Origin of the sequence: Paraburkholderia youngii (assembly GCF_013366925.1) — a bacterium.
In the GTDB taxonomy this organism is placed as follows: Bacteria; Pseudomonadota; Gammaproteobacteria; order Burkholderiales; family Burkholderiaceae; genus Paraburkholderia; species Paraburkholderia youngii.
This window is the reverse complement of sequence record NZ_JAALDK010000001.1, coordinates 6,530,395-6,587,331: the sequence shown is the minus strand read 5'-3', so window position 1 is coordinate 6,587,331 and position 56,937 is coordinate 6,530,395. Positions and strand designations below refer to the sequence as shown.

53 protein-coding genes, 3 pseudogenes and 1 riboswitch (2 of these 57 cut by a window edge) are annotated in these 56,937 nt (G+C 63.3%); of the genes and pseudogenes, 37 read left to right on the top strand and 19 right to left on the bottom strand.

Annotated features, from left to right (window positions below; all coding sequences use genetic code 11):
• The 4 genes from G5S42_RS30010 to G5S42_RS29995 form a co-directional block, all read right to left on the bottom strand.
• Window positions 1-247 carry the 5' portion of a phage holin family protein gene (locus G5S42_RS30010; RefSeq protein ID WP_018432546.1) on the bottom strand. It extends 107 nt beyond the left edge of the window, so the window shows 247 of its 354 coding nt (coding positions 1-247); the start codon lies at window positions 245-247; its stop codon lies beyond the left edge, outside the window.
• 175 nt (window positions 248-422) lie between these two features.
• Window positions 423-1,841 (bottom strand): adenosylhomocysteinase, encoded by a 1,419-nt coding sequence (gene ahcY / locus G5S42_RS30005; RefSeq protein WP_176110035.1) that lies wholly within the window; start codon window positions 1,839-1,841, stop codon window positions 423-425.
• A gap of 33 nt (window positions 1,842-1,874) precedes the next feature.
• Window positions 1,875-2,009, bottom strand: a riboswitch (S-adenosyl-L-homocysteine riboswitch).
• A 62-nt stretch (window positions 2,010-2,071) separates the two neighbouring features.
• On the bottom strand, window positions 2,072-2,797 hold the full coding sequence (locus G5S42_RS30000; RefSeq protein WP_176110034.1) for an LrgB family protein: 726 nt from the start codon (window positions 2,795-2,797) through the stop codon (window positions 2,072-2,074).
• Window positions 2,794-3,285 carry a CidA/LrgA family protein gene (locus G5S42_RS29995; protein ID WP_176110033.1) on the bottom strand — a complete coding sequence of 164 codons (492 nt, stop codon included), beginning with the start codon at window positions 3,283-3,285 and terminating at the stop codon, window positions 2,794-2,796. Before G5S42_RS29995 ends, G5S42_RS30000 begins: the two co-directional genes overlap by 4 nt.
• Window positions 3,286-3,397: 112 nt before the next feature.
• On the opposite strand from G5S42_RS29995, the gene G5S42_RS29990 reads away from it, so the two are divergent.
• A complete protein-coding gene (locus G5S42_RS29990) occupies window positions 3,398-4,348 on the top strand; it encodes a LysR family transcriptional regulator (protein ID WP_176110032.1) in 951 nt (316 codons plus the stop codon).
• 76 nt (window positions 4,349-4,424) lie between these two features.
• On the opposite strand, the gene G5S42_RS29985 is transcribed toward G5S42_RS29990, so the two are convergent.
• Window positions 4,425-6,050 (bottom strand): GMC family oxidoreductase, encoded by a 1,626-nt coding sequence (locus tag G5S42_RS29985; RefSeq protein WP_176110031.1) that lies wholly within the window; start codon window positions 6,048-6,050, stop codon window positions 4,425-4,427.
• Between the two features lie 315 nt (window positions 6,051-6,365).
• On the opposite strand from G5S42_RS29985, the gene G5S42_RS29980 reads away from it, so the two are divergent.
• Both G5S42_RS29980 and G5S42_RS29975 read left to right on the top strand, forming a co-directional pair.
• On the top strand, window positions 6,366-8,054 hold the full coding sequence (locus G5S42_RS29980) for an isovaleryl-CoA dehydrogenase (RefSeq protein ID WP_176110030.1): 1,689 nt from the start codon (window positions 6,366-6,368) through the stop codon (window positions 8,052-8,054).
• 107 nt (window positions 8,055-8,161) lie between these two features.
• Entirely contained in the window at window positions 8,162-9,580 is a 1,419-nt protein-coding gene (locus G5S42_RS29975; protein ID WP_176110029.1) for a coniferyl aldehyde dehydrogenase, read from the top strand.
• Window positions 9,581-9,671: 91 nt separating this feature from the next.
• Here the strand turns inward: G5S42_RS29975 and G5S42_RS29970 are convergent, their stop codons facing one another.
• On the bottom strand, window positions 9,672-9,929 hold the full coding sequence (locus G5S42_RS29970) for a hypothetical protein (RefSeq protein ID WP_176110028.1): 258 nt from the start codon (window positions 9,927-9,929) through the stop codon (window positions 9,672-9,674).
• Between the two features lie 239 nt (window positions 9,930-10,168).
• Between G5S42_RS29970 and G5S42_RS46050 the strand changes: the two are divergent.
• From G5S42_RS46050 to G5S42_RS29910, 13 genes and pseudogenes are all read left to right on the top strand, one after another.
• Window positions 10,169-10,231: pseudogene (locus G5S42_RS46050) on the top strand (ESPR-type extended signal peptide-containing protein); the annotation flags it as partial.
• Window positions 10,232-10,300: 69 nt separating this feature from the next.
• Complete coding sequence (locus G5S42_RS29965) at window positions 10,301-18,367, top strand: two-partner secretion domain-containing protein (protein WP_446686557.1); 8,067 nt, start codon at window positions 10,301-10,303, stop codon at window positions 18,365-18,367.
• 6 nt (window positions 18,368-18,373) lie between these two features.
• Entirely contained in the window at window positions 18,374-18,700 is a 327-nt protein-coding gene (locus tag G5S42_RS29960) for a colicin immunity protein (RefSeq protein ID WP_176110026.1), read from the top strand.
• A 306-nt stretch (window positions 18,701-19,006) separates the two neighbouring features.
• The gene (locus G5S42_RS29955; RefSeq protein WP_176110025.1) at window positions 19,007-19,453 is read left to right on the top strand and encodes a hypothetical protein; all 447 of its coding nucleotides are present in this window, start codon (window positions 19,007-19,009) and stop codon (window positions 19,451-19,453) included.
• A gap of 198 nt (window positions 19,454-19,651) precedes the next feature.
• Window positions 19,652-19,867 carry an EndoU domain-containing protein gene (locus G5S42_RS29950; protein WP_176110024.1) on the top strand — a complete coding sequence of 72 codons (216 nt, stop codon included), beginning with the start codon at window positions 19,652-19,654 and terminating at the stop codon, window positions 19,865-19,867.
• Complete coding sequence (locus tag G5S42_RS29945) at window positions 19,864-20,094, top strand: hypothetical protein (protein ID WP_176110023.1); 231 nt, start codon at window positions 19,864-19,866, stop codon at window positions 20,092-20,094. The genes G5S42_RS29950 and G5S42_RS29945 overlap by 4 nt, the downstream gene beginning before the upstream one ends.
• Before the next feature lie 114 nt (window positions 20,095-20,208).
• A complete protein-coding gene (locus G5S42_RS29940; RefSeq protein WP_176110022.1) occupies window positions 20,209-20,463 on the top strand; it encodes a hypothetical protein in 255 nt (84 codons plus the stop codon).
• Between the two features lie 18 nt (window positions 20,464-20,481).
• Window positions 20,482-21,989: pseudogene (locus tag G5S42_RS29935) on the top strand (hemagglutinin repeat-containing protein); the annotation flags it as partial.
• A gap of 399 nt (window positions 21,990-22,388) precedes the next feature.
• On the top strand, window positions 22,389-22,664 hold the full coding sequence (locus G5S42_RS29930; protein ID WP_176110021.1) for a hypothetical protein: 276 nt from the start codon (window positions 22,389-22,391) through the stop codon (window positions 22,662-22,664).
• Window positions 22,665-22,860: 196 nt separating this feature from the next.
• Window positions 22,861-23,952, top strand: coding sequence for a hypothetical protein (locus G5S42_RS45830; protein ID WP_176110020.1), 1,092 nt, complete (start codon window positions 22,861-22,863; stop codon window positions 23,950-23,952).
• Between the two features lie 14 nt (window positions 23,953-23,966).
• Complete coding sequence (locus G5S42_RS29920; protein WP_176110019.1) at window positions 23,967-24,254, top strand: hypothetical protein; 288 nt, start codon at window positions 23,967-23,969, stop codon at window positions 24,252-24,254.
• A 208-nt stretch (window positions 24,255-24,462) separates the two neighbouring features.
• Window positions 24,463-24,747: a hypothetical protein gene (locus G5S42_RS29915; protein WP_176110018.1), complete on the top strand. Its 285-nt coding sequence runs from the start codon at window positions 24,463-24,465 to the stop codon at window positions 24,745-24,747.
• Window positions 24,748-24,877: 130 nt separating this feature from the next.
• Window positions 24,878-26,635 carry a ShlB/FhaC/HecB family hemolysin secretion/activation protein gene (locus G5S42_RS29910; RefSeq protein WP_176110017.1) on the top strand — a complete coding sequence of 586 codons (1,758 nt, stop codon included), beginning with the start codon at window positions 24,878-24,880 and terminating at the stop codon, window positions 26,633-26,635.
• Window positions 26,636-26,848: 213 nt separating this feature from the next.
• Here the strand turns inward: G5S42_RS29910 and G5S42_RS29905 are convergent, their stop codons facing one another.
• Window positions 26,849-28,132, bottom strand: coding sequence for a cytochrome-c peroxidase (locus G5S42_RS29905; RefSeq protein ID WP_246392100.1), 1,284 nt, complete (start codon window positions 28,130-28,132; stop codon window positions 26,849-26,851).
• 6 nt (window positions 28,133-28,138) lie between these two features.
• Entirely contained in the window at window positions 28,139-30,046 is a 1,908-nt protein-coding gene (locus G5S42_RS29900; protein ID WP_246392099.1) for an alkaline phosphatase family protein, read from the bottom strand.
• Between the two features lie 374 nt (window positions 30,047-30,420).
• Between G5S42_RS29900 and G5S42_RS44515 the strand changes: the two genes are divergently transcribed.
• The 8 genes and pseudogenes from G5S42_RS44515 (at window position 30,421) to G5S42_RS29860 (ending at window position 34,786) form a co-directional block, all read left to right on the top strand.
• Window positions 30,421-30,780, top strand: a complete 360-nt coding sequence (locus tag G5S42_RS44515; RefSeq protein WP_246392098.1) for a hypothetical protein — start codon at window positions 30,421-30,423, stop codon at window positions 30,778-30,780.
• Entirely contained in the window at window positions 30,780-31,313 is a 534-nt protein-coding gene (locus G5S42_RS29890; protein ID WP_176110016.1) for a DUF4123 domain-containing protein, read from the top strand. Before G5S42_RS44515 ends, G5S42_RS29890 begins: the two co-directional genes overlap by 1 nt.
• Window positions 31,270-31,614, top strand: coding sequence for a hypothetical protein (locus G5S42_RS29885; RefSeq protein WP_176110015.1), 345 nt, complete (start codon window positions 31,270-31,272; stop codon window positions 31,612-31,614). Before G5S42_RS29890 ends, G5S42_RS29885 begins: the two co-directional genes overlap by 44 nt.
• 239 nt (window positions 31,615-31,853) lie before the next feature.
• On the top strand, window positions 31,854-32,237 hold the full coding sequence (locus G5S42_RS44510; protein WP_246392097.1) for a restriction endonuclease fold toxin 5 domain-containing protein: 384 nt from the start codon (window positions 31,854-31,856) through the stop codon (window positions 32,235-32,237).
• 6 nt (window positions 32,238-32,243) lie between these two features.
• Complete coding sequence (locus G5S42_RS44505; RefSeq protein WP_246392096.1) at window positions 32,244-32,972, top strand: immunity 52 family protein; 729 nt, start codon at window positions 32,244-32,246, stop codon at window positions 32,970-32,972.
• A 216-nt stretch (window positions 32,973-33,188) separates the two neighbouring features.
• Window positions 33,189-33,425, top strand: a complete 237-nt coding sequence (locus G5S42_RS29870; protein WP_176110013.1) for a hypothetical protein — start codon at window positions 33,189-33,191, stop codon at window positions 33,423-33,425.
• A gap of 391 nt (window positions 33,426-33,816) precedes the next feature.
• Window positions 33,817-34,047: pseudogene (locus G5S42_RS44500) on the top strand (Tox-REase-5 domain-containing protein); the annotation flags it as partial.
• Between the two features lie 7 nt (window positions 34,048-34,054).
• Complete coding sequence (locus G5S42_RS29860) at window positions 34,055-34,786, top strand: immunity 52 family protein (RefSeq protein WP_176110012.1); 732 nt, start codon at window positions 34,055-34,057, stop codon at window positions 34,784-34,786.
• 203 nt (window positions 34,787-34,989) lie between these two features.
• On the opposite strand, the gene G5S42_RS29855 is transcribed toward G5S42_RS29860, so the two are convergent.
• The 5 genes from G5S42_RS29855 to fliE form a co-directional block, all read right to left on the bottom strand.
• Window positions 34,990-35,358, bottom strand: coding sequence for an EscU/YscU/HrcU family type III secretion system export apparatus switch protein (locus tag G5S42_RS29855; RefSeq protein WP_176110011.1), 369 nt, complete (start codon window positions 35,356-35,358; stop codon window positions 34,990-34,992).
• Window positions 35,358-36,797 carry a flagellar hook-length control protein FliK gene (gene fliK / locus G5S42_RS29850; protein WP_176110010.1) on the bottom strand — a complete coding sequence of 480 codons (1,440 nt, stop codon included), beginning with the start codon at window positions 36,795-36,797 and terminating at the stop codon, window positions 35,358-35,360. Before fliK ends, G5S42_RS29855 begins: the two co-directional genes overlap by 1 nt.
• Window positions 36,798-36,903: 106 nt before the next feature.
• Entirely contained in the window at window positions 36,904-37,230 is a 327-nt protein-coding gene (locus G5S42_RS29845; protein WP_176110009.1) for a flagellar protein FliT, read from the bottom strand.
• Window positions 37,227-37,661 carry a flagellar export chaperone FliS gene (gene fliS / locus G5S42_RS29840; RefSeq protein WP_176110008.1) on the bottom strand — a complete coding sequence of 145 codons (435 nt, stop codon included), beginning with the start codon at window positions 37,659-37,661 and terminating at the stop codon, window positions 37,227-37,229. Before fliS ends, G5S42_RS29845 begins: the two co-directional genes overlap by 4 nt.
• A gap of 272 nt (window positions 37,662-37,933) precedes the next feature.
• Window positions 37,934-38,269: a flagellar hook-basal body complex protein FliE gene (fliE, locus tag G5S42_RS29835; RefSeq protein WP_176110007.1), complete on the bottom strand. Its 336-nt coding sequence runs from the start codon at window positions 38,267-38,269 to the stop codon at window positions 37,934-37,936.
• Window positions 38,270-38,505: 236 nt separating this feature from the next.
• Here fliE and fliF point away from each other — a divergent pair, with 236 nt between their 5' ends.
• The 6 genes from fliF to G5S42_RS29805 all read left to right on the top strand — a co-directional run bounded on the left by fliF (window position 38,506) and on the right by G5S42_RS29805 (window position 45,652).
• Window positions 38,506-40,302, top strand: a complete 1,797-nt coding sequence (gene fliF / locus G5S42_RS29830) for a flagellar basal-body MS-ring/collar protein FliF (protein ID WP_176110006.1) — start codon at window positions 38,506-38,508, stop codon at window positions 40,300-40,302.
• Window positions 40,292-41,287 (top strand): flagellar motor switch protein FliG, encoded by a 996-nt coding sequence (gene fliG / locus G5S42_RS29825; protein WP_176110005.1) that lies wholly within the window; start codon window positions 40,292-40,294, stop codon window positions 41,285-41,287. The genes fliF and fliG overlap by 11 nt, the downstream gene beginning before the upstream one ends.
• A complete protein-coding gene (fliH, locus tag G5S42_RS29820) occupies window positions 41,280-41,963 on the top strand; it encodes a flagellar assembly protein FliH (protein ID WP_176110004.1) in 684 nt (227 codons plus the stop codon). The genes fliG and fliH overlap by 8 nt, the downstream gene beginning before the upstream one ends.
• Complete coding sequence (gene fliI / locus G5S42_RS29815) at window positions 41,957-43,582, top strand: flagellar protein export ATPase FliI (protein WP_176110003.1); 1,626 nt, start codon at window positions 41,957-41,959, stop codon at window positions 43,580-43,582. The genes fliH and fliI overlap by 7 nt, the downstream gene beginning before the upstream one ends.
• Window positions 43,583-43,599: 17 nt before the next feature.
• Window positions 43,600-44,049: a flagellar export protein FliJ gene (gene fliJ, locus G5S42_RS29810; protein ID WP_176110002.1), complete on the top strand. Its 450-nt coding sequence runs from the start codon at window positions 43,600-43,602 to the stop codon at window positions 44,047-44,049.
• Window positions 44,050-44,110: 61 nt separating this feature from the next.
• Window positions 44,111-45,652 carry a flagellar hook-length control protein FliK gene (locus G5S42_RS29805; RefSeq protein ID WP_176110001.1) on the top strand — a complete coding sequence of 514 codons (1,542 nt, stop codon included), beginning with the start codon at window positions 44,111-44,113 and terminating at the stop codon, window positions 45,650-45,652.
• 486 nt (window positions 45,653-46,138) lie between these two features.
• Here G5S42_RS29805 and G5S42_RS29800 read toward each other — a convergent pair whose 3' ends face one another.
• Window positions 46,139-46,366, bottom strand: a complete 228-nt coding sequence (locus G5S42_RS29800) for a hypothetical protein (protein ID WP_176110000.1) — start codon at window positions 46,364-46,366, stop codon at window positions 46,139-46,141.
• Between the two features lie 39 nt (window positions 46,367-46,405).
• On the opposite strand from G5S42_RS29800, the gene fliL reads away from it, so the two are divergent.
• Genes fliL through fliR form a run of 7 tightly spaced genes read left to right on the top strand, consistent with a single transcriptional unit; the run spans window position 46,406 to window position 50,859 of the window.
• A complete protein-coding gene (fliL, locus tag G5S42_RS29795) occupies window positions 46,406-46,906 on the top strand; it encodes a flagellar basal body-associated protein FliL (RefSeq protein ID WP_176109999.1) in 501 nt (166 codons plus the stop codon).
• 58 nt (window positions 46,907-46,964) lie between these two features.
• Entirely contained in the window at window positions 46,965-47,963 is a 999-nt protein-coding gene (fliM, locus tag G5S42_RS29790) for a flagellar motor switch protein FliM (RefSeq protein WP_013090865.1), read from the top strand.
• Entirely contained in the window at window positions 47,956-48,420 is a 465-nt protein-coding gene (fliN, locus tag G5S42_RS29785) for a flagellar motor switch protein FliN (protein ID WP_013090866.1), read from the top strand. Before fliM ends, fliN begins: the two co-directional genes overlap by 8 nt.
• Window positions 48,417-48,932: a flagellar biosynthetic protein FliO gene (fliO, locus tag G5S42_RS29780; RefSeq protein WP_176109998.1), complete on the top strand. Its 516-nt coding sequence runs from the start codon at window positions 48,417-48,419 to the stop codon at window positions 48,930-48,932. The genes fliN and fliO overlap by 4 nt, the downstream gene beginning before the upstream one ends.
• Window positions 48,932-49,741, top strand: a complete 810-nt coding sequence (gene fliP / locus G5S42_RS29775; protein ID WP_176109997.1) for a flagellar type III secretion system pore protein FliP — start codon at window positions 48,932-48,934, stop codon at window positions 49,739-49,741. The genes fliO and fliP overlap by 1 nt, the downstream gene beginning before the upstream one ends.
• A 34-nt stretch (window positions 49,742-49,775) precedes the next feature.
• Entirely contained in the window at window positions 49,776-50,045 is a 270-nt protein-coding gene (fliQ, locus tag G5S42_RS29770; protein ID WP_176109996.1) for a flagellar biosynthesis protein FliQ, read from the top strand.
• A gap of 31 nt (window positions 50,046-50,076) precedes the next feature.
• Complete coding sequence (gene fliR, locus G5S42_RS29765; RefSeq protein WP_176109995.1) at window positions 50,077-50,859, top strand: flagellar biosynthetic protein FliR; 783 nt, start codon at window positions 50,077-50,079, stop codon at window positions 50,857-50,859.
• A 77-nt stretch (window positions 50,860-50,936) separates the two neighbouring features.
• Here fliR and flgL read toward each other — a convergent pair whose 3' ends face one another.
• The 5 genes from flgL to G5S42_RS29740 all read right to left on the bottom strand — a co-directional run.
• Entirely contained in the window at window positions 50,937-52,163 is a 1,227-nt protein-coding gene (flgL, locus tag G5S42_RS29760) for a flagellar hook-associated protein FlgL (protein ID WP_176109994.1), read from the bottom strand.
• 11 nt (window positions 52,164-52,174) lie between these two features.
• Window positions 52,175-54,172 (bottom strand): flagellar hook-associated protein FlgK, encoded by a 1,998-nt coding sequence (flgK, locus tag G5S42_RS29755; RefSeq protein WP_176109993.1) that lies wholly within the window; start codon window positions 54,170-54,172, stop codon window positions 52,175-52,177.
• Window positions 54,173-54,399: 227 nt separating this feature from the next.
• Window positions 54,400-55,167 (bottom strand): flagellar brake protein, encoded by a 768-nt coding sequence (locus G5S42_RS29750; protein ID WP_488168797.1) that lies wholly within the window; start codon window positions 55,165-55,167, stop codon window positions 54,400-54,402.
• 243 nt (window positions 55,168-55,410) lie between these two features.
• Window positions 55,411-56,418: a flagellar assembly peptidoglycan hydrolase FlgJ gene (gene flgJ, locus G5S42_RS29745; protein WP_176109991.1), complete on the bottom strand. Its 1,008-nt coding sequence runs from the start codon at window positions 56,416-56,418 to the stop codon at window positions 55,411-55,413.
• Between the two features lie 12 nt (window positions 56,419-56,430).
• Window positions 56,431-56,937 carry the end of a flagellar basal body P-ring protein FlgI gene (locus tag G5S42_RS29740; protein WP_281375070.1) on the bottom strand. Its footprint extends 663 nt past the window's final position, so 507 of the gene's 1,170 nt are visible here — the last part of the coding sequence; the start codon falls outside the window, past its right edge; it ends in the stop codon at window positions 56,431-56,433.

Sequence of the window (56,937 nt, the reverse complement as noted above, 5' to 3'; positions counted from 1 at the left end):
CCTTCAACAGCGACGAGGCCAGCCAGAAGCACAGCGCATTGACGACCAGAATGAAGAGTCCGAGCGTGAGGATCGTGACGGGCAGCGTCAGCAGGATCAGTACCGGCCGAATCACCGCATTGATGAGACCGAGCACGATAGCGACGATCAGCGCGGTGCCGAAGCTGCGGATGTGGATCGACGGAACGATGTAGGTGATGATCAGCAGCGCGAGCGCGTTGATGAGCCAGGTCAGCAGCACGGTCATGTTAGAACTCCTTGTAAGCACCTGTGCGGGGAAGATGTCCAGCAAATGAAAAGCGGCGCTGTCGAACAAAGCGGCGCATTGTGCGCCGCCCCGAGATCAGACCGTCAAACTTTTCACCGCCGTCCGCTTGGCCGGGCGCGCGAAGCGCGCCTCGAACCCGCGGGCGGCCGCCTACTTAGTAGCGATAGTGGTTCGGCTTGAACGGACCGTTCTTGTCGACGCCGATGTAGCCGGCCTGCGCGTCGGACAGCACGGTCAGGTTCGCGCCGATACGCGCCAGGTGCAAACGCGCAACCTTCTCGTCGAGATGCTTCGGCAGCACGTACACCTTGTTTTCGTACTTCGCGCCCTGCGTGAACAGTTCGATCTGCGCGAGCGTCTGGTTCGTGAACGAGTTCGACATCACGAACGACGGGTGGCCCGTCGCGCAGCCGAGGTTTACGAGACGGCCTTCGGCCAGCAGGATCACGCGCTTGCCGTCCGGGAAAATGATGTGGTCGACTTGCGGCTTGATGTTTTCCCACTGGTACTGACGGGTCGACGCAACGTCGATTTCCGAGTCGAAGTGGCCGATGTTGCAGACGATCGCGTTATGACGCATCGCCTTCATGTGATCGTGGTTGATCACGTGGTAGTTGCCGGTCGCGGTCACGAAGATGTCGGCTTTATCCGCCGCGTATTCCATCGTCACGACGCGGTAGCCTTCCATCGCCGCTTGCAGTGCGCAGATCGGATCGATTTCGGTGACCCACACGGTCGCGCCCAGACCACGCAGCGATTGCGCGCAGCCCTTGCCCACGTCGCCGTAGCCGGCCACGACCGCGATCTTGCCCGCAATCATCACGTCGGTCGCGCGCTTGATGCCGTCAACGAGCGACTCGCGGCAGCCGTACAGGTTGTCGAACTTCGACTTCGTGACCGAGTCGTTGACGTTGATGGCCGGGAACGGCAGACGGCCTTCCTTTTCCATCTGGTAAAGACGATGCACGCCGGTGGTGGTTTCTTCGGTGACGCCCTTGATCGCCGCGAGGCGCTTCGAGTACCACGTCGGGTCGATCTCGAGGTGCGCAGCGATCGACTTGTACAGCGCAATCTCTTCCTCGTTGGTCGGCTTGGCGATCACCGAGCGGTCTTTTTCGGCCTTCGAGCCGAGGATCAGCAGCAGCGTTGCGTCGCCGCCGTCGTCGAGAATCATGTTGGCGAACTCGCCGTTCGGCCATTCGAAGATGCGGTGCGAGAACTCCCAGTATTCGTCGAGCGATTCGCCCTTGAACGCGAACACCGGCGTGCCGGCCTGCGCGATCGCGGCGGCGGCATGGTCCTGGGTCGAGAAGATGTTGCACGAGGCCCAGCGCACGTCGGCGCCGAGCGCGGTCAGCGTCTCGATCAGCACGCCGGTCTGGATCGTCATGTGCAGCGAGCCGGCGACGCGCGCGCCCTTCAGCGGCTGCTGCGCCTTGTACTCTTCACGCGTTTGCATGAGGCCGGGCATTTCGGTCTCGGCGATCGTGAGTTCCTTGCGGCCCCAAGCGGCGAGCGACATGTCGGCAACAACGTAATCCTGCTTTTGGGAATCGATGACTGCGGCGTTCATCACGCCCTCCTTTCTAAGAAATTGACTAGAAATGTGACGTGAGCGCGGTTTGAGTCGACGCACGGATTCGCGTGATGCGCATTCCATGCTGCCGATTGAAGCCTTCGAGCCTGGCGGGCGGCCGGCGAATGCGGATTCGCGGTACCCGTCGCAACGCTCCTCGAAGACGAACGGCGATTGTAGCAAATCGACATGACTTCGGCGTGCGCGGGATGGCGTGGCGCGCTGGTTCAGATCGGCAGCAGTCCCAGCATCGGCGCGAGCAGCACCATCGCGACGCCGGCGATCATCATCGTCAGGCTGGACACCACGCCCTCCTCGCTGCCGATCTCGCGTGCCTTGGCGGTGCCGACGCCGTGCGCGGCCGCGCCGAACAGCGCGCCGCGCGCGAGCCGCGTGCGCAGCGGCATGAACGCGAGCACGAGTTCGCCGAACAGCATGCCGCAGACGCCCGTCGCGATCACGAACAGCGCGCTCAGGTCCTTCGGCGCGCGAATCCGGTCGGACACGGCGAGCGCGAACGGCGTCGACACCGAGCGTGTCATCAGGCTGCGCTGCAATTCCGGCGACAGATGCAGCAGCTTCGCGAGCATCAGAGAGCCGCCGACGCCGACCAGAATGCCCACCGTCACGCCGACGGACAGCGAGATCCAGTGGCGCTTCAGCAGTGCGCGGTACTCGTAGATCGGCACGGCGAACGCGACCGTCGCGGGGCCGAGCAGCCACATCAGCCAGCGCGTGTCCTCGAAGTACAGCGAATACGGAATGTGCGCGAGCGCGACGATCGCAACGAGCGCGGCCGGCACGGTCAGCATCGGCGTGAGCCACGGCGAGCGCACGCGCGCATACAACGCCTTCGACGCGAAATACAGCGCGATCGTCAGCACGAGGCAGCCTGCCGCGATCAGGCGAGAGGCGTCGTCGGCCAGCAGCGAAGCGAAAAAGTGCGGGTTCATCGGCGCTCGCGCGACAGACTGCCTGCCTCGCGCGCAACCCGCACCCGGCGCAGCGCGAAACGTCGTTCGACGCGCGCGGCCTGATCGACGGCGAACGCCACCGCGACCATCACCATCAGCGTGCCGGCGATCACGACCAGCGCGAGGCGCCAGCCGTCCGCGCGGAACAGGCCGCCGTATTGCACGGCGGCGACCGCGGCCGGAATGAAGAACAGCAGCATGTCGGACAGCAGCCAGTCCGCGCCGGCCTTGACCCAGCGCGGCGCGACGCCGCCGCCGAACAGCAGCGCGAGCAGCACGACGAGGCCGAGCACGCCGCCCGGCACCGGCAGATGCAGCCGGCGCACGATGAAATCCGCGCCCATCCACAGCACGGCGATCGCGGCGCTTTGCACGGCGATGCGTGCAACCCGGCCGAAGCCACCCGCGCCGCCGCTCGAACCGCCATCGGCGGGAGGCACGAAACGGGCGAAAACTGGGGCGGACATGGCATTCCCTGGCTGACTCGGAAGGCACTCAGTATGGGGCGCATCGCGCCATAAACAAAATGACTTACAATCATCGAAACCATTCCAAACTGGAATTCTGGAGGCCGCGATCATGGAACTCCGCGCGCTGCGCTATTTCGTCGAAGTGGTCCGTCAACAGAGCTTCACGGTCGCCGCCGAGCAGATGTTCGTCACGCAGCCGACCATCAGCAAGATGGTCAAGTCGCTGGAAGATGAAATCGGCTCGCCGCTGCTGCTGCGCGACGGCCGTCAGATGGTGCTGACCGACGTCGGCCGGATCGTCTATCAGCGCGGCCAGGACGTGCTCGCCGCGCACGCGCAACTGCAGGCCGAACTGAACGATCTCGACACCCTTGGGCGCGGTGAACTCGCAATCGGCATCCCGCCGATGGGCGGCGAGCTCTTCACCCCCGCAATCGCCGCGTTCCGCCAGCGCTATCCGAAGATCGAACTGAAGCTGTTCGAGCAGGGATCGCGCGCGATCGAAGCCGCGCTGATCAACGGCGAGCTGGAACTCGGCGGGGTGCTGCAGCCGGTCGATCCCGACAACATCGACGTGCTGCCAATGTCGCGCCAGTTGCTGTGGCTCGTCGCGCGCACCGGCTCGCGCTGGGATGCGTTGAACGAGGTGCCGCTCGCGCAGCTCGCGAACGAGCCGTTCGTGTTTTACGGCGAGAGCCTCGCGTTGAACGACGTCGTGCTGAACGCGTGCCGCGCGGCGGGGTTTGCGCCGGCTATCGTCGGGCGTAGCGGGCACTGGGACTTCATGGCGGCGCTGGTGCTGGCCGGCGTCGGCATCGCGCTGCTGCCGGCGCCCTATTGCCGCCGGCTCGACCCCGCGCAGTTCACCTGCCGACCGGTCGTCGAACCGGAGATCCCGTGGGAAATGGCGATCGGCTGGCGCCGCAACGGCTATCTGTCGCACGCGGCGCGCGCATGGCTCGACGTCGCGCGCGAAACGCTGCCGACGCACGTCAGCGACGATTTCATGCTCGGACCGGGAATCGGCTTCAACGGAATCGCAGCGCCGGACGAAGCTTAGCTACCCGCACACGAGTGACGCGCGGCGGGCGGTTGCATTGCGCCGCCGCGTTTCCCGAACCCGTCGTCAGCGGCGATCAAACCGCCTGCGCCGAGATCCCCGCTCCCTGTCGCCGGCTCGCCGCGATCAGCTCCGCCGCCCGTTCGCCGATCATCACCGTCGGCGAATTGGTGTTGCCGCCTATCAGTGTCGGCATCACCGACGCATCGACGATCCTCAACCCCGTTACGCCGCGCACGCGCAATTGCGGATCGACGACCGAGCGCGCGTCGCCGCCCATCCGGCAGGTCGCGACCGGGTGATAGATCGTGTCCGCGCGCTCGGCGATCGTCTGGCGCAGTTCGGCGTCCGATTGCCCCGGCCGCGTGTACAACTCCTCGCCGCCATGAAGCGCGAGCGACGGCGCGTCGAGAATGCGCCGCGCGATCTTCGCGCCCTCGACGAGCAGATCGAGGTCGCGCGCATCGCTCAGAAAGCGCGGATCGATCAGCGGCGCGACACGCGCATCGGCGCTCGCGAGCGTCACGGAGCCGCGGCTATGCGGACGCAGCACGCACACGTGCAGCGAATAGCCGTGGCCCCAGTGCATATGGCGGTTGTGATCGTCGACGATCGCCGCGCAGAAATGCAATTGCAGATCGGGCCGCTCGAGCGTCGGCCGGGTCTTCAGAAACCCGCCCGCCTCGGCGACGTTGCTCGACAGCATGCCGCGCTCGTGCCGCATGAACGTGACGAATTGCGGCAGCATCCGCGCGATGCCGCGCACCGAAAAACCGACCGGCTCGATCGACCTCACCCGCTTGTTGATCGTGAAATCGATGTGATCGGTCAGGTTCTGGCCGACTTCGGGTGCATCGTGCAGCACGTCGATGCCGAGCGAGCGCAAATGCGCGGCCGGCCCGATACCCGAGCACATCAGTAGTTGCGGCGAGTTGAACGCGCCCGCGGCGAGCACGACCTCGGCGCGCGCGGCGAGCGTTTCGATCCGGCCGCCGCGCGCGATCTCGACGCCGCTCGCGCGCTTGCCGTCGAACACGACGCGCAGCACGGTTGCATCGGCGATCGCATGCAGGTTCGCGCGCGGCCGGTCGTAGATATACGCGCGCGCAACGCTGCAGCGGCGTCCGTCGCGCTGCGTGACCTGATAGAAACCGATGCCTTCCTGGTCCGCGCCGTTGAAATCGTCGTTCGCCTTGTAGCCCGCTTCGAGCGCGGCCTGCACGAAGCGCTTTGAAAACGGATTCTTGAAGCGCAGATCGGACACCGTCAGCGGACCGGCCTCGCCATGCCACGCATCGGCGCCGCGCTCGTTGTCTTCGGCGCGGCGGAAATACGGCAGCACCTCGGCCCACGACCAGCCGTCGCAGCCGAGCCGCGCCCACTCGTCGTAATCGAGCGGATGGCCGCGCGTATAGATCATCGCGTTGATCGCGCTCGATCCGCCGAAACCGCGGCCGCGCGGCTGATAGCCCTGGCGACCGGCGAGCCCCGGCTGCGGCGTGGTCAGGTAGCCGTAGTTGGTCTTCAGCCGGTTCGGCACCACGGCCGCGACGCCGACCGGCATGTTCACCAGCAGATTGCGCTCGGTATGCGGACCGGCTTCGATCAACGCGATGGTCGCGTCGGGACAGCTATCCGCGAGACGGCTCGCGAGCGTGCAGCCACCCGAGCCCGCACCGACGATGATGTAGTCGTATTGCATGCGCTCCTCCTGATGGGCCGCGTTGCTCGCGGACCCTGTCTCGTGCACACTTGTCTACGTGTGTTTTCTGCGCATTGTAGGGAGCGTTTTGGGGCTGCGGCGGCTTACTGACAGAACGATTCCTCTAAACGCCGGCGGCATCGCGCCCCTATGATGAAAGGCGCGCACGGGCCGCGCGCGGCACGCAAACACGGCGCGGCGCGCGCCTTTCTCGCTCATCCGGCATCACGCGCGGCGCCCGAACAAATGCGTCGAAACACATCGCGGATGCCGTCGGCAAAGCGGCGCACAATAGCGAAAGCACGGAGACAGCAGATGGAACGGCACGGCTTCGGCCAGACTCACGAGGTGACGAATCAGGCGCCTGCGCTCGCGGACTACAACCTGTTCGCGAGCGACGCCGCCTTGAGCGCGGCCGTCGATCGCGACGGCGCGAGCTGGCATCGCGAGGCGCTGCTGCGACATGGCGCGGCGCTGACGACGCCCGACACGCTCGCGCTCGCCGATCTCGCCAACCGTCATACACCGGAGCTGGTCACGCATAGTCCGCGCGGCGAGCGCATCGACGCGCTCGAGTTTCATCCCGCGTGGCACGAACTGCTCGTGCTGCTGCGCCGCGAAGGACTGCACGCGCTGCCGTTTTCCGATCCGCGAAGCGGCGCGATGGCCGCGCGCTGCGCCGGCTACTTCATGCATGCGCAGATCGAATCCGGCTCGCTGTGTCCGCTGACGATGACCTTCGCGAGCATTCCGGTGTTGCAGCGCGAGTCCGCGTTGTTCGACACACTGCGCGAGCAGTTGTACACGCGCGAGCACGATCCGCGCGACGTGCCGCTCACGCAGAAGCGCTCGATGATGATCGGCATGGGCATGACCGAGAAACAGGGCGGCTCCGACGTGCGCAGCAACCAGACGCGAGCGCATGCGCTCGACGCTGCCGGCGGGCGCGGCGGCGCCTACGGGCTCATCGGTCATAAGTGGTTTTTCTCGGCGCCGCAATGCGACGCGCATCTGGTGCTCGCGCGCACCGGCACGCACGAGGGACTGTCGTGCTTCTTCGTGCCGCGCTTCGCGCCAGACGGCAGCAAGAACGCGGTGCAGATCCAGCGCCTGAAGGACAAGCTCGGCAACCGCTCCAACGCAAGCAGCGAAGTCGAATTTCTCGACGCATACGGCGTGATGATCGGCGACGAAGGACGCGGCGTGCCGACCATCATCGAGATGGCGAACTACACGCGGCTCGACTGCGTGATCGGCAGCGCCGCGCTGATGCGCGCCGCGCTCGTGCAGGCGATCCATCATGCGCGGCATCGCAGCGCGTTCGGCCGGCACCTTGCCGAGCAGCCGCTGATGCGCAACGTGCTTGCCGATCTCGCGCTCGAATCGGAAGCGGCGACGGTGCTGTTCATGCGTCTCGCACGCGCCTTCGAGGAATCCGCCGACGCGTCGTCGGCTTCATCGGCCGAACGCGCGTGGCGGCGCATCGTTACGCCGGCCGCGAAGTACTGGGTCTGCAAGCGCGCGCTCGAATTCACCGGTGAGGCGATGGAAGTGTGGGGCGGCAACGGCTACGTCGAAACCGGGCCGATGGCGCGCTTCTATCGCGAGGCGCCGGTCAACTCGATCTGGGAAGGCTCGGGCAACGTGATGTGCCTCGACGTGCTGCGCGCGATGGAGCGCGAGCCGCAAGCCGCGCAAGCGCTGTTCGCCGCCTGGCAGGACGTCGCGCGCGCGCATCCGGCGTTGGGGACGGCGCTCGCGCGTCTCGCCGCAACGCTGAACGGGCCAGCCGAACAGCGCGAGGCGTCGGCACGACGTATCGCGCAGCAGATCGTGCTGCTCGCCCAGGCGACGCTGCTCGCCCAGCACGCGCCCGCGGCGGTCGCCGCCGCGTTCATCGCGACGCGTGTCGCCGACGGCTGCGGCGAAAGCGGTCGCGTGTATGGCACGCTGCCGGCCACGTTCGATCACGCGGCGATCATCGAGCGCGCCTTTCCCACGTAAGCGCGGCGGGTCCGCAAACCTCGAGCGCTCCGCTCGCAACACCGACGCAAGCTCAAACCAATAAGCGCGTTCAACGCGCATCGTCATCCATCAGGGAGTGGACTCACATGAAGAATGATCTGGCGGGAGTCGCCGCGCTCGAAGCGCTGCTGCGCGATCAACGTCACGCGCATCTGCGCGCGCCGTATCCGTCGTGGGACACGCGCGCGACGCATCTGCGCGCGCTGCGCAAGCTGATGCTCGACAATCGCAACGCGCTCGCCGATGCGATGCACGCGGACTTCGGCAATCGCGCGAAGCAAGAAGTGCTGCTCGCCGAATTCCTGCTCGTGAAGGAAGAGATCGACGCCGCGCTGCGTCACGGCAAGCGCTGGATGAAAGCGCAGCGCCGCCGCACCAACAAATGGCTGCTGCCGGCGCGCGCGAAGGTGGTGCCGCAGCCGCTCGGCGTGGTCGGCATCATCGTGCCGTGGAATTACCCCGTGTTGCTCGCGGTCGGGCCGTTGATCAGCGCGCTGACGGCCGGCAATCGCGCGATCATCAAGATGTCCGAGCTGACGCCGCGCACCTCGGCGCTATTCGAGTTGCTGATCGGCCAGACCTTCGCGCGCAATCACGTCGCGGTCGTCAACGGCGACGCGGCGCTCGCGGCCGCGTTCAGCGCGCAGCCGTTCGATCATCTGCTGTTCACCGGCTCGACGAAGGTCGGCCACGAAGTGATGCGCGCGGCGGCCGAGCATCTGACGCCGGTCACGCTCGAACTCGGCGGCAAGTCGCCGGCGCTGATCGGCGCGCATGCGCGTTTCGACAACGCGGTCGACAACCTGATCGCCGGCAAGACGCTGAATGCCGGGCAGACCTGCATCGCGCCCGACTACGTGCTGGTGCCGCGCGGCAAGGAGCAGGCGTTCATCGAACGGGCGCGCGTGCGAATGGCGAGGATGTACCCGAATTTCGCGCAGAACCCGGACTACACGTCGATCATTTCGGCGCGGCACTTCGAGCGGCTCGAACGTCTCGCGGACGAAGCGCGGGCTGCGGGTGCGCAGTTGCATGCGCTGACCGACGCGACGCCCGATGCCGCGAGCCGGCGCTTTCCGCTGATCGCCGTGACCGGCGCGCCGAACGAATGCGCGCTGATGCAGGAGGAGATTTTTGGGCCGCTGTTGCCGCTCGTGCCGTATGACACGCTCGATGATGCGATCGCATGGATCAATGCGCGGCCGCGGCCGCTGGCGCTTTATCTCTATGCCGACGATGCGCGGACTATTGAGCGTGTCACGCTCGAAACTATTGCCGGTGGCATGGCGATTAATGAGACGCTGATGCAGCTTGCCTGTGAGAGTTTGCCTTTCGGCGGCGTTGGGGCGAGTGGGATGGGGGCGTACCACGGGTATGAGGGGTTCGTTACTTTTTCGAAGATGAAGCCTGTGCTCATGCAGGCGCGCCTCAACGCGCGTGGGCTGATCTCGCCGCCGTATGGGAGACGCGTGAATGCGTTGTTGAAGTTGATGATGAGGTTTTGATTTTGACCTTCGGCGGGGTGAGGGCTTTGGCCGCTTTCCATCTTTGCGAACGGCAAGGGCGGCAACTTGAATATCGCGTCATATTTGCGAATCAATAATCAGGAATCTTTCCGTAACCGCATAGGAAAGACACGAACAGCGCCGGCTGCTGGAAGTCCTGGTCCATATCGGGGAAGACTACCGGCGCATCAATGACTGCGATCACGAACTGTTCACCGCTCTGAGGCTCGACGCGAAGGACCTTCCGAACCGGCGACTCACGCGTCGTGATGTGGCAGACCTTCTCGACGACGTGGCACAAAGCGCAGGCGACAGTCTGGCGGCTTTGAGCGCTCTCGCGACGAAGCACGAACGCGTTGATCCCTGACGGCAAAGGCGGGCCGATGCCGCCTTTCCGTCTGCGTCGCAGTAAAACCGGTAGTCAGCTGACGGATATTCGAATCCACATATTTCCGAAAAAAAACGTCCATCAGACCGATCCGATTTTCGAAAATCCGTTGTCATCGCGCATTCATTAACATTGCCTGACAGATCTGAAAAGCATGTTGGCCTATCTTCGGAAGATAGCCAAAAAAAGCGTCATGCAAAATGAATAAGAATATCTTCCGGCTGGTATTCAGCCGCTGTCGGGGCATGCTCGTTGCCGTCGCAGAAACAGCCGTCGCCCACGGCCGGGCCGGTGACGGCGGAACCCGCACGCCTCGCACTCCGGTTTCCATCATGCAGTTCGCGGCGCGCCACGTGGCCTTTGCCGTGCTGGTGCTCGCCGGATTCGCTCCCGCTCTGTCGGACGCACAGATCGTCCCCTCTGGCGCGAACGCGCCGAACGTGATCAGTACGGCGAACGGGTTACCACAGGTGAACGTGAACCGGCCCTCGGGGAGTGGTGGCGTATCACTGAATACCTATTCGCAATTTGACGTCTCACGTTCAGGCGCGATTCTGAACAATTCACCCGTGATAACGGGCACGCAGCAGGCCGGGCAGATCAACGGCAACCCGAACTTCGGGGCGAACCAGGCTGCACGCATCATCGTGAACCAGGTCAACAGCAGCGCGGCGAGTCAGATCAACGGCATGCTCGAAGTGGCAGGACAACGCGCAGAGGTGGTGATAGCTAACGGTTCCGGCATTTCGGTGAACGGCGGCGGCTTTCTGAATACCTCGCGCGCCGTTCTGACGACAGGCACGCCGAACTTTGCCCCGGATGGTTCGCTCACCGGTTTTAATGTGACTCGCGGCAACATCACCGTGCAGGGAGCGGGACTCGACGGCTCGACTGTGGATCAGGTTGACCTGCTGGCCCGAGCGGTGCAGATCAATGCGGAGGTGTACGCCGGGAAAAACCTGAATGTCATCACCGGCGCAAACCAGATCGGTCACGACTCACTGGCGTTCACGCCGATTGCGGGCGACGGACCCGCACCGGCCGTCTCGATTGACGTGAGCCGGCTGGGCGGCATGTACAGCGGGCGGATTTTTCTGGCGAGCAACGAGTACGGTGTAGGTGTTTCGAACCAGGGCGTAATCGCCGCGCAGGCGGGCGACCTGACGCTGCAATCGAACGGCCTGCTGTCCCTTACCGGCAAGACCAGCGCGAGCGGCAATCTTGCCGCCACCGCTGGCGATATCCAGAACAGCGGCACGACCTACGCGCAGCAAAGCGCGACGCTTTCGGCCAGCGGTACGGTCACGAACAGCGGCATGGTGGCCGCGCAGCAAAATACGACCGTCAACGCCGCCAGCGTGAATTCAACCGGCACGCTTGCGGCCGGCGTGAACGGCGACGGCTCGCTCGCGCAGACCGGCGACCTGAATGTAAGCGCATCCGGCGCTGTCACCTCAACCGGCCGCAATGTGGCAGGCGGCAATGCGAGCGTGAGCGGCGCGGCGGTCAATCTCGCGGGCGCGACCAGTTCGGCGAATGGCGCGCTTTCACTCGCTGCGAACAGCGGTGACCTGAACCTGTCGGGCGCGACCACGACGGCGGGCGGCACGCTCGACGCTCGTGCGGCAGGCACACTCACGAACGACAGCGGCGCAATGTCGTCGGGCGGCGCACAGACCATCACGGCTGGCGCACTCTCGAACCGCAACGGCCAGATCGTTTCGGGTGGTCCGCTGACGGCTAACGTGACAGGTGCTGTGTCGAACGCGGGCGGCACGATGCAGGCGGCGGGGGCGCTAACGGCGAACGCAGGCAGCCTCGACAATACGGCAGGACACATCGCCTCACTCAATGGCGATGGCCTGAGCGTCTTCACGACGGGCCTGCTGAACAACGGCGCGGGCGGCACCATCGGCGGCAACGGGAGCGTGACCGCGCAGGCCGGGCAGCTTGCCAACGCGGGCTCGATCACGGCAGTGCAGTCGCTGATCGCCCGCGCCGTGCAGACGCTATTCAATGGTGGCATCCTGGCCGCCAACGGCAACACGACCGTCTCGGCGGGCACGGTGCTGACCAGTTCCGGCACGATCGCAGCCGGCCAGCTGGCGAGCGCAAGTGCCACGACAATCGACAACAGCTCGGGCGCGATCAGCGCGAATCAGATTGCGCTGCACGGAACGAATCTCGTCAACCACGGCGGCACGATCACGCAGACCGGAACCGGCGCGACGACGCTCGACGTGACCGGTACGCTCGACAACTCGGCAGGCGGCACACTCCAGACCAACAGCACAGACCTGACTCTTGCACCGGCCGCGCTCGACAACGACGGCGGCACGATTACGCATGCGGGTACCGGCACGCTGACGATTACGCCGGGTAACGGTGCCGGGTCAATCTCGAACGTTCACGGAACGATCATCACCGCCGGTCAGATCGCCGCACAGGCCGGGAGTCTGAACAACGCGACGGGCGTGTTCGCCGCGCAGGGCAATATCGCGGCGAGCATCGCAGGCAATATCAACAATACGCAGGGCGCGATGCGCTCGCTCACGTCCCTCTCGCTCGCCAGTGGCGGCGTGCTGACGAATACGAACGGACAGATCCAGTCGGGCACGGGCGCGGCGGGCGATGCGGGCACGCTCGGCGTTCAGGCTGCGTCGATCGACAATACGAACGGTCTCATCAGCAACCTCGGCACGGGCGATGCGACCTTGCAGGGTGGCAGCCAGATCGTCAACAGCGGCGGTGTCATGACGGGTAACGGTAATGTGGCCGTCGACACGTCATCGCTCTCCAATACCCAGGGCGGTCAACTGAGCGGCGCGAGCCTCGCGGTTCAGGCGGATACCGTCGACAACAGCGGCGGCAGGATCGGTAGTTTTGCGGGCTGGACTGGCGACGTTGCCATCACGACGACCGGCGCGGTGACGAACGCGAACGGCCAGATTGGCGCGACGCATGATCTGTCCGTGAATGCCGCGACGCTGACGGGCGGTGGTACCTACAGCGCGGCTCATGACGTGGCAGTGAGCGTTCAGGGCGATTTCGCGCCCACGCCCGATGTGCAGTTCAACGCCGGTCATGACCTGTCCTTCACCCTGCCGGGCGCGTTCAGCAACGGCGCGCTGGTTGAGGCGGCGAACAACCTGAACGTCCATGCCGCCGATGTCCGGAACAGCGGTGTCATGATGGCGGGCGGCACGCTCGCGACGCATTCGAACACGCTGGAAAACGTGGGCGTGATGGTCGGCGGCAGCGTCTCGCTGAACGCCACGCAATCGATCACGAATGTCGGGCCGACCGCGCTGATCGGTGCGACGGACAGTAACGGCACGCTCGAACTGCTCGCGCCCGATATCGAGAACCGCGACGACACCACGACGACCGATACGCAGGCGACCACCGCGATTTACGGTCTCGGCAAGGTCGTGCTGGCGGGTGGAAAAAACGCGGACGGCAGTTATACCAACGCGAACCTGATCAACAACGTCTCGGCGCTGATCCAGTCCTCGGGCGACATGGGGCTGTACGCGACCCAGGTTACGAACACGCGGCGCGTGATGACGACCGACGGGGCCTACGCGGAGCCGCTGGACGCGAGTTCCCCGCTTGTCCAGGCGCTGGGTATCAGCCTGTCTGGCTGCGCGGCCATCGACATGGCGGCATGCGGTCCGGGCAATCCGCAGGTTCAGGGCCTCCAGTTTGATCCGAATGCTTCCAACTACGATCCCGCCGCCATCGCCGCGGCGCAGGCCCAGCCAGGTGGCATGCCGATCAATCCGCCGCACGGTGGCCAGTGGAACAGCACCTACCAGTACACGACCTATACGGGCGTGGCGCTCGCGAACCTCATCACGGGGATCAGCCCGCAGGCGCAGATCATCGCCGGGGGCAACCTCGATGCGTCGAACGTCGGCACGTTCCAGAACTACTGGAGCGCCGTTGCTGCGGCTGGCAGCATCGCCGCGCCCGTGACGCTCGACCAGAATAGCTGGCGCGGGCAACTTGCGCCCGGCCTGCAGGTAACCTATTCAGGCCAGTATCACTACAACAATTACGACAACACCGAATACAACTGGCAGTTGCCGTTCGGCAACGCGACGTTCGTGACCTCCAATCCGGGCGGCTACCAGGTCGCGCCGGCTGACATCCGCACCTACGCGCTGCCGAGCTACGAATCGACGTTTGTCGCAGGCAGCACGCTTTCCGGCACGGGCGTGAACATCGATAACACGGCGGGTAACGCCGGGATGCCTTTGCCCGGTCTTGTGCCCGGCCAGTCGCTGGGCGGCGTGACGGTTGGCGGCGTCAGCGGCGGCGGTCTGGTCAATGCGGTCATCGCCAGTGCGACTGCGCAGAATGTGCTGCAAAACCTCTCGATTTCCCAAGGCGGACTGTTCAGCCCCGCGAGCGCACCGGGCGCAACCTACCTGATCGAGACCAACCCGGCGTTCACGAACCAGAAGTCATTCATATCGAGCGACTACTACCTGCAACAGCTTGGCCTGAATCCGCAGACGACGGAGAAGCGCCTGGGCGATGGATTCTACGAACAGCAACTGGTCCGGAACCAGATTACGTCGCTCACCGGCAAGGCGGTACTCGGTCCGTACACCGACCTTCAGTCGATGTATCAGGCTCTGCTCGACGCGGGCGCGTCGCTGTCGAAGTCGCTCGATCTGCCGCTCGGCATGAGCCTGTCGGCTGAGCAGGTGGCCGCGCTCACGAGTAACGTCATCATCATGCAGACCGAGACCGTCAACGGCCAACAGGTACTCGTACCCGTCGTCTATCTCGCGAAGGCCAGCCAGCAGGACATGAACGGGCCGTTGATTGCGGCGACCGACATCGACCTTCAGAACACGCAGACGTTCACGAATAGCGGCACGATGCAGGCAGGCAATACGCTGTCGATCCAGGGCCAGCAGATCGACAACGCGTTCGGCAAGCTGCAAAGCGGCGGCCTGATGTCGCTGGCGACCACCGGCAATGTGGACCTGACCTCGGCCACGGTGAATGCAGGCAGCCTCGCGCTGAACGCGGGCGGCAACCTGTTGCTGAACACGGCGGTCAAGACCGTTGATCAGGCCAGCGCAACCGGCGCGACACGCAGCACGACCGCGCTTGGCCCGATTGCGAACCTGAACGTGGCGGGCGATGCCGTGATCGTCACGGCCGGCAACGTCGAGCAGAACGCGGGCAACCTGAACGTGGGCGGCAACCTCGGCATGGCCGTGGGCGGCAACTACGATCTCGGCTCGGTGCAGACCGGCGAGCATAAGGTGGTCGCGGGCGCGAACGGCGTATCGGATACCGACTTCAACCAGACGACAGGCAGTTCGATTAACGTAGGCGGCGTCTCGCAGATCGGCGTGGGCGGCAACCTGACCGCGACGGGCGCTGATATCAACCTGGGCGGTGGCGGGGCGGTTGCGGCGAACGGCGACGTCACGCTCCAGGCGGCGAAGGCGAACTCTACCGTCGACAGCAGCAGTTCCGGTAGCGATAGCCACGTCAGCTATTCAGCGTCGCAGCATACCTCGGCCGATACCCTGACAGGGACGACGCTCCATGCCGGAGATTCACTGACCGTCGCATCGGGCCACGACCTCAACCTCATCGGCAGCGCGATCAGTCTCGACCAGGGGACGGCGACGCTGGCGGCGGCGAACAACGTCAACATCGGTGCGGCCACCGCGACCTATGTCGACAATTCGCAGGAACAGCACAGCCACAGCAATATCGTGAGCGGCAAGGATGTGGCGAGTTCGAGCCACACCACCGCCACGCTCTCGCAGGGCAGCCTGGTTTCGGCAGACGCCGTGACTATCGCCAGTGGCAACGACATCAACGTCAAGGGCAGCACGATTGTCGGCACGAACGATGTCGCGCTCAGTGCTGCGCATGACGTGGATATCACGACGTCACAGGACACCATGCAGTCGTCCAGCAGCTATGAGGAGACGCGCACGGGCCTGGGGACGAGCGGCCTGAGCGTGACGGTCGGCACCAACAAGCTCGCGACGACCAGTGAGGCATCGGGTGTCACGAACAACGCGAGCACGGTCGGCTCGCTGAACGGCGACCTGTCGATCCAGGCGGGCAACACCCTGCACGTCACCGGTAGCGATCTTGTCGCAGGCAGGAACCTCGCTGGCACGGCGGCGAACGTCATCATCGACGCGGCCACCGATACCTCGCACCAGGCGCAGACGCAGAAGACCAGCAGCAGCGGCCTCACGATTGGTCTGGCGGGTTCGGTCGGCGATGCGATCAACAACGCGTATTCGGAAAGTCAGGCGGCGAAGAATTCGACCAGCACGGGCAATGACCGTGCGGCTGCGCTGCATAGCATTGCGGCGGCGGGCGATGTGGCGATAGCGGGTATGGGGGCGAAAACCCTGGCCGATGGTGGCAAGCCCGACATCGGCATCAAGGTCAGCATCGGATCGAGCAAAAGCGAAAGCCAGTCGTCGGAAGATCAGACGACGCAGCGGGGCTCCAGCGTGCAGGCAGGCGGCACGGCGGGATTCGTGGCAACGAATGGCGACCTGACTGTCGCCGGCTCGAACGTCAGCGCGAACGATGTCATTCTGGCGGCGAAAAACCAGGTGAACGTCATCAACACGACCGACACCGATTCGACGCGCAATTCGAACAGCTCCAGCAGTGCAAGCGTTGGCGTGCAGTACACGCTCGGCGGCGGCTTCGGCGTCTCGGCGGCGATGTCGAACGCGCATGGCGATGCGAACAGCGACGCGTCAGTCCAGAATGCTTCGCATGTAAACGGCGCGAACAGCGTCACGGTGATATCGGGCGGGGACACGAACGTCATCGGCTCGCAGATCCATGGCAGGCAGATCGCGGCCGACGTGGGCGGCAACCTGAATATTGTGAGTGTGCAGGATGTGACGAACAGTGCCGCACACCAGAGCAGCACGGGCGGCGGGTTCACAATCAGCCAGGGCGGCGGCAGTGCCAGCTTCAGCGCGCAGAACGGCCATGCCGATTCAAACTATGCAGGTGTCAACGAACAGGCCGGCATCAATGCGGGAGATGGCGGGTTCAACATCAACGTCAAGGGCAACACGGACCTGACGGGCGGCGTGATATCGAGCACGGCCGCCGCGTCGAACAACAGCCTGACGACCGGCACGCTCACGTTTAGCGATATCCAGAACCAGTCGCACTACAGCGCCAACAGCAACGGTATCAGTGCAGGCGTGGGCTTCGGTGGTAACACCGGCAAGGCAACGGGTCCGGGTTCTGTGAGTGGCACACCGGGCGTCTCGCCGATGATTTCGCAGAACGAAAGCGGCGACGAGAGCGCAACAACGCGCAGCGCGATCAGCGCAGGCGCGATCAACGTGACGAACGGTGCGGGCCAGACGCAGGACGTTGCAAACCTGTCGCGCGACACGACGGACACGAACGGCACGGTTGCGAAAACGCCGGACGTGAACGCGATCCTGAACCAGCAGGCCGACACGATGCAGGCTGCACAGGCGGCGGGTCAGACGGTGTCGCAAGGCATCGGCGCGTATGCGGACATGAAGCGTGATGAAGCGCTTGATGCGGCGAAAGCAGCCTACAAGAATGGCGACCTCGAAGGCGCGTCGGCAGCGCTGGCAGACTTCGATTCGTGGAGTGAGGGAGGCGATGCCAGAGCGGGCCTGCACCTCGCGGGCGGTGCGTTGATCGGTGGCTTGGGTGGCGGTGCGTTCGGTGCGGTGGGCGGCGCAGCAGGCGCGGCGATTTCTTCGAAACTGGCTGACCAGATGAAGGGACTCAGCGATTCGGTATCGGGTGCGGCCGGTTCGTCGCTGATCGGCAATCTGGCGGGGAATATTGCGTCGGGTCTTGCGGGCGCAGCGGTTGGTGGCACGGCGGGCGCGGCGATGGCATCGAACGTGAACCTGTACAACGCCGCGAACGACAAGAACGACACCGAGGCGAAGAAGGAGGCGCAGGAACTGAAGCAGGCGCTCGACAAGGAGCGCGCGATGCTGGGACAGGCAGGTGCCAAAGTGCCAGCGGGTACCCAGGCCGCGACCGTGCCTTCGACAGCGCTGGCTGCGGGGGCGGCTGGCAATGGAGCGAAGGCCACAAACACGGGCAAGGTTATTATCGACGGCAAGATTGGTGGCCAACTTGAGGCTCGGGGATGGACGCCGCAAGAGGTACAAGCGGTGGTCAATGAAGGACCTGTGGGAACGACGATGGATAATCGATCTGCAGGGAAAACGCCCGATGGGTTGTCTAGAAATGATCCCGCATCCGTTTATGGGTCGAAGAGCGGCTACGTTGTGGTCAACGACCGGACCGGCGAAGTTGTCCAGGCGAGCGGTAAGAACGATCCGGGCTGGATTCCCGATAGTCGAATTAACTGGAAGTGAGTTGCGATGAAGATTGATCTCCAACGACGCTACGATTCATCGGATGACTTTTTCTCGTTCGGTGGAAGCATTGTGATGAGGCTGTCCTCCGATGCAGCGATTGCGGTTTGCGAACGGGCTGCTCAACACGGCTTGGTTATCGCTAGGATCGAGGGAGGTATTTGGCATTCTCCCGGATTCGAAGCGAGGCTCGATTGCATTTGGGACGGAGTCGATCCGCCCGTGGACGTTGGTGCCGCGGAACAAAACAATCTAGCCGCGGCCGAGTTCATTCGCTCAGAGACCCCAGTTCACGATGTCTTTATTGTGACGGCCCCGCAAATGACAGGCTAATGAGCTCGACGAAGAGCATCCTAACCAACGTCTGTACCCATGATTTGTTGCCGCAAACAACGCACCCCTCGGCCTTGGGTCTACTGGACGGGCCGTCCCTAACAGCCTCCAGGAACAACTGGCTCTTGAACAGGCAATGTCGAATCCCACGGCAGGAGTACAGTTGCCTATTCCCTTGGGCGATTCTCGGTGGCCGGCTGCCGATGCTTGGGTGAAAATGTCGCAAAACGTGAATGGTGTCGAGATTCACTACGTCCGGAATATCAACTCCGGTGCCATTGACGATTTCAAATTCAAGTGCGAACTATGCGCATTCTTTGTCGATCGAATACAGGTGCAAGTCTTCCAGAGAGCGCGCGGTGCCTCGGTGAAACGGATAGGACAGAATTTGCACCGCTAAAAGTTGGCGACGAGTACATCGTCTACGGCTTGATGTTCCGATTCAGTCGTGTCGACTTTCTGGTGTGTCCGGACGGAATGGCCCCTTACTGGATGCCAAGCAATCTATTTGCGATCGCGGATTCAGGCCTTCCTGCATGGCAGATATGTTTGACGGGGCAGGTTCGTGACTACCAAGCGTTGATGGGGGCATTTGGTATTACCGCCTTTATCGGCTATGACGCCTTGGTTAATGACTATCAGCATTACGTTGGAATTCTGGAGCGTGATCCTGTTCAGCTTCAAAAATTCTTTGCCGCGAAGCATTCGGTAGATCAATGGCAAAACGCTCGTAGCGTTGACGGTCTGAGTTAGGTCCGGCGGAGCGCATCGGGCTTGATGGTGACGAGCAGCATGCTCAGCAAATTACGACAACAATTGCTGGGCGCCCGGCCGACGATATGAAGGCGTTCAGCGACTCGGTATCGGGCGCGACCGGTTCGTCCGACTCATATACTGACTGGAGACGCAACGGGCGGCGGTCATCAATGGCCAGGTGGTCTTGGTAAGTCAGTGTTTCCACAGGATTGGTCATCGTCGAAGATCATGAGTGCTGTTTCAGATATCACCACAGATCCGCCCGTTCCTGAAACGGTTCAAGCCAACGGCAGAATAGTTAAAAATGGCTCTGTCGATGGCATCGCCATTCGTGTGGTTATCGAGCCAGCTAGTAAAGGCGGTGGAATCGTTACGGCGTTCCCAACAAATGTTCCCAGAAATCCGAAATGACGAAGCAACCAGACCCTTATGATGAGATTGAGCGATTGATGCGTGAAGCTCTTGTGCAGGTTGAGAGAGAGATCTCTGAGCAAGATTGCAACGACGTTGCTGAATATATTGAGTTCGGTGAGTATGGAGTGGCTTATGAACTGCTGACTTGCGTTCTTGACAAGCAGCAGAGGGTTCACCCGGAATCATTGAAGACTGCCGGGAAAATGATGGGCATGAATAGCTGATGTATAAACAACAAACCCGGCGTTAGCCGGATTTGTTGTATGTAGCGTTAGCGGCCCAGGTCCTCGGGGTAATGTGGTTACCGCATGAGGTACAAGTGCAGCGGGAGTCGGGAAATGAAATTGGCACTAAATGATCGTCAGAAGCAAATCGTGAGCAGCTTGCGTGTCAAAGACGCAGGGAAGAACGCAGCGGCGTTCGATAACCTGGAAAAGGGAGAAATGACTTTCTCGGAGAATGGTGCGCTTTGTGGGCTCATCAACGCCGAGTTCATGATGGAAGGCATATTGCCGAACTTTGAGCCGAACGAGTATGGCCTAGAACTGGAGAGCTTGCTTGATTTGATCAACAGACCTCGATTGAGCTCATAGTCTTTGGACTATATCTATCAGACGTTGCAACGCGGCTCCAGCGTGCAGGCAAGCGGCACGGCGGGATTCGTGGCAACGAATGGCGACCTGACTATCGCCGGCTCGATGTCAGCGCGAACGATGTCATTCTGGCGGCGAAAAACCAGGTGAACGTCATCAACACGACCGACACCGATTCGACGCGTAGCTCGAACAGCTCCAGCAGTGCAAGCGTTGGTGTGCAGTACACGCTCGGCGGCGGCTTTGGCGTCTCGGCGGCGATGTCGAACGCGCATGGCGACGCGAACAGCGACGCGTCGATCCAGAACGCGTCACATGTGAACGGCGCGAACAGCGTCACGGTGATATCGGGCGGCGATACGAACATCATCGGCTCGCAGATCAACGGCAGGCAGATCGCGGCTGACGTGGGCGGCAACCTGAATATCGTGAGTGTGCAGGATGTGACGAACAGCGCCGCGCACCAGAGCAGCACGGGCGGCGGGTTCACAATCAGCCAGGGCGGCGGCAGCGCCAGCTTCAGCGCGCAGAACGGCCATGCCGATTCAAACTATGCAGGTGTCAACGAACAGGCTGGCATCAATGCGGGAGATGGCGGGTTCAACATCAACGTCAAGGGCAACACGGACCTGACGGGCGGAGTGATATCGAGCACGGCCGACGCGTCGAACAACAGCCTGACGACCGGCACGCTCACCTTCAGCGACATCCAGAACCAGTCGCACTACAGCGCCAACAGCAACGGTGTCAGTGCAGGCGTAGGCGTAGGCAACACCGGCAAGACAACGGGTCCGGGTTCTGTGAGTGGCACACCGGGCGTATCGCCGATGATTTCGCAGAACGAAAGCGGCGACGAGAGCGCAACAACGCGCAGCGCGATCAGCGCAGGCGCAATCAACGTGACGAACGGTGCGGGCCAGACGCAGGACGTGGCGAACCTGTCGCGCGACACGACGGACACGAACGGCACGGTTGCGAAAACGCCGGACGTGAACGCTATCCTGAACCAGCAGGCCGACACGATGCAGGCCGCGCAGGCGGCGGGTCAGACGGTATCGCAAGGCATCGGCGCGTATGCGGACATGAAGCGTGATGAAGCGCTTGATGCGGCGAAAGCAGCCTACAAGAATGGCGACCTCGAAGGCGCGTCGGCAGCGCTGGCAGACTTCGATTCGTGGAGTGAGGGAGGCGATGCCAGAGCGGGCCTGCACCTCGCGGGCGGTGCGTTGATCGGTGGCCTGGGTGGCGGTGCGTTCGGTGCGGTGGGCGGCGCAGCAGGCGCGGCGATTTCTTCGAAACTGGCTGACCAGATGAAGGGACTCAGCGATTCGGTATCGGGTGCGGCCGGTTCGTCGCTGATCGGCAATCTGGCGGGGAATATTGCGTCGGGTCTTGCGGGCGCAGCGGTTGGTGGCACGGCGGGCGCGGCGATGGCATCGAACGTGAACCTGTACAACGCCGCGAACGACAAGAACGACACCGAGGCGAAGAAGGAGGCGCAGGAACTGAAGCAGGCGCTCGACAAGGAGCGCGCGATGCTGGGACAGGCAGGTGCCAAAGTGCCAGCGGGTACCCAGGCCGCGACCGTGCCTTCGACAGCGCTGGCTGCGGGGGCGGCAGCGGCTGGCAAGGGTGCTAAGGACCCGAGTACACCTGTGGGAGTCAGCGGTAGTCCAATGGACGTGCCACGTGGGACAAATGCGCCCGCTACAATTGGCGGAGTTGATTACTCCGCTCATGCAATGGACCAGATGCAGGGTCGAGGTGTGCCGCCTTCAGTGGTGCAAAACACTATTGCAAACGGTGTTAACTACCCTACGCGTCCCGGAACAACCGGATACTATGATCCGGTGAACAACGTTCGGGTGGTCACGAATTCAAAGACTGGGCTGGTCGTCACAGTAATCCCCGGAGCACCCTGAAAAATGAAGAGAACGTTTATTGGTTTGGATCTGGACGTAAAAAAGGTCCTGCTCAAGGAGTGGGATCCCATTGGCGTTGGCGATTCACCGGAAGCGGACGATGAATACGACTCATACGTCCAGGATATTAGTCGTATGCTTCGAGAGGAGAAAACAGTCGACGAGTTGTACGACTACCTCAGATGGGTTGAGGTCAAGCACATTGGTCTCGATGGCGATGAAGTGCATACCAGAACTGTTGCACATCGGCTCATGAACCTGGACAAGACCTCTCCTTGATATCCAGAACCAGTCGCACTACGCCGCGACCAGCAACGGTATCAGTGCGGGCGTGGGCTTCGGTAGTAACACCAACAAGGCGGTTGGCCCAGGTTCGGTGAGCGGCCATCCGGGCGTATCGCCGATGATCTCGCAGCACGAAAGCGGCGACGAGAGCGCAACCACGCGCAGCGCGATCAGCGCGGGCACGATCAACGTGACGAACAGCGCGGGCCAGACGCAGGACGTGGCGAACCTGTCGCGCGATACAACGAACACGAACGGCAAGGTTGCGAAAACGCCGGACGTGAACGCGATCCTGAACCAGCAGGCCGACACGATGCAGGCCGCGCAGGCGGCGGGCCAGACGGTATCGCAAGGCATCGGCGCGTATGCTGAATCAAAGCTGGAGGCGGCGCAGAAGGCCGGTGACGCGGCCGGAGAGGCCGCGTGGGCCGAGGGTGGCGACAACCGCGCGCTGCTGCACGCGGCGGGTGGTGCGCTGATTGGTGGCCTTGGTGGCGGCAGCGCGTTCGGGGCTATCGGTGGTGCTGCCGGGGCGGGCCTGTCGTCGAAGGTGGCGGCGCAGCTTGAGAGCCTTTCGAAGGGTGTAGCATCAGAAACGGGCTCGGAACTGCTCGGCAACCTCGCTGCGAACGTAGCGGCGGGCGTCGGAGGTGTACTCGTCGGCGGCACCGCAGGCGCGGCCACGGCGTCGAACGTCGAGTTGTACAACCAGATGCTTCATCAGAAGAAGAAGGACCTAATTTCTCAGGTTTGTGGGGCCGGCGCGCAGTGCAGTGATGCAATGCTGAATGCTGTGATCCAGGCACAAGGGGAACTCTCTGGCGCAGCCGCAGATAACGTCGCCCAAACAGGAGCGGCTGTCGGACTGGCCGCGGGTGCCGCCGCCGCAATCGCTCTCGGTCCCGAGGCGTTCGCCGCATATAAAGCCGCTCAGGCTGCATATTCGCTGACAACCGGTGCGCTGACTGGAGCGACGAGTTCAGGCGGGCTATATACAGCATCAGCTGCATATGGAGCCTACAGGGACTACAAAGGTGGCCAAGACTTCGGCGCAAGTTTCAATGAACGCTTTTCCGCACCGGGACTCGCCGCTGCTTCGACCTTCGGTGCCATTAACGGCATGTTCAAAACATCGATGTTTAGCTGGGCGGGTGTCGCAAATTCGGCAAAGAATGTTGCCACGGTTCCTGGCTTTGTTATCCAGGCAAATGGACTTGCTTTGAGCCAAACTGCTGGTAAGGCGGCGCAGAGCGCGGTCCAGCAACATAACTTGAGTCAGTGATTTGGGAGGCGCTTATGTTTGATGGTTTCTGGAGCGGCGTCTTTGGCGGACTTTTTGGTTCAGCAGTCATGCGCTGGGCCAGGAAGTATCGGTATACGACGATATTCCTCATTGTGACAATTGCGGTGTATATCTTTTCGTTCGTACAGGATCTGGTGGATGTCGGCGGCCCTGCGGCTCTCGCCCGATTGCAAGAGTTTACTTTTACACCGATAGGTCTCTTGGTGCCGATGGGCATAGGTCTGCTGGCGGTTCTGTGTGTGTTTGTATGTGCAACGTTTGACGCGGAGAAGAAAGAGTGATCCGACTGCCAGCCTGCTCGTTTAAATCAACGAAAGTGAAGTTCCTATGCCCTTGCAACTGGTGAAGAAAAAAATGACATCGGAGCAGAAATTTGCGTGCCAAATATTTGGATTGATTGTCGGAGTGATCTTATTTGGACCCTTGGTTGTAAAGATCATCTCTTCACGGATTGGTTGGTAACTGATAGCAAGTGATGAGGAGCTAACAGTGATTGACGGTTTCTGGAGGGGCATCTTTGGTGGCCTGCTTGGACCAGCCATTTCGCGTTGGCTTGGGCGGTACACGTTTTGGAAAGTATTTTTCCTCACCCTAACTGCTATTTATGCGCTGATGTTTTTAATTGCGGGTTTTAAATTCGGCGTCGTACCTGCGATCAAAACGATATCGGCAATAATTTTTACAGTGCCGGGATTTTTTGCTCCAGCCGGGATTGCAGCGGCACTGGCATTCTGCGCGTTCCTCGGGGCAACGGCAGCGAAGAAAAAGGAATAACTCCCGAGAGTCAGGGTGTCTACCTGATGACTTTTCGAAGGGTGAATGCGAGTCGAGAATCACAGGTTATTTCTGAAAAATGGTGCATCGACTAAGCAGACGTTCAGCTATCTACTAAAAGCAATTTCGCATGAAAATCCGCAAAAGGCTGGCGGCATTGCCGCTGACAGCCCTGATAACGCTCGCCCATGCGCAGCAGACGTCGACGCTCACACCAGCGGACAAAGCAGCAGCGGCACGTGCCAACGCCGATCAGAACCAGCAGGTCGAGCAGCAACGCAATGCGCAGGAACGCAACGTCACTGTCAATGCACCCTCGGTGCGTTCGACGGTTGAGCGCGCCTCTGGCTGGCCTGATCTGCCGGCTGAAACGCCGTGCTTCCGCATCGATTCGTTCGTTCTCGATGTACCTGCGACACTGCCTGATGCCGTGCGCTCGCAAGGCGCATCCGCGTTGCCGCTCGACCGCTTCGCGTTCGCCCGCGAATGGCTCGACCACTACACGGGGCAACGCGTCGGCAAGGCGGGACTCGACATGCTCACAAAGGGACTGCAACAGGTCATCCTGAGCCGGGGCTACATCACCACGCGCGTGTTGCTGCCCGAGCAGGACCTCTCTACCGGCGCGCTGAAGTTCGCGCTGGTGCCGGGTGTTGTGCGTGCGATCCGCTTCGCTGAACCTGCCACGCGCGGTACGTGGAAAACTGCCTTCCCGGCCCGCGAGGGTGATCTGCTGAACCTGCGCGACCTCGAACAGGGGCTCGAACAGATGAAGCGCGTCAGCAGCCAGGACATGGACATGAAAATCGAGCCAACTGATGTACCTGGCGAAAGCGATATTGTCGTTACGGTAAAGCGCGTGAAGCCGTGGACGGTGGTCGCCTCGGTGGACAACTCAGGCACGCGGGCCACCGGCAAGCTGCAAGGCAACCTGAGCCTGGGCATCGACAATCCGCTCGGGCTGAACGACATTTTCAATGTCGGCGTGAGTCAGGACCTCGAATTCGGCGACAAAGGTCTCGGTTCGCACGGCTGGAACGGTTCCTATTCGATTCCGTGGGGCTACTGGACCGGCACGCTGTCAGCCTATACGAACACGTATTACCAGCAGATCGCGGGCGTCAACACGACTTTCGTGTCGAGTGGCAATTCTCAGACAGTGGACTTCAGGCTACAGCGGGTATTGATGCGCAGCCGGAACAACGTACTCGGCGCGCAGTTGAGGCTCACAAAGCGCTTCGGCGAAAGCTTTATTGAAGACACCGCTATCCCGCAGCAGCGGCGCAACAACACATTCATCGAGGCGGGGCTTACCGACCGTCACTACTTCGGCGCGTCGCAGTTCGACGGCAGTCTCGCTTACCGTCAGGGTGTGGGCGGACTTGGGGCGACACCAGACTTCTACGAGAATGGCCCGACCTATCGCTTCCACATGGCCCTGCTCGACGCGAACCTGTCGGTGCCGTTCCAGATCGCGAACCAGACGCTACGTTACGTGACAAGCGTTCACGGACAGTTCACGAACAACACGCTCAACTATATCGATGACCTGACCATCGGCAGCCGCTACACGGTGCGCGGCTTCGACGGCGAAACGATGCTCGCGGCCGAGCGCGGTTTCTTCTGGCGCAACGAGCTTCAGCTACCGGTCGGCTCGACGGGCCAGGCCGCTTATGCCGGTATCGACTACGGCCGCGTGTTCGGGCCGAACACCGCATTTCTCGCCGGTACCCAACTCGCGGGCGCGGTGATCGGTGTGCGCGGCAGCGCATCGGCAAAGACAGGTGCGGTTGCCTGCGACCTCTTTGCAGCTACGCCCATCTATAAACCATCCGGCTTTCCAACTGCGCGCGTGACGCTCGGATTCCAGGTGACGGGGCAGTTCTGACAGACCGTCTTCGCCGTTTCCGCGCAGTTGCCGCAACTTCCCCACTGGCTCCCCACGGGACGCGTTTTAACGACCGCTGCAACCGTCTCAATCGCTGGAAGCCTTCTTCCGGCGGCGCTGCGCGCGCCGAAGCCCCGCTCCGGAACCACTGGTTGTTTCGGCGCTTCGTCCTCTCTACGCCTGGACCCCTTGAATCGGTATTCCGCCGCGACCTCAATGCGCTGCGACCTTTTTGTTCGCCTCTGCGTCGCTGTCATTCAATGTCTCCAGAAAGGCGATCACGTCGCGGATATCGCTGTCCGACCAGACCGGCTTGCCGCCTTTGTGATTCGTCATCGGCGCGGTGCGATGGTCGACGTTGCTCTGGTATTGCACTGGCAGGTCGTCGAACTGCTGCTTGCCACCGGCATGCGGATACCACTTGCCCGGGTTCGTGTCGCGTTGCACGTAAAAGCGCAAAGCATCTTCGAGCGTGTGTAAGCGGCCGTTATGGAAAAACACCTGGCGGGTTGCGGTGTTGCGCAGCGTGGGCGTTCTGAACATGCCGCAGTACCACTTGTTGTCGGTCTTGTCGGTCCGCATCGGGCCGCACAAACCCAGGTCGTAGTACTTCGGATCGGCGTTGGCCGGAATCTCCGGGTTGCGTGGCACGCCCAGTGTCTGGAAGTTGTAGTCGGAAAGCGTCGGATGCGCACCGGCCGCGCCCTTGTCGACCAGGTGACACGACGCGCAGTTGCCTCGCTCGGGATCGACGAACAGGCTGAAGCCCCGCGCCTCCTGCGTAGTGAACTGCGCCTTGCCGTCCAGCACGCGATCGAACTTGCTGTCGAACGGCTGAAAGCTCGGATCGTCGAACTGGAAGCGCTCCAGCGACTTGCCGAGCGCTGCGAGGGCGTCGGCCGGACGCGAGAAGATGTCTTGACCGAACACGGCACGGAAACGCGCAGCGTAAGCGCTCCTGCTCAATCTGCTCGCGACCGCGGCAGCGTCCGCGTTGGCCATCTCGTCCGGATTCAAAAGCGGGAACGCGGCCTGGTCTGCCGGACGGTCGAAGCGCCCATCCCAGGTGTAGCCGCCGGAAGGCATGTTGTCGCCATCCTCCATGCGTTCCTTGGCGCTGCTCGCATACGTGTGCGTCCAGATCGGCACGCGCCGCAGATAGCGCAGCGATGGCACGGCACGCGTGCCGTAGTGCTTCATATCGGCGCCGCCCGGTTGCACGGCGAGGCCATTGGGCGGCCCATAGGCACGATCAGGGCTGTGACAGCTCGCACACGACTGCCGGCCCGACGCCGACAGCGACGGATCGAAAAAGGCCAACTTGCCGATCTCGGCCATGTCCTTGTTGGAAGGCGCTGCGGAAGTTGCCGCGGGGGGTGTCGCGGCGGCTGCGGTGCTGATCGCCTCTTCCTTGGGGCCGCAGGCCGTGAGGAAGAAACTCGCAAAGAGAAAAAGGGCCGCCCCCCGGGCGGTCCCTTTCGTAAAGTGCAAAGCCATCGATCTTTACTGAGTGAAGATGTCGGAGCCGAAGGCCGTCAGATTCACATCGTTTGCATAGCCCAGATACTGCGGAATACCGAATATGTTTTCCAGGCTCTTGAGCAGCGAGTAGTGGTTGTAGCCCGTAGCGGTGGTCGTACCCGCCTTGATGAACGGCGACAACAGCACGGCCCCGGTGCGGTCGCCGCCAACGCCGTTGTAGTGCATGCCGAGGCTGAACGTGGTCGCCGCCGGGAATGCTGCCGTAAGCGCCGAAGCACTTGCCGAACCAAGCAATCCCGCAGCAGCGGAAATCGGATAGTTCGCCATCAGGAACTCGTCCTCGGGACGCGTCACATTAGGACCGCTCTGCTGGTTGGCGGTCGACGCGCCAGTCAGGTTGATCATCAGTTGCAGCGTCGTGCCGTTGAGGGACGGGCTATAACCGCCGCTGGACGCATTCGACTCATCGAAGTTGATGACGATCAAACCATCGCGCTGGTAAGCCGGCGAAGCCTGGATGATAGGAATCCACTTTTTCAGGAACGCGTCGATCGAAGTCAGACCGCCCGGTGCGCCGCTCTTGCAGCCCTTGCCTGCCGCGCCCGTGCCGTCGCCGTCATGGCCGTCATCGCACAGGTTCGGCGTGATGAACACGAGGTTCGGCGTGGTGTCGATCGACTTCAGATCGTTTTCCAGGTTTGCGTCCAGATTCACGACGTGCTGGTCGCAATATTCGATGTCGTCGATGATCGAGTGAAAGTACACGAACGGATTGTGACGCGTTGCGTAGGCGTCCGCGATGACGTCGCCGGACGCGGAACCCGCCGAAGCCGACTGCGTACCGTCGACCGCCTTGGCGGGATCAGTGCCCGCCAGCTTCGCGGTACGGGTCGGGAAGCTGCACGTCTTCGTGCCGTCGCGGTTCAGGTCGTTACCCATGTCGCCCATGTAGCCCTTCCAGGCGAACTTGGCGTTATCGAGCTGGTTGGCAAGCGTCTTGACGCGCGCCGGATACACACAGCCGCCACCGACGTGACCGTTTGCATCCGTGCCAGCCTTGAGCAGCTTGGCACCGTTGACCGGATCGGTGTAGTCGCCGGCATCGACGATGTCGGACCAGAGGGCGAAGCAGTCGGTCTCGGTATCCACCGTCGAGGGTTGACCGCTCATCATCGAGATGTAGTTATCGAGGCTGACGTGACCCGTACCGTAGTAGTTGGTCAGCATCGCGCCCTGCGTCGCGAGCGACTTCAGGTAAGGGTCCTGGCCACTGGTGGCCGCAGTCGTGCCAAAAGACTCCTCGTAGTCCTTGTTTTCCATCGTGATCACGAAAACGTGGCGCACCGCTTTTGCTCCGACCACCGCTTTGATGTAGTTGTCGCTTGCGGTCTTCAGGCTGGCAAGGCTGCTGTCGCTGTTGAAGTCGCCGAGCAGCTTGTCGGCCGGCACGCTGCCGTACCTGGCTGCGAGCGTGCTCTTTGCGTCGTCGAGCGTGGCGCCGCCCGCCACCAGTTGAGCCAGTTGCGTGGTGATGGCGCTGACGGTGCCCGTCGCGCCCTTGGGCGCGCGGAAGAACGTACCGGAACCGAACTGGGTGCCCATGTTGTTGCCATTGGCATCGTTTTCCCGCGCGTTGGTCAGATCGGCGACCACATTCTTCCAGCCGCCGTTGCTCGCGTCGCCAATGGAGAATTTGCCCTTGGCATCGGTCACCGCATAGGGCTCGCCGCTATCGCACTTGCCGTTGTCGTTGAGGTCGAGACAGACCTTCGCATTCTGGATGTAGCTGCCGAGCACCTGGCCCGACACCTGGGGAACCATGCTGTTGCTGCCGCCACACGCGCTCAGGCCCGCCGCCACACCGATGCTGGCCAGCAGCGCACAAGCGCTCACCCGCAACATCCGACTCTTGTTCTTTGAAAAATCCATACGATGTCAATCCTCTACGCGCTGGACGGATGTCGTCTTCGCGAGACCTCGCCCGATTATTGAAATTATTGCTTCGGGCGCAGTCTAAGAACGTTACGTGACAATTCCATTGCATCTTTGAAAGCAATGCACTTTGACACGCCACGGAGTCGACGATTACGCACCCGCTAACCGGAAAGGCCGTTAATGGTCGGGGCGCAATGCCGCCTTTTTTAGTCATCCTGCGTGAGCAGGAATATGCAACAGAAATAGAGATACCCGACACCATAGTAAATAGTTGTCAAAAAGGTTTTATCTCAATTTAAAGCCGTTGACCGTGTTGCGTTTTCGATGGTTAATTCGTCGGGTGTGTTCTGGAAAACAGCAGAGGTCAGATGGAAAAACAGAAGCAGGATGAAACCCGGGGCATGGAAGAGTGCCAGCTTTGTCGTATCACCTATTCCCTCTACTCAAACTTCCCGCCAATGCCGTCGGCAATGGCGCTGAACGCTGAAACCGGCGAATGGTTTCCGTTCGATAGTTTGAAGTCGTATGCAACCGGCTATGAGATGGCCGAAGCCCTGGGTTACGGATGGGCATGCAATTGTCGCGGACGCTCTCCGGATACTCCACAGAAAAAAGGCCCGTCATCGGGCTACGGCGCAACGCCCCGGCCGGTGCTTCCGCAGTCGTCTATCTGTCTCGATTGCATGATCCGCGCTGCCGGGCAAGGTGCGATGACCCTGGAGCGCTGATGATGCCCGCCTCTGTCAATGAACAGCTTCGCCAGTACGGGCAACGGCGCTACAGCGGCCACGTGCTGGCGCTGGTGGACGGTATCCAGTACCAGCAGCATACCGGCCAGCAACTCACGGCCGAAACCGATCGGGCGGTTTCGCTGTTCGCGGGAACGCACGAGATGGCACTCGCACACGCGGGGCCGTGGCTGCTTGATCCGAAGATGGCGCGCGAGTTTATTGCGGACCTGCGCGAACTCGAACAGGCCCGCCCTGGCGTGATCTGGCTGAGTACCGCAGAGAGCCTTGAGCGGCAGGCCGCAAAGCTGCGCCCGCACCTGCATACCCGAATACCAAAAGGACGGTCGGCCCTGCTGCGCTTCTGGGACCCAAGGGTGTTGCATGCGCTCGATGCGGTATGCCGCGGCAAGAGCGAGCGTGAGCTTTTCAGGGCTGCCGACGCGTGGCACTACCTCAACGAAGGACGACGGTTCACCATCGACGACAATGGAATTTACCGAAGGACAATGGGCGCTTCTGAAAGCCTATGAAGACCGCAACTACGTGGACTTTATCTGCGGTCATATCGTGCGCGATTATCCCGCGCTGGCCAATGATCCGACCTTGCGCGACCGGCTTGATGGGGCCTTTGCGCAGACAAGGATGCTCCGTTTTACACATGACGGGCCGATAGTCGATTTCCTGTACGTGGAAGCAACCACGCCGGGGTTTTACTGGATTCCGGAGGTCATAGCATGGCTGCACAAGCCCGGCGTTCCGGCTGAACAGCGATTCGAAATCCTGATGCAGGCAACGCGAAAAAGACAACAGGAAATGAAGGAGAAACGTTGATGGCTATTCCATTCCCGGCGACGCTCGCACGCGCAGCAAACGCGATGGCGCAGGCAACGCCGATGCCTGTTCCGGTCCCCGCTGTCGCACCGTCTGCTGGCCCTGCGGGCAGCAGCGGCACGGGTGCGCGTGCAGACGGCGGATGGGGCGAACTAGCGCGTGACCGGTCCCGCGAACGCGAAAGGCCGTGCAAGTGCCCGCCCGAGAAGGGTGGCGAAAAGGTGCAGAGGAATCACAGCATGAATCCTGAACCGCGACGCTACCAAGCCCGTATTACAGGGTTTGACTATGGAATTGTGACGGACGGAAAGGGCAGGGAAACCAGCCAGGGCTGGAATATGGAGTGGGCGTGGCTTGGCACAGACTTTGATGGATTTCAGCCTTCCCAATGCCTCTTGCAGGAAGCCAAGGGAAACTATGATCAGTTTTTGAATCAGCAGAATATGCCAATATTCCCCTTTCAAGGTTTCAAGGTGATGGGGGAAACGATTCGGAAACAGAGTATGCTGGTTCGTGCAAATCCGCCATCAAAGCTCATGTGGTATTTCGAAACACCTCGAACAAGAACTTACATGATGTCCGCTCTTCGAGCCGCAAGCGTCCCTTCCGTATATCAACCGTGAGTCAACATGCATCTATTTTCACAGCATCGCGATAAGTCCGGCATTCGGCGGGGAGATTTTGAATTCCATCTTCGCAGACTTCGCCGCATTATCGAGCGGCTCGCAAACAAGGACGAAACGCTAGGTGGAAGCTGGTATCTGAGTGCCGATTCGATTTCTGAGTCACTGCAGCGGCCTGTATTTGCAAATTCCGAGCCGTCGGCAACCGCACTAGCCCTTCTTTCCAAAGAATATGATGGGCGTGAAAAAGATCCGAAATCGGTCCTCTGCTGGAACGGTCAACAGTCCGTCTATCACAATGCGTTGATTTCGGTATCGTTCGATAGTGGTGAATTGTCCGATATTTTCGAAATTTCCCTTGGCGAAAAGAGTGACGATAGTTCGCGGCTTGGACTCTATGACGCGATTGGAGAATTCGTCTCCGAAGTCGCCATTATCTACGAGGCGTTGTACGTAACGTTCGGGCCACGAGCCTATCAAGATCAACAGGTCTTCGACGATCGTTTAGGCGTTAGCTGGATGCTCTACCTGCCGCACGTTCTCACGCAGGCCCAAGTGCCCGAAGCGCGCGCTCTTATCCCTGTCATGCGGGAAGACAAGCAGCAAGGCACGATCATTGTCAGCGTGACGGATGACGTCTTCGACGTGAACAACCGCGATCACGTCAAGGCGTCTAACGATATCGAGATTCGTCTGGCAGATCAGGATTTGTTGCCACGATTCGTTGACCTTTGAGTTTTGACGTGCATCCACCGATTGACGCCGTGCGGTGCTCCCTCACGATGCCACTTGTGCCGTTGCGTTGCGAGTCGTTGCAACACCTCTTCGCGCTTACCGGCTTCATCTGCCTGTTCGATAGCGGCCCGATCTTCGTCAGGCGTCGGCTCGACGCCATCACAGGCTTCACGCGGCGACAACCGGCACTTCATCATTTCAGCCAAGGCCAATACGTTGCTGCGCTTCTGGGACCCGGGGGTGTTGCATGCGCTCAATGCCGTATGGCACGGCAAGAGCGAGCGTGAGCTTTTCAGGGCGCTTCTGAAAGCCTATGAAGATCGCAACTATGTGGACTTTATTCCGGCGGTCATAGCATGGCTGCACAAGCCCGGGGTTCCGGCTGAACAGCGATTCGAAATGTCAATGCAGGTAACGCGAAAAAGACACCAGGAAATGAACGAGAAACGTTGATGGCTATTCCATTCCCGGCGACGCTCGCACGCGCAGCACACGCAATGGCGCAGGCAACGCCTATGCCTGTTCCGGTCCCCGCTGTCGCACCGTCTGCTGGCCCTGCGGGCAGCAGCGGCACGGGTGCGCGTGCAGACGGCGGTTGGGGCGAACTGTCGCGTGACCGGTCCCGCGAGCGTGAGAGGCCGTGCAAGTGCACGCTGAGAAGGGTGGCGAAAAGGTGCAAAAGAACCACAGCATGAACCCTGAGCCGCGCCGCTATCAGGCACGCATTACCGGATTCGAATATGGGATAACCACGGATGGAAAGGGCCGTGAGACCACCTAGGGCTGGAATACGGAGTGGGAATGGTTTGCCACGGACTTTGACGGGTTCCAGCCCTCGCAATGCCTCTTGCAGGAGGCGAAGGGAAACTACGATCAGTTCATAAAGGACGACGGCGAAGTGTTGCGCTTCTTCACCGGTTTCGATTCGATGCAAGATCAGATAAAGACGCAAGGGACGATTGTGCGCGCCAATCCGCCCGCGAGACTAATGTCGTACTTTCAAACGCCGAAGACCTGCGCTTACATGCTGCGAACTCTCGCAGCCAACGGCGTTTCTTCTACCTATCAACCGTGAGTCGGCCATGAATCTGTTTTCGCAGCATCGAGACGCTGACAACATTCCCTCCAGAGCCTTTCTCTTCCATTTTGAACGTCTTCGGCCGGTTATCGAATTGCTGGCGCGGAAAGACCGGCTGCTCGAAAACTGGTATCTCAAAGGGGACGATCTTGGGGAGGCGCTAAAGTATCGCGCTTACGAAGACGATCGCCCGACGAAGGATGCAATGAATGAAGTCGTTGACCGCTATAAGGGTAAAGCTGACGATGCGCCGAAGACTATCGGTATTTGGAATGGCACCCAGGCAGATGACAGCGGGGCGGCATTCTCGATTTCAATTGATGGTGGCAGGCTTTTGCCCCAATCTTTTGAACTAGCTATGGATGAAAAAAGCTACGCATCATCTCGGCTCGGTGGATTCCGATCCGTTGCCGAAGTCGTTGCCAAGATTGCTGAGATTTACGATTCGTTCTATGTGACGTTCGGCCCTCGAAGGTATTTCGAAAAGCAGGTATTCGACGACCGCCCAAGCGTAAGCTGGATGCTCTACCTGCCGCACGTTCTCACGCTGACCCAGGTGCCTGAAGCGCGCGACCTTATCCCTGTCATGCGCGATGGCAAGCAGCAAGGCACGATCGTCGTCAGCGTGACGGATGAAGTCTTCGATGTGCACAACCGGGAGCACGTCAAGGCGGCAAATGATATCGAAATCCGCCTCGCCGATCAGGACCTGTTGCCACGTTTCGTTGATCTCTGAGTTCGGCTCGCTATTCCCGCTTTTGCGGGGTTTTTCCCGCGAAAAGGCCCGCGCCGCAGCGGGGCCTTTTCTACGTCACGCGAGGATCCACCGATTGCGATGGCGCACGGTCAACGCCATTAGACCGACAAGCAAGGAAAGACCAACACCGCAAGAACAAGGACAAGTAAACTCCGCCCCTGCAAAAGGGCAAGCCCGCACCGTCAATGATCCACAGCCCCCGTGCCGCCAGGCACATCAGTAGCAACGACATCCACCACATCCTGCGCGCCAGCACTCTCCCCCTCATGAGCCGGCTCAACATCAGCCCCACTCTCGAGCCGATGCAACCAGGCCAACAACTCGGCAACAGCCTGATAAAGCTCGGGAGGAATCCGCGCATCCAGATCGACCTGCATCAACAGCGACACCATCTCGGGCGCCTCGTGCACATACAGCCCTGCTTCCTTCGCGCGCTGCACGATCATGTCGGCAAGCAGCCCATACCCCTTCGCGACCACACGCGGCGCGGGTTCCCCGCCATGAGCGTCATAAACGAGCGCAGCCGCGCTGCGACGATGGGTGCGGCTCATCAGATATCCCAATCGAAGTCGTCGCGCAACGCGGTGCTCGCCGCCGCCGACTCGGTTGCAGCCGCCGACGCCGACCGTGCATACGCGCCCGCCGCCTGCGCCCCCGCCGCCGAGGCGCCAGCCACAGCAGCCGCCGGTGCACCGCCGCCAATCTCCCGAATCGTCAAGCCCTGCAGCTCGATCCCCGCCGCCGCGAGCCGCTGACGGAAACCGTCACCCTGATTCGCGAGCCGCGCGGCGCCCCGCGGGCTCGCCTGCACGCGCGCGCTCAACCGCGTGCCGGTCAGCGTCAGTTCGGCATCGACGGTGCCGAGCGTCGGCAGCGACAGCGTCAGGCGCGTGCGCCACGGCTGGTCGTCCTCGCTCGCGAGGCCGCCGCCGCTGCGGTCCCATTCGTCGCCATCCTGCTCGATGGTCCAGTCCAGACGCGCGCCGGGCCACGCCTCGCCGGTCCAGCGAAACTGTCCGGTCGCGAGCAGATCGAGCTGCTGGCGCACGAGCGGCACCGTCGCCGGATGCACCGCCGCCGCCATTGCCTGCGCGCTCTGCGATGGACCCGCATCGGCCGCCTGCGACGCCGCGCCGTGCGGCCCCGCATGTGTGGACTGCCCGTTCAGATCGGACACCGAACTGGCCAGCAGCTCGCCCGCGACGAGGCGCGCGGCCTGCGCGGTCAGGATCGACGGCATCGCGTGCGAGGCCGGGTTGTTGTCGGCGGCGTTCGGCGTGCCAGCCGGCGTGCCAGCCGGCGTGCCGTTCGGTGTACCGTTCGGCGCGCCGCGTGGCGTCGCCGCGGCGGCTCCGTTCGCCGAACCGGACCGCGTGCTCGCGTCGCCAGCGTCGGCGCTCCAGCCGGGAGGCAATTGAAAATCTGCGACGAGCTGATTCTGTGCCTCGTTCGCCAGTTGAGCCGGCGACCGCTGGCCGACCAGCCACGCCGCGAGATGCGCCTCGTAGAACAGGCCGCTGTCGGCCACTGTCTTTTGCAGCGCGGCCGCGAGCGCCGCGACGGGCACTTCGGTCGCCGCCACGCTCGCGGTGGCAGCCGCGGTAGCGTGGGCAGCAGCGTTGGGATTGGTATTGAGATTCGCAGAAGCGGCGGAATCGCCAGTAGTGGCGCCCGCGTTGGTCAGCGGCAAGCTCTCGATGGCGACGTCGAGCGCCGGCGCGGCCGCCCAGATCGGCGCGCGGCCGAGCACCGCCGGGGTCGCCTCGCCGCCCGAGTGCGCGATCGCGTTCAGCGTCAGCGCGACGGCCGACAGCGCGGTTTGCGCGGACGACTGCGGCGCTGGCGTCGCGTTCGCAGGCGCCGCGGGAACCTTGGTATCGACGCCGGCCGCGCCGGTCTGCGAGGTGGTCGCGGTTCCCGGCGCAATGTTGAGCAGGCTGTCGATCCGGCTCGACAGCACCGAAGCGAGGGCCGAATCGATTCCGTTCATGCCGGTTCCTTGGTCGCATCGGCGGCAATGCGCGCGATGCTCTGATTGCTGCGATCCTTCAGACGCGCACGGCGTGACGCCAGCTCACCCGCGTGCCCGCCCGCACTCAGCGCGCCCCGTACAACTCCTTGAGCACACGCGTCGGCCGGCCGGCGAACAGCGCCGACAGATGCGCCATGGTCGGATTCGCGAGGTCGCGGATCGCGGCGTCGTCGGCGAGGATCTGGCGGATCAGCGCGTACTTGCGCAGGCGCTCGGCCTCGTCGAGCTTGACGCCCACGTCGGCTTCGCGCAGCGCTTCGACCAGATGCCGATACTCTTCCTGCAAGTGCACCAGGTCGCTCCACAGTGCACGGCGGGCCGCGATCAGCATGCGGCAGGACAGCGCGGCGACCGCTTCATAGCGGGCAAAATAGTCTGCGTTCGATGTCATCTCAGGCTTTCCGCGGCTGGCTGTGCCGCCATCCGCGCGATCTCCGGGGCAATCCCGATCCATGCCTCTTCGAGCGTCGCGAGCAGTCGGTCCACTTCCACGAGCATCGCGTCGCTCTGATTGATATTGGCCTGCAACAGCCGACGCGCCATATAGTCGTACAACGCATTGAGCCGTTCGGCGATTTCGCCGCCTGCCTCGAGGTTGAGCGACGCCTGCAGCCCGCTTTCGATGATCCGGATCGCCTTGCTGATCGCCATGCCACGCTCTGCCACGTTGCCCTGCTGCAAATGCAGGCGGCTTTGCGCGATCGCCTGGCGTGCACCCTGGTACAGCAACACGATCAGACGATGCGGACTTGCGCCCATCACGGATGTCTCGATACCGACACGCGCATACGCGTTGGCTCCAGCGTGTCCTTGGGAAAACATCGGCGCTCCTCCTCTGATACTGGCTGCGGTTAAGTCGTGGCGTGGCCGCGCGGCGCGTCGCCGCGCCAATCGCTGACATGTACTTTGGTTATCGGATGCACGACGACAAAGCTTTAGTCCGGTGTCGGGAGGATCGAAAGCGCCGCTGGGCGGGCACGGAAGACGCGGCGCGAAGCCGTCGGCGCATGTGCCGGCAGCGGCTTGCCGGATCGTCGGACGGGCCTCCAGCGGACCTTCGGGCAAGTCCTTCAGGCAGTCCCGCGCGATCCCGCTCAGATCGACATCTGCGCGATGTCGTTGTACGCGGCGACCAGCTTGTTGCGCACCTGCAGGCCGAACTGGAAGCCGATGTTGGCCTTCTGCATATCGACCATCACGTCGTTCAGCGACACGTTCGACGCGCCGAGTTCGAACGCCTGCGACTCACCGATCGCCTTCTGCTGGTCGCTGCTGATCTTGTCGAGCGAGGCCTTCAGCGCCGCCGCGAAGTTGGTCGGCGTCGCCGCGCCGGATTGCTCCGCCACTGGGGTCGAGCCGCCGGCCGCCTGCGCCGCCATCGCCTGCATCTGTTGCAGCGCCGACGATAGCGCGTTCACGGGCATGGTCATCTTCTTCTCCGTTGGATAGGCGATCGGAGCACCGGAAGTGTACCGATCTGGACGAAAGCATAGCAGCGGCCCCACGCGGAAAGTCCCGAAACTAGGGGGGAAACCCGGCTCTATTCAAGCAATCGGGTTGGGCGGCGCTGGGGATAATTTCAAGGGTGAAAGTCTCTGTCCGTCCGCCGAGCCCCGGCGCGGCATCACGGCAGAACGCCAAGGCATCCCCCGGAGAAACCCGACGCATGGATTCGTCAGCCAACTCTTTGATCAACCCCGACGCCCGCATGGGGCTCGCCGGCGCGCAGCCCGCGGCCGCTCAGGCCGCGAGCGGCCAGGCCGGCGGCACGGCCGACCTCGGCGGCCTCGGCGGCCTCGGAGGTCTCGGCGGCAATTTCGGCCAGCGTCTGTCCGGACTCGCGCAGATGCGCGGCAACCCGCGCGCGCCGCTCGTGTTCGCGGTCGCGCTGCTGGTGGCGGTCGTCGCCGGTCTGTTCCTGTGGTCGCGCGCGCCTAGCTACAAAGTGCTCTACAGCAATCTGTCCGACCGCGACGGCGGCTCGATCATCACCGCGCTGCAGCAGGCCAATATCCCATACAAGCTGTCCGAAAGCGGCACCGCGATTCTCGTGCCCGCCGAGCAGGTTCATGAGACGCGCCTGCGCCTCGCCTCGCAGGGACTGCCGAAGAGCGGCTCGGTCGGCTTCGAGCTGATGGACAACCAGAAATTCGGCATCAGCCAGTTCGACGAACAGGTGAACTATCAGCGCGCGCTCGAAGGCGAACTCGAACGCACGATCGGATCGATCTCGAGCGTCAAATCGGCGCGTGTGCACCTCGCGATTCCGAAGCCGAGCGTATTCGTGCGCGACAAGGAACCGCCGTCGGCGTCGGTGCTCGTGAACCTGTACCCGGGCCGCGTGCTCGACGAAGGGCAGGTGGTCGCGATTACGCACATGGTGGCGTCGGCGGTGCCGCAAATGCCGGTGCGCGGCGTGACGATCCTCGACCAGGACGGCAACCTGCTCACGCAGCCAAGCAACGGCAGCGGCCTCGATGCAACCCAGCTGAAGTTCCGCCAGCAGATCGAACGCAACACGCAGCAGCGCATCGACACGATCCTCGCGCCGCTGTTCGGCGCCGGCAACGCGCGCTCGCAGGTCAGCGCCGACATCGACTTCTCGCACAGCGAGCAGACTTCGGAGAAGTACGGCCCGAACGCCAATCCGCAGGACGCCGCGATCCGCAGCCAGCAGACGAGCAGCGCCACCGAAATGTCGCAGGGGGGCGCCTCGGGGGTGCCGGGCGCGCTGTCGAATCAGCCGCCGCAGCCTGCCTCCGCGCCGATCGTGGCCGGCAACGGCGCGAGCTCGGTGAGCGCGACCCCGATCAGCGATCACAAGGATTCGACCACCAACTACGAGCTCGACAAGACCGTGCGTCACATCGACCAGCCGATGGGCGGCATCCGCAGGCTGACGGTCGCCGTGGTCGTCAACTATCTGCGGGTCGTCGATCCGAAGGGCCACGTGACGATGCAACCGGTCAGCGCCGACAAGCTCGCGCAGATCACGCAGCTCGTGAAGGACGCGATGGGCTACGACGCGTCGCGCGGCGACTCGGTCAACGTGGTCAACAGCGCGTTCACCACCGATCTCGATCCGAACGCCGACCTGCCGTGGTGGCGCACCCCGGACATGCTCGCGCTGTACAAGCAGATCGCGACGTACCTCGGCATCGGCGCGGTGGCCCTGTTCCTCTACTTCGTGATGGTGAAGCCGGCGCTGCGCCGCGCCTTCCCGCCGCCGCCCGAGCCGGTGCCCGCGCTGATGTCGCCAGACGAACCGGTGCTGCTCGACGGCATCCCGGCCGAGGAGCGCGATGGCGCGGTGGTCGAAATCGAAGCGGATAGCGAGAAGCTCGCACTCGAAAACGCGAAGCACAAGTACGAGCGGAACCTGGAGTTCGCGCGCAACATCGCGCGTCAGGATCCGAAGATCGTAGCAACCGTCGTCAAGAACTGGGTGTCCGATGAGCGCTGAAGGCGTAGTGAAGAGCGCGCTGCTGCTGATGTCGATCGGCGAGGAAGAGGCGGCGCAGGTGTTCAAGTTTCTGGGCCCGCGTGAGGTTCAGAAAATCGGCGTCGCCATGGCCGCGCTGAAAAACGTCACCCGCGAGCAGATCGACGAGGTGCTGCAGGAGTTCGTGCGCGAGGCCGAGCAGCACACCGGCATGTCGCTCGATTCGAGCGATTACATCCGCTCGGTGCTGACCAAGGCGCTCGGCGACGACAAGGCCGGCGCGATCATCGACCGGATCCTGCAGGGCAGCGACACGAGCGGCATCGAAGGCCTGAAGTGGATGGACTCGTCGGCGGTCGCGGAACTGATCAAGAACGAGCATCCGCAGATCATCGCGACGATCCTCGTGCATCTTGACCGCGACCAGGCCTCGGAGATCGTGTCGTGCTTCCCGGAGCGCCTGCGCAACGACGTGCTGCTGCGGATCGCGACCCTCGACGGCATCCAGCCGGCCGCGCTGCGCGAACTCGACGACGTGCTGACCGGCCTGCTGTCGGGCAGCGACAACCTGAAGCGCAGCCCGATGGGCGGCATCCGCACGGCGGCCGAGATTCTGAACTTCATGTCGAGCAACCACGAGGAAGGCGTGATCGAAAACGTGCGCCAGTACGACGCCGAGCTCGCGCAAAAGATCATCGACCAGATGTTCGTGTTCGAGAACCTGCTCGACCTCGAAGACCGTGCGATCCAGCTGCTGCTGAAGGAAGTCGAATCCGAGGCGCTGATCATCTCGCTGAAGGGCGCGCCGCCCGCGCTGCGTCAGAAGTTCCTGTCGAACATGTCGCAGCGCGCGGCCGAGTTGCTCGCCGAAGACCTCGACGCACGCGGCCCGGTGCGCGTGTCCGAAGTCGAGACGCAGCAGCGCCGCATCCTGCAGATCGTGCGCAACCTGGCCGAGAGCGGCCAGATCGCGATCGGCGGCAAGGCGGAAGACGCATATGTCTGATTCGAACGCCCCGGCAAAGGACGGCCTCTCGGCTTACCAGCGCTGGGAGATGGCGTCGTTCGACCCGGCCCCGCCGCCGCCCCCGCCGGCCGAACCCGAGTTCGACGAGCGCGCGTTCGAAGCCGAACTCGAGCGGCGCCGCGAAGCCGCGCATGCGCAGGGCGTCGCGTCCGGTCATGTGGCCGGCCAGGCGCTCGGCTATCAGGCGGGCTACGACCAGGGGCGCGCGCAGGGTTTCGCGCAGGGCCAGACCGAGGCGCGCGAGGAAGCGATGCGGCTCGCCGCGCTGGCCGAAACCTTCAAGACCGCGCTCGATGGCGCGCAGCACGCGATCTCCGAAACGCTGATCGCACTCGCGCTCGACATCGCGCAACAGGTCGTGCGCCAGCACGTGCAGCACGACCCGACCGCGCTGATCGCGGCCGCGCGCGAGGTGCTCGCGGCTGAGCCCGCGCTCTCCGGGGCGCCGGCGCTGATCGTGAGTCCCGCCGATCTGCCGGTCGTCGAGGCGTATCTGCTCGAAGAACTGCAAACGCGCGGCTGGACCGTGCGTACCGATGCATCGGTGGAGCGTGGCGGTTGCCGCGCGCAGGCCGGCACCGGCGAGGTCGACGCGGGCATCGACACGCGCTGGCAGCGCGTCGCCGCCGCTCTCGGCAAGGTGAGCACGTGGTGAAGCCGACACTCGACGAGATCCGCGCGAGCGATCTGACGCCGCTCGAACGCGAACTCGCGTTGGCGTCGTTCGGCGCCGAGGCGCTGGCCGATGTCGAGTCGTCCGGTTTTCCGGAGCCCCCGGATGCGGGATGGCACGCTCCCGCGAGTGAGCATCCGGCGGCAGGCGCGGCGGTGAGCCGCCCGTCCGCCGCGAAGGACCACGCCGCTCACGCGCCGCACGTACCGTCCTACGATCCCGCGCTCGACATCAATCCGCATATGCAGGCATGGCGCGGCCAGCTCGACGCGCTGCGCGCGCGCAACGCGATCGCGAAGCCGCTGCGCGCGTGCGGGCGTCTGACGCGCGCGGCCGGTCTGGTTCTCGAAGCGGTCGGGCTGCGCCTGTCGGTCGGCGCCGAAGTGATGATCGAGCTGCCGCCCGGCAGTTCGCTGCCGATGGCCGAAGCCGAAGTGGTCGGCTTCTCCGGCGACAAGCTGTTCCTGATGCCGACCACCGAAGTGATCGGCCTGTTGCCCGGCGCGCGCGTCTTTCCGCTCGAAAGCGCGCCGATCGCCGATCCGCTCGCCGGCGCGAAGCGTCTGCCGGTCGGCTGGGAATTGCTCGGCCGCGTGCTCGACGCATCGGGCCGTCCGCTCGACGGGCTCGGCCCGCTCGGCACGCAAACCGATGCGCCGCTGTCCGCGCCGGTCATCAATCCGCTCAATCGCGAGCCGATTCACAAGGTGCTCGACGTCGGCGTGCGCGCGATCAACTCGCTGCTGACCGTCGGCCGCGGTCAACGCATGGGGCTGTTCGCGGGTTCGGGCGTCGGTAAATCGGTGCTGCTCGGCACGATGGCGCGCTACACCAGCGCCGAGGTGATCGTGATCGGCCTGATCGGCGAACGCGGCCGCGAAGTGAAGGAGTTCATCGAACAGATTCTCGGCGAGGAAGGCCTGGCGCGCTCGGTCGTGATCGCCGCGCCGGCCGACGTGTCGCCGCTGCTGCGGATGCAGGCCGCCGCGTACTCGACCTCGCTCGCCGAATACTTCCGCGACCAGGGCAAGCACGTGCTGCTGCTGATGGATTCGCTGACCCGTTACGCGATGGCGCAGCGCGAGATCGCGCTGGCGATCGGCGAGCCGCCCGCCACCAAGGGCTACCCGCCGTCTGTGTTCGCGAAGCTGCCGGCGCTGGTCGAGCGCACCGGCAACGGCCCGGCGGGCGGCGGCTCGATCACCGCGTTCTACACGGTGCTCACCGAAGGCGACGACCAGCAGGACCCGATCGCCGACTCGGCGCGCGCGATTCTCGACGGCCACATCGTGCTGTCGCGCTCGCTCGCCGAAGCCGGCCACTACCCCGCGATCGATATCGAAGCGTCGATTAGCCGGGCAATGACCGCGTTGATCGACGATAACCATCTGAATAAAACGCGTATGTTCAAGCAGATGCTGTCGCGCTACCAGCGCAACCGCGATCTGATCAACGTCGGCGCCTATTCGGCCGGGCGCGACGCGCTGCTCGATCGCGCGATCGCGCTGTACCCGCGGATGGAAGCGTTCCTGCAGCAAGGCTTTCGCGAGTGCGCGAACTTCCAGCCGAGCATCGACATGCTCAACGCGCTGTTTGCTTAGGGCCGAGGAGGCTGAAGATGTCGAAACACTTTCCGATCAAGACGCTGATCGGTCTCGCGCAGGACGACGTGGATGCCGCCGCGCAGCGGCTCGGCCGCGCGCAGCGCGAGCGCAACGACGTAGAGGCGCAACTCGATGCACTCGTGCAGTACCGCAACGAATACTACGCACGCTTCACGGAGAGCGCGCAGTCAGGCATGCCCGCCGGCAACATGCGCAACTTCCAGGCGTTCCTCGACACGCTCGACGCCGCGATCGAGCAGCAGCGCAACCTGCTCGCGGCGGCGAGCGCGCGCGTCGAGATGGCAAAGCCCGACTGGCAGCGCCAGAAGCAGAAGCTCGGTTCGTACGAAGTGCTGCAGGCACGCGGCGAGGCGGCCGAGGCGAAGGTTGCGGCGCGGCGCGAACAGCGCGACGCCGACGAATTCGCGGCCCGAAGTCTGCGCATGCGAGCCGACGGCGCGTGAGGCCTTGCCTCACGGTTAATGCCTGATGGCACCCCCGTTTGACCGATTCACAGGATTCTTTATGTCGCTTCTTTCACAGATCGGCTCGCAACTGAGCACGCTGCTCGACGCGAGCAGCAATGGGTCGAGCAGCGCGGCCGCGAACGCCGCGAGCCCGACTCCGTTCGCGCAGACCTTGCAGCAGAGCATCGACCAGCAGAACACCGCGAATCAACAGCAGACCGGTTCAGCGAAGGCGTCGCAAGCCTCGGCACCGAGCGCGCCCAGTGCACCCGCACCAGCGCCGGCGCCCGCTCCGTCGCAGCAGAGCGCGAGCAGCGGCCAGAACGCCAGCGGCACGACGAGCAACGCGGCGAGCAGCAGCGCTTCATCGTCGTCCACGACGCCGACGACACCCACGCAGCAGGCATCGAACAGCCAGCCGACCACGACGCAAACCAGGCAGCAAGACACCAAGGCGCAGACCGACGCTGGCGCGCTCGCCGCCGCGGCGGCTGCCGTCCAGGCACAGGCGCAAGCGCAGGCCCAGGCCGTCGTCAATAACGCCGATGCGAACGCGACCACCGCTACCGCTACCGCTACCGATGCCGCAAGCTCCGCGGCCGACGCGGTGAGCGCGCTGGCCGGCACCGCCACGAGCGCGCTCACGGCCGCCGCGGCGAGCACGAAAGGCGCGGTCGATCCGAAGTCGCTGCAGGATGCATTGCAGAGTGCGTTGTCCGCGCTATCGAGCGGCCAGGGCGCGGTGCCTGCGGCCGCGCTCGCCAGCGGCGCGGCTGCGAAAGCCGCGAGCGTATCGAGCGCGGTGCGCGGCCTTAGCAACACGAAAAATGACCTGAACGGCACCTCGGACGACAAGACGGTCGGCACCGGCACCGGCAAGGGCACCTCGACCATCCACACGACGCCGACGACCGCAATGGCCGCCGCGACCGCGCTGGCCGATCCATCGACAGCGAAGTCGGCCGCCGACGCAATGAGCGCCGCGGCCGCGACGAGCGGCCAGGCTGACAACGTTGCATTGGCGCGCAGCGCGTCCGAGGCGGCGAACAGCGCGCTGGCCGCGGCGCAGGCGGCAGCGAACGCTGCGAGCACGACGGCGGCGGTGCAGAGCACCGGCAACGCGAGTGCTGCCGCCGCCGCGAACGCGTTGACGCCGCAGGTCGGCACGAGCGCGTGGGAAGAAGCGTTGAGCCAGAAGGTGGTGTTCTTGTCGAATGCGCATTCGCAGAGTGCTGAACTGACGCTCAATCCGAAGGATCTGGGGCCGTTGCAGGTCGTGTTGCAGGTGGCGGATAACCATGCGCATGCGCTGTTCGTGTCGCAGCACCAGTCGGTGCGAGAGGCGGTCGAGGCGGCGTTGCCGAAGCTTCGCGAGGCGATGGAGTCCAATGGGATTGGGCTTGGCAGCGCGAGTGTGAGTGATGGGTTTGCCCGGCAGAGCGGGCAACAGCAGAATGCTGACGCGGGTGGGTCTGGTGGAAAGGGGGGCGGTGGTCGTAATGGCGGCGCCCTCGCCGGGGACAGCTCGGTGGACTCCAGCGATGCCATCGGGAGTGGTGCCGTGCGGCAGCAGGTTGGATTAGTCGATACGTTTGCCTGAGCCAGGCGGGCTTCTTTTTCGTTGTTCTGGCTGTCTTGGCCTTTCCTTGTTGTCTTGTCGGTCTATTAGCGTTGCCCCTGTGCGGGGCGGCACCTACTTTCTTTGCTGCTGCAAAGAAAGTAGGCAAAGAAGACAGCTCAAACCGCCAGCTCATAAGCGGGTCCCCTGGCTTGGCAGGGGTAGTGGTGCATCTGGAATCCGTGCCCCCGCACATTCCCCGGCAGTGACAAAGCCATCATCCATCCCACTCCGCACTACGTGCGTCGCGGACGGGTCTGCCCGGGAAACCAGCGGGCTTGCCCGCGCAGCGGGAGCCCTCGGCTCCGCCTCGGCGACACGCCGAAATGACCAGTGGTTTTAGAACGGGGATTCGGCGCGCGGAGCGCCGCCGGAGGAATGACTGCCGTGTCACGAACGCGGAATGTGCGGGAGCACGGATTCCAGATGCACCACTACCTCACGCGGACCGAGGGCCCCGCTTAAGAGTTAGCGGTTTGAGCTGTCTTCTTTGCCTACTTTCTTTGCAGCAGCAAAGAAAGTAGGTGCCGCCCCGCACAGGGGCAACGCTAATAGACCGATAAGAAAGCAAGGAAAGGCCAACACCGCCAAGAATAAAGACCAGAAAAACAAACAAAAACTGGAAACACCCAGAAATAGCCAGAAATAGCCCTTCTTTTCGACCCATAGCGCCGCAGACAAATCAACAACAATCACCCTAACCCTTACTACGCCAGCACCAGGCTGGCAACCCAAATGGCAACTACGACCGCCCCGCAACAAGCCGCGCCCGCCTCGCCGGGCCCCATGAAGCGCATCATCCTGATCGGCCTCATTGCGCTGATCGCCGCGGGCGCTGCCGGTGCCGGCGTGTGGTTCTTCATGTCGAAGCGCGCACCCGTCGCCGTATCGGCCGAAGCCGCGCCGGCGCAGTCCGCCGTGCCGCTGTTCTTCCCGCTCGAATCGATGACCGTCAACCTGCAATCGGACGACGGCCAGCAACACTTCCTGCGCATCGGCCTCACACTGAAGCTCGGCGACGCCGGCACCCAGCAGGCGCTCACCGATCACATGCCGGAAGTGCGCAGCCGCATCCTGCTCGCGCTGTCGAACAAGCACCCCGAAGAACTCGCGCCGCTCGAAGGCAAGCGCGCGCTCGCCGAAGAGCTGAAGACGCTGATCACCGAGCCGACCGAGCGGGGCGCCGCACCGATCCGCGTGCAGGACGTGCTGTTCACCGAGTTCGTCGTGCAGTGACGTGACCTTGTCTAGCACTGCCATCATCAATCGCCAAGGGACGCACGAGGAATAAGCAATGAGCCATGAAGAGTTCATGTCCCAGGAGGAGGTCGATGCCCTTCTGAAGGGCGTCACCGGCGAATCCGACACGGAATCCGAGCAAAACGACCGCACGGGCGTACGCCCGTACAACATCGCGACGCAGGAACGCATCGTCCGTGGCCGGATGCCGGGCCTCGAAATCATCAACGACCGCTTCGCGCGCCTGTTGCGCGTCGGCATTTTCAACTTCATGCGGCGCTCGGCGGAAATCTCCGTCGGCCCGGTGAAGGTGCAGAAGTACAGCGAATTCACGCGCAACCTGCCGATCCCGACCAATCTGAACCTGGTCCACGTGAAGCCGCTGCGCGGCACGTCGCTGTTCGTGTTCGATCCGAACCTCGTGTTCTTCGTGGTCGATAACCTGTTCGGCGGCGACGGGCGTTTCCATACGCGCGTCGAAGGACGCGATTTCACGCAGACCGAGCAGCGCATCATCACGAAGCTGCTCAATCTGACGTTCGAGCACTACACCGCGTCGTGGAAGAGCGTGCGCCCGCTGCAGTTCGAATACGTGCGCTCGGAAATGCACACGCAGTTCGCCAACGTCGCGACGCCGAACGAAATCGTCATCGTCACCCAGTTTTCGATCGAGTTCGGCTCGACGGGCGGCACGCTGCACATCTGCATGCCGTACTCGATGATCGAGCCGATCCGCGACGTGCTCTCGTCGCCGATCCAGGGCGAAGCGATGGACGTCGATCGGCGCTGGGTGCGCGTGCTGTCGCAGCAGGTGCAGGCTGCCGAAGTGCAACTGACCGCCGACCTCGCGCAGGTGCCGGTCACGTTCGAACAGATCCTGAACATGCGCAAAGGCGATGTTCTGCCGATCAACATCCCCGAGCACATCACCGCGAAAGTCGACGGCGTGCCGGTGATGGAATGCGGCTACGGAATTTTCAATGGTCAGTACGCGTTGCGGGTCCAGAAGATGATCAGCGCAGCCGACACGATGAAGGAAGGTGGATATGAGTGACCTGAACGCAAAGCCCGAGAGCGATCTCGAGGCAGCCGAGCAACTCGCCGCCGGCGCGCTGTCCGCCGCGGAAGACGACGCGGCGATGGACGACTGGGCGAGCGCGCTCGCCGAGCAGAACGGCAACGCCGAGGTCAACCCGGCCGCGGCCGGTGTGTTCCAGCCGCTGTCGAAGGTCGAGCCGACCGCGACGCACAACGATATCGACATGATCCTGGACATCCCCGTCCAGATGACGGTCGAGCTCGGCCGCACCAAGATCGCGATCCGCAATCTGCTGCAGCTCGCGCAGGGCTCGGTCGTCGAACTCGACGGCATGGCCGGTGAGCCGATGGACGTGCTCGTCAACGGCTGTTTGATCGCGCAGGGCGAAGTGGTGGTCGTCAACGACAAGTTCGGTATCCGGCTGACCGACATCATCACGCCGTCCGAACGCATCCGGAAACTCAATCGATGAAACGTTTGGCAGGTCGCGGCGTGTTGCTCGCGCCGCTCATCGCGTCCAGCGTCGCTCACGCCGCCGACATGAACGCGGTCAACAACGCCGCGAAGATCGCCTCGGGGGTCGGCGCGGGTAGCGCGGTGCCGGCGCTCGGCGTGGGCGCGGTGCTGCAAACCTTCGTCGGGCTCGCGGTCGTGATCGGCCTCGTGTTCGGCTGCGCATGGCTCGCGCGACGCTTCGGCCTGCAACCGGGCCAGCGCGGCGGCCTCGTGAAGACCGTGGGCGGCGCTTCGCTCGGCGGCAAGGAGCGCGTCGCGGTCGTCGAGATCGGCGATACGTGGCTCGTGCTCGGCGCTGCGCCCGGCAACGTGCGGCTGCTGCATACGATGCCGGCGGGTTCCGTCGCGGCCGATACGGTTGCCGCTTCGCCCGCACCGCTTTCCGGCACCTTTGGTCAACGCTTTCGCGACGCCATGAAGGGCGAAGTGGGCAAACGTTTCAACGCACACCGCGGCGGGGATCGGTAATGCAGGTCAGTTTCAGGCAGTCAGATTGGTTCTTCACGCTATCGCGCCGTGCGGCGCGCTCGCTCCCCGCAGTGCTTCGACTCGCGCTGCCGGCACTGCTGGTCGCGCTGCCGACGCTGTCGTTCGCGCAAACCGCCGGCCTGCCGGCCTTCACGACGAGCCCCGGCCCGAACGGCGGCACGACCTACTCGCTGAGCGTGCAGACGATGCTGCTGCTCACGATGCTGTCGTTCCTGCCCGCGATGGTGCTGATGATGACGAGTTTCACGCGCATCGTGATCGTGTTGTCGCTGCTGCGCCAGGCGCTTGGCACGACCACGACGCCGCCGAACCAGGTGCTCGTCGGTCTTGCGCTGTTTCTGACGTTTTTCGTGATGTCGCCGGTGCTCGATAAGGCCTATAACGAAGCCTACAAGCCGTTTTCCGAAGGCACGCTGCCGATGGACCAGGCGGTGTCGCGCGGCGTCGCGCCGTTCAAGACCTTCATGCTGCGTCAGACCCGCGAAAGCGACCTGGCACTGTTCGCGCGCATCTCGCACGCGGCGCCGATGCAGGGGCCTGAAGACGTGCCGCTGTCGCTGCTGGTGCCGTCGTTCGTGACGAGCGAGTTGAAAACCGGCTTCACGATCGGCTTCACGATCTTCATTCCGTTCCTGATCATCGACATGGTGGTCGCGAGCGTGCTGATGTCGATGGGTATGATGATGGTATCGCCGGCGACGATTTCGCTGCCGTTCAAGCTGATGCTGTTCGTGCTCGTCGACGGCTGGCAGTTGCTGCTCGGCTCGCTCGCGCAGAGCTTCGTCTGATTATTTTCGACTCCTCGTTCTTCAGGTACTCACGATGACACCCGAAGCAGTCATGACGCTGGCCCACCAGGCCATGTATGTCGGCCTCATGATGGCCGCCCCGCTGCTGCTCGTCGCGCTCGTCGTCGGTCTGGTCGTGAGCCTGTTCCAGGCGGCCACGCAGATCAACGAGAGCACCTTGTCGTTCATCCCGAAGCTGCTCGCGATCGCGGCCACGCTGGTGATCGCCGGGCCGTGGATGCTGACCACGATGCTCGACTATCTGCGCCACACGCTCACCAGCATTCCGACGCTCGTCAACTGAGCGCTGCTCGCACGTCCGCCCTCCCCGCTCCATGTTCACGGTCACCTATGCGCAACTGAACGTCTGGCTGACCGCGTTCCTGTGGCCGTTCGCGCGCATCGCCGCGCTGATCGCGACCGCGCCGGTGTTCGGCAATTCGTCGCTGCCCTCGCGCGTGAAGATCGGCCTCGCAGCGTTCACGACGATCATCGTCGCGCCGACGATCGGCGCGCTGCCGCAGGTCACCGTGTTTTCGGCGGATGGCGTGTGGATTCTCGCCAACCAGTTGCTGATCGGCATCGCGCTCGGCGTGACGATGCAGATCGTGTTCCAGGCGATCGACGCGACCGGCTATTTCATCGGCCTCGGCATGGGTCTCGGCTTCGCGACCTTCTTCGACCAGCAGGCGACCGGCTCGGGCGTCGTGATCTCGCGCTATATGACGACGATCGCGACGCTGGCGTTTCTCGCCGTCGATGGTCATCTGCAGATGATCGCCACGCTCGTCACGACGTTCCAGGCGGTGCCGGTGTCGGCCAACCTGCTCGCGCCGCACGGCTGGCAGACGCTCGCGAACTGGGGCAGCTCGATCTTTTCGGCGGGGCTGCTGCTGTCGTTGCCGGTCGTCGTCGCGCTGCTGATCGCCAATCTGGCGCTCGGCATTCTCAATCGCGCGGCGCCGCAGATCGGCGTATTCCAGATCGGCTTTCCGCTGACGATGCTGGTCGGCCTGCTGCTCGTGCAACTGATGCTGCCGAACATGATCCCGTTCTTCGTGCGGCTGTTCGATAGCGGCATCGATCAGATGGGGCGGATCGCAGCGGCGCTGAAGTAGCGCCGCGGCAATCCCGAAAGCGCGGACGGAAAAAAACCGGCTCTCGCCGGTTTTTTCATTGCCGCGCCGAAGCGGCATCAGTTGCCGATGTACTCGAACAGCGACATGCCCTGGATCTTCACGAACGCCTGCTGCGACGCCTGCAGTGCCGCCTGCTGCATCGTGTACTGGCTGATCGTCTTGACCAGGTCGGTCGAGGTCAGGTTCGCGAGTTCACTGGACGTTTGCGTGCTGTTGGTCTGAGTGACCGTTTGCAACGCCTGCACTTCCTGCTCGCGCCCGCCCACCGAAGCCTGCACCGCGGTGATGTTGTTCAGCGTGTTGCCGAGCTGCGACAGGCCCGTGTTCAACGCGTTCTGCAGCGATGCCGCGGCCGTGGGATTGCCGCTGACCGGCTGCTGAAGCGCCGCGATCATTGCATTCAGGTTCGCGAACACGTTGGTGCCCGCCTGACTGGCCGGCTGCACCGTGAATTTGTCGTTGGCGGCCGGCGTGCCGGTGATTTCGACGCTCTGCCCGGCGATGGTGATGCCCGTGCCCGCCGCGTAGGGCTGTGCCGTACCCGCGATGCCGGTGGTCGTGTCGGTGACCGTGTAGGTCATCGAGCTGCCGCTGCCGCTGAACTGGATCTGGTACGAGTCCGCATTCAAGGCGTTGGTCGGATCGTTGACCGTCACTGCGCCGATCACGCCGGAGCCGGTATTGCCCGAGACGGCCGAGGCGATCGGCTGCGGGTTGATCGCGCCGACGCTCATGAATACCGACAGCCCGTTGTCGCCGGTCGCGACTGCATTGCTATCGGTGAGCTGCACCGTACGCGAGCCGGTGTCGCCCGTGTAAGTGACAGTGCCGGCCGGGTCGGTCGTGAAGGCATGGGTCGAATTCTGGAAGCCGGCGAACAACGCATTGCCGGCGCCGTCGGTCGCATTCGCGTAGGTGACGAGCTGGTCGCGCAAAGTCGTCAGCTGCGCGGCGATCGCGGTGCGGTCGGCATCGTTCAAACCGCCGTCGCCGGCGCGCAGACCTAGCGTGTGCGCGCTTTGCAGCGTCGTCATGACGTTGGTGAGCGTCGAGTCCTCCGCCTGCAACGACGCGAGCGCCGTGCCCTGGTTCGTCGTGTACTGCGACAGCGCCGACGCCGTCGAGCTGAGCTGCACGGCCTGCGCGGCGCCGAGCGGGTTGTCGGCGGGCGTGGTCAGGCTCTGGCCGCTCGAGATTTCCTGGTAGATCTGCGACAGCTGAGCCTGCTGATTGCTCATGTTCGCGACGTTCATGCTGAAGTACTGCTGGGACGAAATTCGCATGGTTCAACGCCTTACGAGAAGATGCCGAGCAAGGTCTGGAACAGCGTCTGCGCCGTCTGGATGACCTTGCTGTTGGCCTGATAGAGCTGCTGGTATTGAAGCAGGTTAGCCGCTTCCTCATTGATATTGACGCCCGACACCGACTGCTGCGCCGACGTGATCTGCGTGACGAGCGAGCTTTGCGTCGTCGCCATCGCCTGGATCTGCGTGGTCTGGTTGCCGATGCTGTTGACGTAGCTCGCATACGCGCTCGTCAGCGTCGCGGTGCCCCCCACGAGCGTCTTCGCATTGGTGAGGTTCGACAACAGTTGCGCGTTGCGGCCGTCGTTGGTCGCGCCGGTGTTCGGTCCGATCGTGAACGAGTCGCCGTTGGCGGGTGTGCCGCTGATCGTGACCGTCACGTTGTTCATCACGCCCGGGTTCGTCGAGTTGGTCGGGTTGGTGATCGTCAGCGTTGCGCCCGAATTCGGCGAGTACGGCACCACGTCCGTCGCCGAGCCGATCGTGTACGACGTGGACGGCGAGCCGGCGACCGTCACCACCGAGCCAACCGGGAAGTTGGTGAGGCCGCCGGTGCTCGCGGTGTAGGTGATCTTCGACGCGCTGGTCGGCGCGCTATAGCCGGCCGATACCGTACCTTGCGTGATCGTCGCGCTGCCGGTGTTCGACGTCGACGCCGACGCGAGCACCGGCGCCGCGGCCGCGATCGCCGAGCCCGCCGTGGTGGTCAGCGCGAAGCCGTTCAGCGCGCCGCGGGTCGGCTCGACAGTGAACGAGTCGCCGGCGTTCATCGTGCCGCTCGCGACCGAGAACTGCAGGCCGCCGATCGGCTTGGTGAGGTCCGCCGCCGAGCCAACGATGCTGCCGGTCTGGTTGTCGGTCAGCGTGTAGGCGCTGCCGTTGTACGACAGCGTGTAATCGCCCGCGGTCGGCTGGCTCGCGTCGGCGAACGAGACGCCGAGCGTCGCGGTGCCGCTGTTCTGCGAGTTCGCGTACACGGTCGGCGAGCCGACGGTGAACAGCGCGCCGCCCGCGGTGCCGTTCAGCGTCAGGCCGAGTTCGTTCTGCGCATTGACCTGCGCGGCGAAGCTGGTCGCGATCGCACCGAGTTGCGCCTCGGCCGGATCGAGCGTTTGCGATCGGAATTGCACCAGGCCGCCCAGCGTGCCGCCGGACACGCTGCTGTCGGACAGCGTCTGCGGAGTCGGGGTCGGCTTCGCGCCGGCCTGGCCAAGATACTGGACCGACAGCTCGGTCGGATCGGCCGACGAAGTCGCCGTGCCGAGGTTGAAGCTGTTGCCGGCCAGCACGAGCGGCTGTCCGTTCGACATGAACAGACTATAGCTGCCGTTGTCCTGCACGACCGACACGCCAATCAGCTGCGACAGGTTCGACACCGCCAGGTCGCGTTGGTCGAGCAGCTGGTTCGGCGGCTGGCCCTGGCTGCTCGCCTGCGTGATCTGCGTATTCAGCGACGCGATCTGCGCCGTGAAGGTGTTGATCTTCGTGACCGCGTCGCTCATCTGCGTGTTGACGCTCGCGCGCAACTGGTCGTATTGCTGGCCAGCCGCGTTGATCTGATTCGCGAGCGTCTGTGCGTCGCTGATCGCGGTTTGTCGCGTCGACACGCTCGACGCGTCGTTGGCGACGTTCTGCAGCCCCGTGAAGTAACCGCTGATCGCGCTCGCAATCCCCCCAGTCGGACTGCCGACGAGGTTGTTCAGCTGGCTGATCATCGTGTTGTACGTGCTGAGCGAGCTGCTCCACGACTGCGCGTTGTTGAGCTCGGTCGTCAGGTACTGGCTATACGCGCGCGTGATGGTGTCGGTGGACACGCCCATCGGCATGTAGCCGGAGCCCGTATAGTTGCCGCCCACCTCCGAATACACCGGAGTTTCCATCGTATAGCCGGGCGTCGACGCATTGCTGATGTTCTCACCAGTCGTCGTCAAACCCCATTGGGCCGCGTTGAGTCCGCTAAGGCCGATATTCAACAGATTGCTGGACATGCGTCATCCTGAAGGGCGGCATCGCAGACATGCCACCGTGTTAGTGGAACATCCTCTTTAACGGCCCGTGGTGCGAAAAATTGAGGGCCATTCCACCTCGTTTGCGCTCGCCGCGATGTTGCCGCGCGATTGCGTCCACTGCGTGTGCAACGTTTGCTTCGCCGGCCAAAAACATTCGCGCAGCGGCCGCGCGTTTTGCGCACGCCCGCCGCGCGTTGGCTCGCGGCTCAGCGCGCCAGCGAGCGGCGCTTCATTTCGAGCTGCGTGATCAGCCGCTGCAGCGTGTTTTCCGCGCTGCCGGGCAGCGACAGGAAACGGAAGCCGAGCTGATAGCGCTGCGTGCCGTTCGGCATCGCGAGCGAGCGATGCGACACGAGCTGCAGATCGAGCGACAGACGGCCGAGCGCGCCGAGCGTGAGCTCGCAGTCCATCAGGCGCGCGCCCATTGGCAGCTCGGCGACACGCAGGTCGGTCGTGCGCATGCCGACGCCGCCGAGCGACAGGTCGTGCACCTCGAAGCGGAACGTGTCGCCGTCGGGCAGCCGGCCCGTACACATGAACGGGTCGAGAATCGGCGCGGCGACGCGGAAGTACTCGCGGCGCTGCACGTAGAACAGCACCTCGGGGAAGTCGGCCTCGAACGCCGGCATTCCCTCGAAGCGCGTCTCGCGCGGCGTCGGCGTCGTGAACTCGACGCGCACACCGTCGGGCGACGCGTGGAACTGGCAACGCGGGGCGCTGAGCAGCCCCTTGTTCTGCTCGGCGAGCGCGCCCCAATCGAAGGTGAAGGTGCGCTCGCGCACGTCGACGTCGAGCAGGCGCGTGACGAGCTGGCCGCCCGCATATTCGACCGTGAGGAAATCGCCGCGATTGACGATATTGCGCAGCTGCACGCCGATTTCCAGCGGATTGCGGCGGCCGAAATCGGAAGGGCTCTCGTCTTGCGGGACGTGCGGCTGACCGTTTGTGTCAATCAGGCCGTTCGACTGGTTCATATCCATGGGCTTGCCGGTAAGCATGTTCTTGCGGGCACGTGCCAGGGCCTAGCCATCGACTCTGAGGGTCTTCATGCAAAGCCGCAACACACGCGTTCGACCGGACCTTGCAGCGCTGTTCCGGTATCGGGTCTAACTCGTTAGCGGCAGCATCGAGCCAAAATTTAGGGGCTCAATTTAAATATTCGCCGGAAAATGTCGCGCAAACGTTAAAAGCGTATCCGCCCCATTTCCTGCGTTTAATCAGCCCATTTTCTGCATGATCGACAACAGCTTTTTCGCGTAATGCGGGTCGGTCGCATAACCGGCGCGCTGCATGCCGTTCGCAAAACCGTTCACGTCGCGCGACGAATTGATCACCTGTGCATAACGCGGATTGTTCTTCAGCAGGCTCGCGTAATCGGTCATCGCTTCCTCGTACGAGTCGTACGCGCGGAATTTCTCCACCGTGCGATGCGGCTTGCCGTTCACGTATTCGGTCGTGACCGTCGACACGGTCTTGCCGGTCCAGTCGTTGCCCGCCTTGATGCCGAACACGTTGTGGCTGGTCGAGCCGTCGGCCTTCTTGATCTCGCTCTTGCCCCAGCCCGATTCGAGCGCGGCCTGACCGATGATGAAGCGCGCCGGAATGCCGGTCGCCGCGCTCGCGGCTTGCGCCGGCGCGGCGAGCTTGTCGACGAACGCATCGACCTTCGGCGAGCTGCCGTCGCCGCGCGTCGGCGGCGTCAGCGCGCTATTGGCCGAGTAGGCGCGGCCCAGCGCGAGCTGGCCGTTGGCCTGGGTGTTGCCGTAGGCGCGCGCGAGCGCGTTGAGCGCAACGCTCTGGCCTTCGTCGCCGCCGCCGCTGCCGCCGCCGAGCGCGTTGGCCATGCCGGCGAGACCGCCCGCCGCGCCCGCGCCGTTCGCGCCACCAACCTGCATACCCTGGTTGCGCATCAACTGCTTGAGCATCGCGTCGGCGACGCCGATGCCTCGCTTCGACAGCTGTTGCGCCATCTGCTGGTCCATCATCGACGTAAAGGTCGCCGTGTCGTGCGAATCGAACGGACTGTCCTGCGGCGTCGCATCGCGCATGCTCTTCAACATCATCTGCGTGAACACGGCGTCGAACTGCTGCGCGGCCATCTTCATACCGGCTTGCGGCGAGGCCTTCGCCTGCGCGCTCAGTGCGCCGAAGCCCTGGACGTCGAGCGCGAACCGGCTGGTCAGGTCGCCGGCGGAGTTGACGCCATTGGTCGGATCGGAATTCATCTCGTGTGCTCCTTAGATGATTTCAAGGTCGGCGCGCAAGGCACCGGCTGCTTTCATGGCTTGCAGGATCGACATCAGATCCGCGGGCGTCGCGCCGAGCGCGTTGAGCGCCTTCACCACCTCGGCGAGGTTTGCTCCGGCATTCACGAGTTTCAGCGCGCCGTTGTCCTGCTTCATCTGGATCTGCGACTGCTGCGCGACCACGGTGCGGCCGTTCGAGAACGCGCCCGGCTGGCTCACCACCGGCTGCGTATTGATCACGACCGACAGATTGCCGTGCGCGACCGCGCAGCTCTGCAGCGTGACCATCTGGTTCATCACGATCGAGCCGGTGCGCGCGTTCAGGATCACCTTCGCGGCCGCCTGCCCGGGGCGCACTTCGAGGTTCTGCAATTGCGCCATGAACGAGACCTGCTGCTGCGGATCGGCCGGCGCGCGCAGCTGGATCGTGCGGCCGTCGAGCGCGGTCGCGGTGCCGCTGCCGAACGCGTTGTCGATCGCCGCGACGACGCGCTGCGT

Excerpts from the sequence above, each read along its gene's own strand:
- ahcY (WP_176110035.1), bottom strand. The coding sequence starts at position 1,841 with ATGAACGCCGCAGTCATCGATTCCCAAAAGCAGGATTACGTTGTTGCC.
- G5S42_RS30000 (WP_176110034.1), bottom strand. The coding sequence starts at position 2,797 with ATGAACCCGCACTTTTTCGCTTCGCTGCTGGCCGACGACGCCTCTCGC.
- G5S42_RS29995 (WP_176110033.1), bottom strand. The coding sequence starts at position 3,285 with ATGTCCGCCCCAGTTTTCGCCCGTTTCGTGCCTCCCGCCGATGGCGGT.
- G5S42_RS29990 (WP_176110032.1), top strand. The coding sequence starts at position 3,398 with ATGGAACTCCGCGCGCTGCGCTATTTCGTCGAAGTGGTCCGTCAACAG.
- G5S42_RS29985 (WP_176110031.1), bottom strand. The coding sequence starts at position 6,050 with ATGCAATACGACTACATCATCGTCGGTGCGGGCTCGGGTGGCTGCACG.
- G5S42_RS29980 (WP_176110030.1), top strand. The coding sequence starts at position 6,366 with ATGGAACGGCACGGCTTCGGCCAGACTCACGAGGTGACGAATCAGGCG.
- G5S42_RS29975 (WP_176110029.1), top strand. The coding sequence starts at position 8,162 with ATGAAGAATGATCTGGCGGGAGTCGCCGCGCTCGAAGCGCTGCTGCGC.
- G5S42_RS29965 (WP_446686557.1), top strand. The coding sequence starts at position 10,301 with ATGCAGTTCGCGGCGCGCCACGTGGCCTTTGCCGTGCTGGTGCTCGCC.
- G5S42_RS29960 (WP_176110026.1), top strand. The coding sequence starts at position 18,374 with ATGAAGATTGATCTCCAACGACGCTACGATTCATCGGATGACTTTTTC.
- G5S42_RS29955 (WP_176110025.1), top strand. The coding sequence starts at position 19,007 with ATGCGCATTCTTTGTCGATCGAATACAGGTGCAAGTCTTCCAGAGAGC.
- G5S42_RS29945 (WP_176110023.1), top strand. The coding sequence starts at position 19,864 with ATGACGAAGCAACCAGACCCTTATGATGAGATTGAGCGATTGATGCGT.
- G5S42_RS29940 (WP_176110022.1), top strand. The coding sequence starts at position 20,209 with ATGAAATTGGCACTAAATGATCGTCAGAAGCAAATCGTGAGCAGCTTG.
- G5S42_RS29930 (WP_176110021.1), top strand. The coding sequence starts at position 22,389 with ATGAAGAGAACGTTTATTGGTTTGGATCTGGACGTAAAAAAGGTCCTG.
- G5S42_RS29920 (WP_176110019.1), top strand. The coding sequence starts at position 23,967 with ATGTTTGATGGTTTCTGGAGCGGCGTCTTTGGCGGACTTTTTGGTTCA.
- G5S42_RS29910 (WP_176110017.1), top strand. The coding sequence starts at position 24,878 with ATGAAAATCCGCAAAAGGCTGGCGGCATTGCCGCTGACAGCCCTGATA.
- G5S42_RS29905 (WP_246392100.1), bottom strand. The coding sequence starts at position 28,132 with ATGGCTTTGCACTTTACGAAAGGGACCGCCCGGGGGGCGGCCCTTTTT.
- G5S42_RS29900 (WP_246392099.1), bottom strand. The coding sequence starts at position 30,046 with ATGGATTTTTCAAAGAACAAGAGTCGGATGTTGCGGGTGAGCGCTTGT.
- G5S42_RS44515 (WP_246392098.1), top strand. The coding sequence starts at position 30,421 with ATGGAAAAACAGAAGCAGGATGAAACCCGGGGCATGGAAGAGTGCCAG.
- G5S42_RS29890 (WP_176110016.1), top strand. The coding sequence starts at position 30,780 with ATGATGCCCGCCTCTGTCAATGAACAGCTTCGCCAGTACGGGCAACGG.
- G5S42_RS29885 (WP_176110015.1), top strand. The coding sequence starts at position 31,270 with ATGGAATTTACCGAAGGACAATGGGCGCTTCTGAAAGCCTATGAAGAC.
- G5S42_RS44510 (WP_246392097.1), top strand. The coding sequence starts at position 31,854 with ATGAATCCTGAACCGCGACGCTACCAAGCCCGTATTACAGGGTTTGAC.
- G5S42_RS44505 (WP_246392096.1), top strand. The coding sequence starts at position 32,244 with ATGCATCTATTTTCACAGCATCGCGATAAGTCCGGCATTCGGCGGGGA.
- G5S42_RS29860 (WP_176110012.1), top strand. The coding sequence starts at position 34,055 with ATGAATCTGTTTTCGCAGCATCGAGACGCTGACAACATTCCCTCCAGA.
- G5S42_RS29855 (WP_176110011.1), bottom strand. The coding sequence starts at position 35,358 with ATGAGCCGCACCCATCGTCGCAGCGCGGCTGCGCTCGTTTATGACGCT.
- fliK (WP_176110010.1), bottom strand. The coding sequence starts at position 36,797 with ATGAACGGAATCGATTCGGCCCTCGCTTCGGTGCTGTCGAGCCGGATC.
- G5S42_RS29845 (WP_176110009.1), bottom strand. The coding sequence starts at position 37,230 with ATGACATCGAACGCAGACTATTTTGCCCGCTATGAAGCGGTCGCCGCG.
- fliS (WP_176110008.1), bottom strand. The coding sequence starts at position 37,661 with ATGTTTTCCCAAGGACACGCTGGAGCCAACGCGTATGCGCGTGTCGGT.
- fliE (WP_176110007.1), bottom strand. The coding sequence starts at position 38,269 with ATGACCATGCCCGTGAACGCGCTATCGTCGGCGCTGCAACAGATGCAG.
- fliF (WP_176110006.1), top strand. The coding sequence starts at position 38,506 with ATGGATTCGTCAGCCAACTCTTTGATCAACCCCGACGCCCGCATGGGG.
- fliG (WP_176110005.1), top strand. The coding sequence starts at position 40,292 with ATGAGCGCTGAAGGCGTAGTGAAGAGCGCGCTGCTGCTGATGTCGATC.
- fliH (WP_176110004.1), top strand. The coding sequence starts at position 41,280 with ATGTCTGATTCGAACGCCCCGGCAAAGGACGGCCTCTCGGCTTACCAG.
- fliJ (WP_176110002.1), top strand. The coding sequence starts at position 43,600 with ATGTCGAAACACTTTCCGATCAAGACGCTGATCGGTCTCGCGCAGGAC.
- G5S42_RS29805 (WP_176110001.1), top strand. The coding sequence starts at position 44,111 with ATGTCGCTTCTTTCACAGATCGGCTCGCAACTGAGCACGCTGCTCGAC.
- fliL (WP_176109999.1), top strand. The coding sequence starts at position 46,406 with ATGGCAACTACGACCGCCCCGCAACAAGCCGCGCCCGCCTCGCCGGGC.
- fliM (WP_013090865.1), top strand. The coding sequence starts at position 46,965 with ATGAGCCATGAAGAGTTCATGTCCCAGGAGGAGGTCGATGCCCTTCTG.
- fliN (WP_013090866.1), top strand. The coding sequence starts at position 47,956 with ATGAGTGACCTGAACGCAAAGCCCGAGAGCGATCTCGAGGCAGCCGAG.
- fliO (WP_176109998.1), top strand. The coding sequence starts at position 48,417 with ATGAAACGTTTGGCAGGTCGCGGCGTGTTGCTCGCGCCGCTCATCGCG.
- fliP (WP_176109997.1), top strand. The coding sequence starts at position 48,932 with ATGCAGGTCAGTTTCAGGCAGTCAGATTGGTTCTTCACGCTATCGCGC.
- fliQ (WP_176109996.1), top strand. The coding sequence starts at position 49,776 with ATGACACCCGAAGCAGTCATGACGCTGGCCCACCAGGCCATGTATGTC.
- fliR (WP_176109995.1), top strand. The coding sequence starts at position 50,077 with ATGTTCACGGTCACCTATGCGCAACTGAACGTCTGGCTGACCGCGTTC.
- flgL (WP_176109994.1), bottom strand. The coding sequence starts at position 52,163 with ATGCGAATTTCGTCCCAGCAGTACTTCAGCATGAACGTCGCGAACATG.
- flgK (WP_176109993.1), bottom strand. The coding sequence starts at position 54,172 with ATGTCCAGCAATCTGTTGAATATCGGCCTTAGCGGACTCAACGCGGCC.
- G5S42_RS29750 (WP_488168797.1), bottom strand. The coding sequence starts at position 55,167 with ATGAACCAGTCGAACGGCCTGATTGACACAAACGGTCAGCCGCACGTC.
- flgJ (WP_176109991.1), bottom strand. The coding sequence starts at position 56,418 with ATGAATTCCGATCCGACCAATGGCGTCAACTCCGCCGGCGACCTGACC.